We start from the raw sequence: 57,671 nt of genomic DNA, 5'->3' as shown, positions 1-57,671 counted from the left end.
CAGTGTAAATGTAAAAGAAGCCATTGGCCGCCAAGGTGCCGACGACCTTGACACCAAAGTTTGGTGGGACAAATAAGAATTAGTTTTTTTGAATCTCTTTGGTAAACCTGCCAAAGAGATTCGTTTTTTAGGAGCAGTGTTCTGAGCCCATCATTTATTCAACCTTATAAAATTTTAGTATGAAATTACTTTTCAAAATTAGTTTTTGGAGTTTTTTTTTATGCTCCTATACCTTGTTTGGTCAAAACATTCAATGGTCTAAAGACCAAATGTTAATTTTTACTTCACAATACAAAGGCGATAGATTCTCCGATGGTCGCCCAAAAGTATCAGACGATTTGGTGAAAAGACTGGCCAGTATTTCTATTGAAGAAGCCTGGGGGACTATGAAAAACGAAGGCTACAATAATCAGTTTGAAGGTGGCTGGCAGATCATTCATCCCGACAAAGTACTGGCTGGCAGGGTAGTAACCACACAATATATGCCCTCAAGGCCCGATTTGGATAATCCCATCAAAGAAAAAGGAAAAGCAGAAGGCAGGCTAGGATCTCCAAACTCTTGGCCGATAGATTTATTACAAAATGGCGACGTTTACGTGGCCGATGGTTACGGCAAAATTGTGGACGGAACGCTCATTGGTGATAACCTTGGAAATTCCATTTATGCCAAATCTAAAACAGGAGTGGTATTCGATGGTGCTATTAGAGACCTCGAAGGTCTGGAGAATATTGACGGATTTGTAGGATTTATTCGTGGTGCCGACCCATCATATATCAAAGAAATGATTATGACCTGCATCAATTGCCCAATAAGAATTGGAAGAGTAAGTGTCTTTCCCGGCGACTTGGTATTGGGTAAAAGAGAAGGTGTGATATTTATTCCAGCACATTTGGCCGAAAAAGTCATCATCAACTCAGAGTTTATTGCACTAAGAGATAAGTTCGGCATACAAAGACTGAAAGAAGGCAAATATACACCGGGCCAAATAGATCAGGCATGGTCTAGAGAAATTAAAGACGATTTTTTGAAATGGATAAACGACAATCCAAAACTCTTGCCCATGACCAGAGCCGAACTGGATAAGTTTATGAAAGACCGAAATTGGTAACCGCTATCATTTTATTCAACCAAAACTATAAAGAACATGAAAAAGAATTTTTTAGACAGATTTAAGTTTAACGGTGAAATTCCTAGCGGTCCAAAAGAAACCGAAAGTCTGAGTCCGATTCAACAAAATACTGAAAGCAAAGGAGATAATAGAAGGGATTTTATCAGAAAATCAGCCCTAGGCGGACTATCGCTCGGAATGATGTTTGACGGAAACCCTTCGAAAGAAATAGAATTTTTAACCCAAAAAGTAAATCGCTCAAGTAATCCATCCGACTTGAAAATTACCGATGTTAGAATTGCGGTAATTACAAAGGCACCCATGACATGCCCCATTATCAGAATCGACACCAACCAGGGTATTTCTGGGTATGGCGAGATTCGTGATGGGGCAAGTGCCAAATACGGCCTATTTTTAAAAAGCCGTTTGTTGGGTAAAAATCCATGTACACCTGAAATGATTTTCAAAGAAATCAAACAATTTGGCAACCATGGCCGAGCCGCAGGTGGTGTTTGTGGGGTTGAAATGGCCCTGATGGATTTGGCGGGAAAAGCCTATGGCGTGCCTGCTTATCAAATGCTCGGAGGCAAATATCGTGACCACATCCGCATCTATGGGGACACCCCAACTTTACCCGATCCAATAGCATTTGCTCAAAAAATGAACGAGCGGAAAAAGCTCGGACTTACTTTTTTGAAAATGGACTTTGGGGTCGAGCTACTCAAAAATCATCCGGGTACTGTAATTGGCGGTCAGAACATGGACTACACCAGACAATGGGGCACTGCTGGGCCACAGAAGGGTAATGCCCGTGGATATTCTATGACCAAACATCCATTTACGGGTATTCAAATAACCAACAAAGGCATAGAAATTATGGCCAATTTTGTGGATGAAACCCGCAAGGTGGTGGGTTACGATATTCCCTTGGCTGCAGACCATTTCGGCCATTTTGGAGTAAATACGGCCATCAGATTGGGTAAGGCACTTGAAAAATTCCAACTCGCTTGGCTTGAAGACATGGTGCCGTGGTTTTACACCGACCAGTGGAAGCAAATTTCAGATGCCATAGACACACCAACTTTGACCGGCGAAGATATCTATCTGAAAGAAGAATTTGTCAAACTCATTGATAACAAAGCTGTAGACATGATTCAGCCTGATTTGGCGAGTTCGGGTGGTTTGATAGAAACCAAAAAAATTGGTGACTATGCCGAGGAACGTGGAATACCTATGGCCATGCATTTTGCTGGTACTCCGGTGTGTTTTATGGCAAATATTCACTGTGCAGCTGCTACTGAAAACTTCGTGGCTCTTGAGCATCATAGTTTTGACGTGCCTTGGTGGGAAGATTTAGTGACGGGCATTGACAAACCGATCTACAAAGATGGTTTTGTAAAAGTACCCGATACACCGGGATTGGGCATTGATATGAACGAAAAAGTAGCAAAAGAACACTTGGCCTCAGGCGAACTTTATTTCGCTCCTACCACTGAGTGGGACAAAGTCGATAGTTGGGATCGTACTTGGAGCTAAAGGGGATCTGATGAGGCAAATCATACAACAGTTTGTCTTTTTTACTTTATATTTATTCTAAAAATACCTTAAATGAAAAAATATGCATATCCTCTATCAATCATTCTGATAGTGATAGTAGCCTTTAACTTCCCAAATTATTTTATTGAAATTAATGGGGTTAAATTCAGTAAGTTCATCATTCCAATTTTGCAGGTTATTATGCTGGGTATGGGTTCCACCATTACAACCGAAGATTTTGTGGCCATCATAAAGACTCCCAAACTTGTCATTATCGGCCTTGTAGCTCAGTTTATGATTATGCCATTGCTAGGTTTTGGATTAACAAAGCTGTTCGATTTTCCTGCAGAAATAGCCGCTGGGGTTGTACTAATTGGCTGTAGTCCAAGTGGATTGGCTTCAAACGTGATGGCTATGTTGGCAAAGGCAAACGTTGCTTTGTCTATATGCATCACAACTTTGGCTACACTTCTGGCCCCAATTCTTACGCCATTATTAATGAAGACCTTAGGGGGTGAACTGATAGAAATCGAATTTTTAAGTATGGTCTGGGATATGACAAAAATTGTAATTCTTCCTGTGGTTTTGGGTGTATTACTCAATAAATTTCTGCCGGAACTCATGGCCAAAATCAAGAACATACTTCCTTATTTTTCGATGGTGGGTATCGGGTTTATCATCACGATAGTTACAGCGAGTGGTCAAAAATCACTTGAAACGGTAGGTGTTTTATTACTTTTGGCGGTTTTTATTCACAATATTGGCGGTTATTTATTGGGTTATTTTGCTGCCAAACTTTTAAAACTCAAAGAAAAAGACGCAAGGGCAATTGCCTTGGAAGTAGGCATGCAAAACGGTGGCTTGGCGTCAGCATTGGCCAACGAAATGGGTAAACTAGCAACGGTAGGTTTGGCTTCTGCCATTTTTGGTCCAATGATGAATATTTCTGGGTCGCTTTTGGCCAGTTGGTGGGGTTCAAAAAAAACTAAAGATTAATGTTAAATTTAAAAAAAATGATACAAAAAATAATTTTAATTTGTTTGATTTCTTTGGGTTCTTTTGCGAGTTATTCTCAACAAATTTCCAAAGAATATTTGTTACACCTCACCCGAGAATGGAAAGGTGAGCGTTTTCCAGACGGTAGGCCAAAAGTTCCTGATGCTCTTTTAGTTAGATTAAAAAAATCTACTTTGGAGGAAGTGTGGGCGGTACTTCGGAATAAAAATTACAAACACCAATATGAAGGTAACTGGCAAACCATAAACCCAGATTCGGTTCTGGTAGGGCGAGCAGTAACCGCAACTTTTACCCCGGGTAGGCCTGATATTCAAACGGCCATTGACGATAAAGGTCATGAAAAAGAGGGTCGTGTGAAATCACAAAATTCGTGGCCAATAGATTTATTGGTAAAAGGAGACGTTTACGTCGTTGATCAGTTTGATGCCTACGAAGACGGCCCCACAATTGGCGACAATCTTGGTAACTCCATTTATACCAAAACTGGAAATGGAATTGTGTACAACGGAGCAGTGCGAGACATAAACGGATTGAAGGAAATTGGTGGTTTTACTTCGTTTTTTAAGTCTTACCACCCTTCACACCACCTCAACAACGCGGCCACTTCTCTAAACACTACGCTGATTGGTATAAATACACCAACCAGAATAGGAAACGCTACTGTAATGCCCGGTGACATAGTTTTTGGTAGAGATGGTGGAGTGCTTTTTATTCCGCCGCATTTGGTAGAGGAGTGTGTAAAGGTATCTGAAATTGTAAGGTTACGTGATATGTTTGGTCATCAACGACTTAGAGAGCAAAAGTATACACCTGGCCAGATAGATACCCGTTGGTCAGACGAAATCGAAAAGGATTTTTCGAAGTGGCTTAACGATAACAAAGCCAAATTACCTGTTCCTATGGAACAAATCCAAGAAATGCTGAAAGGTAGAACTTGGTAGGTTTTAGCAGTCTAAGCTCTCAAAAACTCATTTATTCAACCTATAAAAATATTAAAATGTCATCAAGAAGAAATTTCCTTTCCAAAGCTGCTTTAACCTCTGCATTAGCAGCCACACCACTTTTAAATTTTGGTCGAGAGTATGAAGTGTCCGTAGACAAGGCTCCCAAAAATTCGGCTCCATCTGATCTGAAAATAACGGATATCAAATGCGGATATATCAGAAATGGCCACAGCCTTTTCGTAAAAATATATACCAATCAAGATATAGTTGGCCATGGCGAAGGCGTAGATGCCACACCCGGCACCTACCATTTGGTGAAAATGTTTGGCCAGAGAATCAAGGGCAAAAGTCCGCTGAATGTGCATAGGCTTTTTGAGGAGATACGAAAGTCTGGCTTTTTTGAAGGAGCTCAATCTGGTATGTATGTTGCGGTATTGTCTGCCGTTGAGACCGCACTTTGGGATTTGGCAGGGAAAGCTCTTGGTGTGCCGGTATATCAGCTTTTGGGCGGAAAATTCAGAGATACCATAAGATTATATATGGACACCGCTCTATACCAAAACAGACTTCCGAAGCCCGCAGATTTTGCAGAATCGGCACTTGAAGCTGTGAAAATGGGTTTCAATGCGGTTAAGTTTGACCTTGACCAAGCCAATGACCCCAACAAATATGATAAATACAATTGGACGGCCAGTCAGGCGGAGCTGCAAAGGATGTACGACCAAATGGCGGCAGCCAGAGCCGCGGTTGGGCCGAACGTAGATATTTGTGCCGACATGCACGGTCGATATGATGCCATTACCGGTGAAAAAATCGCCAAAATGTTGGAACCCCTCAACCTTATGTGGTTAGAAGAACCCATTCCTGCCGAAAATGCCGATGCCTATAAGAAAATAACAAATTCGACCTCTACGCCTATTTGTGCCGGCGAAAATCATTATTTGGCTTACGGTTTCAGGCCTTTGTTGGAATCAGGGGCGGTGGATATCGTCATGCCCGATTTGCAAAAGGCGGGTGGATTGGGCGAAGGACAAAGAATTGCCAATTTGGCCAATTTGTATTACGTGCCGTTTGCACCTCACATGGTGGCGTCGTATTTGGGTGCGATGGCCTCTGCTCATGTCTGTGCGTCAGTGCCAAACTTCATGATTTTGGAATGGCAGATATATTTTCACAAAGATCCGATGTTCAAAGAAATCGTGAACTACGACCCATCAATGATTAAAAATGGACAAATTACGGTTTCGGAAAAACCAGGAATTGGTGTGGAAATAAACGAGGAGGCCATGCGGAAGTATGCCCCGGTTGGTGTGCCATTTTTTGAATGAATTTGCCTTATAAAGTTTAATTTTTAGAGAAAACACGTAAGAAATACAGCAAACTGGCGGCTTTTGTTTCTGCATTTTTTACTTGGCTTTCTTTTCATAAAAGATATTTCTTTTATTAATTTTTGATAAACTGCATCTTTGCAATTCTATATATAGTTCCTTTTGAAGTCCTATGACAACTGAGCATTCCTCTAAGTATTCAAAAAATGAGCAAATCATATTTTGCATACTTCTGCAAAGTATTGAGCTGTAAATAATTGTGCTCAGCCTTAAAATAAAAAATATGATTGTTTTTTGGGGAATATCTTTGGAAAGCACGATAATTTTGGAAATTGTAATTGGTTTATCTAAAACTCCTAAAGAAGTATCAAATGAGAATAATTGTAATTTTATTTATTTTATCTACGATTCAAGTGTATGCCCAGCAGGCTACTGAAATTGACTCAAAGAGTTTAAGATTACCAAGTTACGTCAGTATAGCAGCTATAACTACCGCAATACCTTCTCCCCAACACGGAATGATGGTTTATAATCAGGGAACGGCTACTAACTGGTATTACAATGGCAGTAACTGGGTAAACTTGGCCATTGCCACCTCTACTCCCGCTGAAGCTGAAGGTTTTGGAAGTTGGGGCTGCGATAATTCTGCATTTGTAGCTTATCAACCTGTAGGTAACCTAGATGGTCAGTCCTATGATAGCTTTGGTGTTTCGGTGGCCATTTCAGGAGAATATGCAATTGTGGGAGCCTACCAAGATGATGAACTAGCATTACTAAATGTGGGGTCTGCAACTATTTTTAAAAGAAACAGTAATACAGGTACTTGGGAGTCTCAAGGAAAATTAAGCAATCCAGGCACTGCAAGTTCTGTTTTTTTTGGTAGGTCTGTTGCTATTTCTGGAAATTATGCTATCGTAGGTGCAGAATTGGATGATGAGGGTGGATTTATTGATTGTGGCTCTGCAACTATTTTTAAAAGAAATGGAACATCGGGAGTATGGGAATCTCAAGGTAAATTGACTAATTCAGTTTTGGCAAATTCGGATAACTTTGGTAATTCAGTTGCTATTTCCGGTGATTATGCGATAGTAGGTGCTCCCTACGACGATGAAGGAGACTTTAATGATAATGGTTCCGCCACCGTTTTTAAAAGAAATAATATTTCAAATATTTGGGAGTCACAAGGAAAACTGATCAATCTAGGGCCAGTATTAGGTGATCGATTTGGATATTCGGTCGCTATTTCTGGAGATTACGCTATCGTCGGTGCTTATCTAGATGATGAGGCAGGATTAACGAATTGTGGTACTGCAACTATTTTTAAAAGAAACAGTAGTACTGGTATATGGGAATCGCAAGGTAAACTGAGTAATCCAAACGCTGCAAGCGATGACTCATTTGGCTTCTCAGTTTCTATTTCTGGAGATTATGCAATTGTAGGAGCATATACCGATGTTGAAGGTGGTTTTCTATGGTCTGGTTCGGCTACAATTTATAAAAGGAATAACAGTACTGGGATTTGGCAAGTGCAAGTTAAACTTACCAATCCCGCCGCGGCAAGTAATGATTATTTTGGTTTCTCTGTGGGTATTTCAGGAGATTACGCAATTGTGGGTGCTAACCAAGACGATGAAGGAGGGTTTACAAACAATGGCTCATTTAGTGTTTTTAGAAGATACGGGGAGACTTGGAGACTCGTAAGTAAAAAAAATGATCCTGGAACTATTACAAATTTCGATGGTCTTGGAATTTCATGTACTATAGATATAAACGGTAATTTTATAGTAGGTGAGTCTGGTGCAGATAGTTATAAAGGTGTAGCACTTTTTGGAAAAGTAAATTGAGGTTTTTTATGAATTGAAATAAGACCCCTTATCTTTATCAACTGTCTATTTTCCTAAAATCTCAAGTAACTCTTTCCTATTAAAAGCTTTGAAAATATCGGCTTCGGTATTGACAAGTTTACCGGCAAGATCTTTTTTGGAGGATTGGAGTTTGAGCATTTTTTCCTCAATGGTGTTGGGGCAAATGAGTCTTACGGCTATCACTTTGTTTTTCTGACCAATTCTATAAACACGGTCAATGGCTTGGTTTTCTACGGCAGGATTCCACCACGGATCTACTAAATAAACATAGTCAGCCTCGGTGAGATTTAGTCCAACTCCACCTGCTTTAAGGCTTATTAAAAAGACCCTAACTTCGGGGTTTTCTTGAAAGTTTTTGACTTTTTCAGCTCTATTTTTGGTTTGACCTGTCAGATATTCAAAATTAATATTACGAGCAACCAACGATTTTTTAATCAAATCCAACATGCCGACAAACTGAGAGAAAATCAGAATTTTGTGTTCGCCTATCTGACCTTCAATCTGTTCCAAAAGCACATCTATCTTCGAAGAAACTTCGTTTGGATATTCGTCATCGGGTAGGAGTGAGGGGGAATCACATATTTGGCGAAGTTTTGTAAGTCCTGTCAATACGTGCATCGGGCTAATTTCCTCCTCGGTTTTATGCTGCAAATAATCTCTAAGTTCGGCCTCATGGTTATCGTAAATAGCCCTTTGGTCCAAGCCCATTTCGCAGTAAATCAACATTTCTGTTTTTGAAGGCAATTCTTCAATCACCTGTTTTTTAGTTCTCCTAAGAATAAAAGGACTGATTTTCTTGCGTAACTCTTCCGCCCTTCGACTTTCTTTAAATTTATCTATGGGTTCAGCATAAATGTCTTTAAAATAGCTTTTGCTGCCCAACAAATCTGGACAAGCGAAGGATAACTGCCCATACAAATCGTAAGTGTTGTTTTCTATAGGCGTACCCGTTAAAACTATTTTATTTCTGGAGACCAGCATTCTAGCCGCACGGTATCGTTGAGATTCTGGATTTTTGATAGCTTGGGATTCATCCAAAATGATGTAGTTGAAGGTGATGTTTTTCAAAAAATGCAAATCAGAAAGTAAAGTACCATAAGTGGTCAAAACTACATCAAAACCTTGTATTTCTTCTTTTGAATTCAATTTGGTATTGCCATAATGTGAGGCAATTTTTAAACTCGGAGCGAATCGACTAAACTCATCCAACCAATTGAACATCAATGAAGTTGGAACAATAATCAAACTTTGTTGCTCTGGATGTTTTTGTTTTTGAATCAAAAGAAATGCAATGATTTGTATCGTTTTTCCTAAACCCATGTCGTCGGCAAGACAAGCTCCAAAATTAAAGCCGTCAAGGAAATTCAACCAATTGAGACCATGCCTCTGGTAATCACGTAAAGTGGCATTCAATTCATCAGGTACCGCCACTTCTTCGATTGTATCGAAATGCTCGAATTTGGATTTTAGATAACTTATTTCTGCCCAGGCTTCCTTGCTTAAAACTTCCGTTTCGTATAAATCCAGAATATCCAGAAATCTTGATTTCGGTGTTCGAATCAATGCCCCTTCCAGCTTGCCTACTTTGAAATAATTATTAAATTTTTTAATCCATTCTTCTGGAATCAAACCTAAGGTCCCATCGTCTAATTCAATAAATTTGGATTTGTTTCTGAGAGACTTATGCAATACTTTTAGTGGAACATCTTTTTTGCCAAATTTCAGTTTCACTTTAGTATCAAACCAATCAATTCCAGAGGCAACACTTATTTCGACTGATGCTTTGTATGGACTTAACTTGTTATTTGTCAAAGAATTAAATCCTAGAACTTTTACATTGTTTTCTCTAATAATTTCAAAGAAATCTAGAAACCAATTGTCGTCCAGAAACTTCTGTTTATGCAAATAGAAATAATTTCCGTCGGCCAATTGTCCAGAAAACTCAGGATGTAATCTTGAAATCATTGAGGTGAAATTCAATTCCGCTGTATCATCTCGCTCTACAGAAAAGTGGTTTCCATTTGGGTCAACATCTATCAATTGTTTTTTAGAATGCACCGCCACTTCCAATTGACCGTATTTCATTACGGGTGTAATGTTGACAAAATTCTTTTCGTCTGTCAAATAAATGAGTTTCTCTACCTCATAAGTACTTTCCCATTCTATTAATTTCTCCTCTTTTTTCTTTTTAATAAAGGCATACACAATACTCACTTTGTCAGACATAGCATCGAGAATTTCTTTTCGGAAAAGCTCAAATTTCGAAGGATAAATGAGCATAATTGCTCGCTTTTCTGCGAAATATTTAATGATTGGCAACATTTCAGCATCTGAAATAAAAACCAATCTATCGCCAATTTGAAAGAAACAATTGAATCTGATTTTCAGATCCTGCAATGCGTAAATATGCTCATTGATAGTTACGCTTGTGGTTACTTCATAAAACGGCTCCTTCAAATTTACTTTAATATTGAGCCCAACGGAAGCATTTTCAAGTTTAACAGGAATCAGATTGTTTGGTGAAATTGTATCGTTTTCAGAAACATAGAAATTAAGAGAAAGTGGGTTTTTAACAATTGAATCAATCGCCTGATTATCATTCCATTCGGTGTTTTTCTGCACTTTGGCTAATGCCGTAAAAAAACGAATCACTTCAGCCTTTTCATGATTCCAAACTTCATTTAATGGATCAATTTGGCTAAAAGGAGCCTTAATTTTGCCATTTTTTGTTAAAGTGGCATCGTAAAGTTCGAGCGAATAGGTTTCCTGAAATTTATTTCTTCTAAAAACCAAAATTTGCTGTGTTGTTTCGATCTTTTCAGTTTCAGAAGAGTCGTTTTTTTTTGCGAATAATTTACTTTTTAAAAAAGAAGTAGATTTTTCATCAACAGGAATCAACTCTGGGTTAAGTGGAACTGTATAAGTCTGTCTATCAGCATATTTGAGCCCGAAATATTTCTCCAAATCCTCTTCCTCGGCCATCCCGTAGGCTTCAGCAGCTTTTTTTATTTTTTCAAGACGAAGGTTTTTGTCAAAAAATGCCTTAAAGTCTGGCTTAGAAATGAGCGTTTGCAAAACCAAAGTTTGATGTTCACAAAGTGTGTTTTTAATGGCACCACATCCACAAGTTAGCACTAAATCAGCTTCAATCTGACTTACCGCAACATCAGGCAGATTTTTACTTTGGCTATTTAAAGCAAAAAGAGCGTTGTCAATTTCGATATTTATTGGCTGAACATCAACATTTTTAAGCCCCAAACTTATCTCCACACCATAGCGAAAAGTGTCTGCGTAGGTTAGCGTTGACACTTGGTGGTTTTTTAGGATGTAAGTTTGGGAATGGGAGAGCATATTTTTTAGAATTGTTGTTTTGATTAGATATCACTTAGCATCATGCTAGAAGGTTTTTACTTATATACTTATGCCCCAAAAATTTTGGATTTCAGTCTTTAATCGAAGTAAAATATATATCGTTTTTCCATGTAAATATCTTCAATTCATCAAAGTTTTTCGTTTTGAACTATGCTGATTTGAGAGGTTTAAATAATCATTAGAACTTCAATTGTCTTATACTTTTAATATCACCAAAGGCGAATGTCTGAAATGCGGCGTAAGTTAAAGTTTTGTGGGTAGAAAAATTTCCCCTTCTTAATTGGTTTTATTTATTTTTCAGGAAATCCTCAACTTCTTTTTTAAGAATCGGAACATGACGAATGAGTATAAACCAAATATTTTCAGGTTCTATTTCATCATAACCATGACTTATTTTGTTTCTTGTATCTACGATTTTTCTAGCATCTGTTAATGGGAAATTGGGTTCAATTTTCAGTATTTTATTCACCGCCTCACCAATTATTTCTAAATTCCTTTCTACTGCATTTTGCAATAAAATATCTTTGGCATAACTTTCAAAGTCACGGTTTGTATCCAAAAAGGACTCAATCCGACCAATGGAAATCTTTATGTCAAAAAGATATTTCTTAATTTTATCATCCATAAATTTTGTATTTTGAATGATTAATCTCTTTAATAAAATAGGGATTTTTTAGTGACTTTTCAGAAATAATATCGACCTCTCGGTCAAGCTTATTTTTTAGATTATCATATAAATTCCAATACAATTCACCTTTCTCCATTGGGTCTAATTGCTCCTTAAAATTAATGATGAAATCAATATCGCTTTCTGGGCCAAAACTATTAGTAAGAACTGAACCAAACAAAAATGCACTCTCCACCTTGCTTTTTTTTAAAAGCTCGAGAATTTCCGGCAAAAAGACTTGTACGCTGGGATGAATCATACTTTGAAATTTTATTTAAAATTAGAGCAAAAAAATGGTTAACAAAAACATCAAAATTTTAAGGTTACGTTTTTGACTTAAAGCTGCACTTTCAAATTAAATATTAATACTTATGTGACTTTAACAATTAGGATAGTTTCTTTAGAAAAATCCTAAAATTCCAATACTAACAGTTTACTCAGAATTGCTCCATCTTCACCTTCGGCTTCCCAAACTTCCCCCGTTTGACCAAATACAAATTAGAATATTCACTATCCTTTAGGTCTTTTTTAAGAAATTCTTTCTCAGCCAATCCTTTAGGTCTTTTTTAAGAAATTCTTTCTCAGCCAATCCTTTAGGTCTTTTTTAAGAAATTCTTTCTCAGCCAATCCGTTGATAATGTGTCTGATGGTGTTGCTATGACCCACTACCAAAGTATTTTGATTGGATTTTTTTAGGGTTTCTATTAAAGCAGTTTGATTCTTAGGTTCATATATTTCTATTTCAAGTTTTTGGGCATCTGCCAATGGTTTTCCTGTAGTGGTGGTTCGTACGGTTTTGGTAGAATAAATTTTCTCTATTCCTTTATGCTCCAGAATTGTTTTTAACCTTTCTGCTCGTTGACTACCCGCTTCGGTTAACAAAGGGTCTTCCTTTGGAATAGTAGATTTTTCTGCATGCCTGACTATATAAAAACTTGTAGTACAGGAACTTAATACCCATACTACAAGAATTGCTATGAATGTATTTTTCTTAGAAATTATCAGATTGTACATAGGCTTTTATAAGTTTTTGTTCACCTTCTTTGCCCGGAAACATGTTGCCGTGTTCCATACCCATTATAAACTCCTGATTGTTGGCTTTGGCTTTGTCGTGGATATGTTTGAAAAGGAAATTATAGTTTATTTCGCCAGTAGTAGGTTCTTTTCTACCCGGCTCGTCACCAATTTGGAAATAACCGATTTCATCCCAAACCAAATCCATGTTTCTGGTCATTTCGCCTTCGTTGCGTTGCATGTGCCACATGTCAAACAATATCTTGCAAGATGGACTGTTTACTGCTTTACATATCAAATAACTTTGATCAGAATTCTGTAAAAACAAGTCGGGCGTATCGCTCAAGGGTTCCATCACCATCACCAAGCCGTGGGGTTCAAAGATGTCGCAAGCCCTGCGGTAGGCGTCTATTACATTGGCGGTTTGAATGCCAATTGGAAGTTTTCTTTCAAAAAATCCTGGTACCACAGTCATGTATTTGGCATTGCATCGCTTAGCTGTTTCTACAGATGCACGACAGGTTTTTAAGAAATTTTCCTTGAATTCAGGTTTTCCAGAGGCCAAAGAGATCTTCCAGTTTTCCCCGCCATCAATCACAAAAACACCCATTTTCATACCTAATTTGGTCAGTGTTTCTCCAATTTTTTTCTGGGTTTCTACCGGCCTCGCCAACATTCCGTTGTCCTCTAAAGCCATAAAACCGTTGTCGGCCATGAATTGAAGCTGATCGAACAAATCATCGCCAGCAGAATGCTTAAACATACCAAAATGTGGTGCGTAAAGCATCTTAAAATTGTTCTTTTCTATTTTTGAGTGATGAGCAAACGCACTTTCTGTCATTCCTCCTAAACCCAATATGGAAGCAGCACCAAGGCTCATTTTGATAAATTCTCTTCTGTTATTCATTTTTTAATGGTTGATTATGAGATAGATGTAAAATTTCTTGAAATTTTTTAAACGAAAATTATACTTTTTCTTGAATTTGTCATAATTTTGTCGTGCTATTTAACCTTAATGAACGATCAATCTCGACCTTAAACATAGCCTCCTGAGCAATCGGGAGGTTTTTTATTTTACTGCAATAACTGATATTTCCACGTTTACATCTTTGGGCAGTTTAGCCACTTGTACGGTTTCTCTGGCAGGAGGGTTTTCTGGATAAAAACTGCCATAAACTTCATTTACAATAGCGAAATCATCCATATTTTTTAGAAAAATACTCGATTTTACTACGTTGGTATAATCCATTTCAGCTTCGGCCAAGATATGACCTAGATTTTCCATGATTCGCTGTGTTTCAGCTTCTATGTCGCCTAATGGTGCCAAATCCAAAGCGATTTGCCCCGAAACATAAAGTGTATTTCCTGCCAATACGGCTTGTGAGTAAGGACCAATAGCCGCTGGGGCTTTTTCTGTAAATATTATTTTTTTGCTCATTGATATTTTTTGAATAAAAGTAAAAATACGAGCAATTTCTGGGTTTGGAAATAATATAAGTATTTTTTAGAATTGCAAAGAGTGAGAAGAGCAAAAAACTCATTCTGTAGTTTTTGGTTTCAACATTTTGACGTTCTTAATACTTTAATATATTTTATATTAAGTGTTTTATTATCATTTGATTACAAGGTGGTATGCTTATTTATTTCATAAATGCTTCCATTCAACCAAACATTCTTTAATCGCCCAATTAACATATTATCAAATTGAAAAATTGTTACATTAGCACATTAACAAATTAGCACATTGCCAAATTAGCAAACCAAACCTTCTATAAAAACATATTGCAAAAGCATAATGGTTTTGGCGTCTTTAATTTCTCCAGTTTTTATCATTTTCATGGCTTCCTGAAAATATAATTCTAACACCTCAATATTTTCGTTATCTACCCCGCCGCCATCATTTACTTGTAAATCTTTAGAATATTCAGCCACAAAAAAGTAGAGGATTTCAGTCACAGAACCTGGTGACATATATACTTCAAATACTTTTTTTACATCGGTTACCTTGAATCCAGTTTCTTCTTCGGTTTCTCTTTTTATGCAATCTTCAGGATTGTCGGCGTCCAGTAATCCCGCACAGGCCTCTATGAGCATGCCATCTGCATTGCCGTTGAGGTAGGTTGGCATTCTGAATTGTTTAGTAAGAATCACCGTTTTTTGTTCTGGATTATATAGAAGAATTACCGCTCCGTTGCCTCTGTCATATGCTTCACGGCTTTGTGTTACCCATTCGCCAGATTTCATTTGATGTTCAAAAGTCACTTTTCTTAATGTGTACCAATTGTCAGAAAGTACTTCGGTTTTAATATTTTTTATATTCATTTTGATTATTTATGATTATTATTGATTATTTTTGAACAAATATACAAAATGATATGAATTTTCAACTCAGGAAGTACAAAATTTTAGAGATTTTAGACGCAAATGATTCAGTGGAAGTTCCAGATTTGGCACTTGAATTGGGCATTTCTGAAATTACTGTTAGGCGAGATTTGAACATTTTGGCCAACGAAAATCTATTGCTTCGTACGCATGGTGGGGCTGTAAAGATTGGATTAACCAAAGTCGCGTTTTCTCAAAAAGCAGAAGTCAATACAGAAGCCAAAGACGAAATATGCAAAAAGGCCGCAAGCCTTATTCAAGAAGGCGATGTTGTGTTTTTGGACTGTGGAAGTACGGTTTTTAGGATTTGTCAATACATTAAGAATAAAAAAATAAGGATCGTAACCAATTCATTGCCAATTGTAAATGAACTTTTAGGCTCCGAAGTGCATGTGAACTTTGCGGGTGGTGAAATAGATGCCGATAGACAGGCGGCTCATGGTAAAATAGCTGTAGAACATATTTTGAGATACAAAGCTGACTTAGCCTTTGTGGGAGTTGATGGAATTTCGATTGCAAATGGCCTAAGTGCAAACTCAGAAAACGAGACAGAAATGACATTGGCCATGACCAATAATGCAAAAACGGTCTATTTCTTATGTGACTCTTCAAAATTTGAAAAAGACAAGTATTTGCCCTTTGCGGAAATCTCTTTTGTGAAGAATATAATTACAGATGCTCAGATCCAACCCAGTTTGAAAGAAATCTACGAATCAAAAGGCGTAAAATTTATTTAAAGGCTTTGTTCTTTTTCTTTTATCATTAGTCGTATTTTTTTCAAATTCATATAATTGGTAGTAATTATAGGAGTAAATGCAAGTGGTAAAAAAAGAAAAACCCCTGGGCCTTGTTTAATAGTGATATAAATGCCAACTATAACCATGACAATTACCATTCCTATTATCACCTGAAAAGCAATGCTGAGGGCCTTTCCTTTTTCTTCAATTCTTCCAAATTCAATTTCGTAAATTCCTTATTTTCTTTCATAGCGGTTTTTGAGCTTGTTTTATTATTGACTTCAAATTAAGAAAAAAACGTTGATTAGTATTTCTGTCGTTGTCAATTCTTTTTGCAGATTGTTTCGCCTAAATCAGTTATTTCGCTGAAATTTCTGATATTTGAATAATAAAAAAAATAACATGAAAAGACACCTTATTCTTTTGGTATGCTCGTTTGCATTTCTTTTAAATACCCAAGCCCAAAAATTCAGAGGCCTTGATAAAAGCCCAATGGATATGGCCTATTATCCAGACAATTTTGCCCACGACATCAAATTTGCCCCAGAAAAGGTGGGTAAAGAAGCATTTGTAAGAGTTACGTATTCTCGACCAGCCAAGAAAGACCGTGAAGTTTTTGGTGCAAAGTTGGTGCCTTATGACAAAGTTTGGCGTTTTGGAGCTAATGAGGCTACCGAAATCAAATTTTTTAAAGATGTAAAAATTGATGGCAAAAAAGTAAAAGCAGGCGTTTACAGTCTTTTTGCAATTCCAACAGCTGACGAATGGACCATTATCTTAAACTCTGAAACTGATATTTGGGGCGATTATGACTACAAGGAAGCCAAAGATGTAATGCGATTTAAGGTTAAAACGAAAGCCTTAAATGAGAGCCTAGAAAATCTTTCCATAGTATTTACCAAAAGCGAAACCAAAGGAACTGATATGCATATCGGTTGGGATAAAACAGCAGTGACTATTCCGATAGAGTTTTAAGAATTTGCCAGGAGTGCACGAATTTAAGGTTTTGATTATTAATTTTTTGAAAAAATCATTCGTGCATTCGCAGCATTTAATTCTGAATTCTAAATATACTTCCTCAACATTTCTACACTTTTTCTAACACCAGATTCTGCAGCTTCGTTACCTTCAAATTCGATGGAAATATAGCCTTGGTAATTGACCTTGTTGAGTATTTTTACGATTCTTTCATAATCCAAATCCAGACTATACCATACTCCACCACCGTAATAGGTTTTGGCTTGAACAAAACAGGTATCTTTGGCTATCATTTCGAGTTTATCGTAAGGATCTTCCAAGAAATTGCCCGTATCCATCAACAATTGTAACCATGGCGAATTGATGGCTTTGTGGATTCTAATCATTCCTTGTGGGGTAGCGGCAAGTCCCCAATGATTTTCTAGAGCCAACAAAACGCCCAATTCTTCCGCTTTTTTTACACACTGGGTCACGCCATCTATACACCAACCAAAAGCATCATCTTCGGTATAGCCCGGCATGGCTGGTTCTATTCCTCGAGCTTTCATGAAATCATCAAAAGACTTTATAGTGTTCCATCTACCAGTATTTAGTCGCAAGCAGGGAATGCCCATTTTGGCGGCCAATTCTATGCAATGAAGGGTATGGTCGACGTGTTTTTTTCGTTCGGTGGAATCAGGATACACAAAACCCTGATGAACTGACAAACAAGTAAGTGCTATGCCATTTTCGAATGCATGACGCTTAATTTTTTGGATGTACGTATTGTCTTCCCCTTCCATTTGTCGGTGCAAAATGTCTATCCCATCCAAACCCATTCGGGCAGCATCGTCTATCACTTTTTCTATCGGAAACTTATCACCCTTAAAATGCCAATAGGAATAACTCGACACACTGAGTTTTATTCGTGGTTTTAAGTTGGTTTCGGCTTGAATAACAGGCTTTGGTAAAACAATCGCAGCCGAACCAAGTCCTGCATTTTTTAAAAAATCTCTTCTTTCCATGGGTTGAATATCTTTAGGTATTAATTAATTATCTCGGAATCATATAAATCTCTTTTTGTCTGCCATCAATGTATCTGAAATTCCCTTTTTCGTCAAAAAAACCGTCTTCCTCCAGCATGATTCTTACGGTCTTTTTCCATTCTGGTATCTGGACTGCAGCATTAAGTTCAATAGAATAGGCTGTATTTGGGTTTAGTGGATAGTCCCCCGGCCCGATGGTTTTGCCTTGGTTATCCCACATGCCTATGGTTGGGCCAGCGGCATGTCCATGGTTACCAATCGGATGGGTGTAAATTGTGCCGTTTATTCCCTCTTTTTTGGATTGAGCCAAAGCATCAGCCAATATTTCATTTCCTGTTTTTCCAGCTTTGAAGTTTTCTGTTAGGCACTCTTGCAGTCTGTTGCCTTGAGCAAAAGCCTTCACCAAATGGTCAGGAATTTTGGTTTCACTAGGTTTCAAAATGTAGGCATGTTGCTGCTGGTCAGTGTTTAAACGTAAATAGGTTATGCCAAAATCGCAATGAAGTAAATCACCTGGCATAATAACTTGTTTTTCAGGTCTTTTTGAGAATGTTCTTAGGTGGTCAAAGTTCTCAGGGTCGTATCTTTGTACATCCACTGTAGGGTGAAACCACGTTTCTAAACCCAAGTCGGTCACTTTTTGTCGCATCCACCAAACCACATCGTCGGTGGTGGTTACTCCTGGTTGTATCACTTTGTCAGAAAAGGCCTCGGCTATTATTTCATGCGAAATTTTACAAATTTGCTGGTAAATCACCATTTCTCTTTCCGTGCGGGTTTCAAGCCAATTTACGGCCAAATCTGATGCTGAAATTATTTTTGAATGATACTCCGAAGGTAATTTCTTGAGGAATTCTGAATGTTCTGTAAAGGTCAATCCATCTGCGTGAGCATAATATTTCGAGAAATTTAGTCCAATTTTCTTCGGGTCACGCTCTTTTATGAGTTTTACCAAGGCATCCCATTGGTCGGGGTTGGTGTTGAGGTCCCATTCACCTTTGAGCAAATTTCCGACGTCATATCTTGCTATGGCCAAACGTTCCACACCTTCTTTTTCGCCTTTGTCCATAAAAACCATGATGGTTCTCCGACGAGCTGAAAGCCAAACCGATGGAAGCATAGTTTTCATGACAGGGTCCTCGTTGTATTCTCTACCGATGATGATCCACATGTCGATACCAGCTTTTCGCATCAATTTGGGTAAAAGATTGGTCATTCTGTCTTCCAGAATTTCGTCAACCACTGCTGCTCTTTCTTTTTCGGAAAGGATTTTTTGAGAAAAAGAAGGAATGAAAACAAAAGAAAATAAGATAAATAGAAGTCGTTTCATAGTTCGTTTGAAGGTTTCAACAATTTTAAGGGTTTTTTCTTGAAAAATTATTCTAATTTGACATTAAATTCAATTGGATGCGATTAATTCTGCAAATTATCATCTTTTTCATTTTTGCGAACCAAGAGGTTTCAGCACAGAAACCCTATATTTTGGTTCTTGGAACGGCTCAGGATGGCGGATTTCCACAAGCTGGATGTAAAAAGGAATGTTGCAAATCGGTTTGGGAAAATAAAATACCTCACGAAGGTGTTTCCTCACTTGCTTTGATTGATCCCATATCTAAGCAAAAATGGATTTTCGATGCTACTCCGGATTTCCCAGAGCAACTTCATTTGCTCAATAACCATACAGGAAGTTCAACACCTTTGGATGGTATTTTTCTCACCCATGCTCATATTGGTCACTACACGGGTTTGATGCATTTGGGCCGAGAAGTGATGGGAAGTAGTAAAGTAAAGGTTTTTGCAATGCCTAAAATGAAAGATTTTCTCGAAAATAATGGCCCTTGGAGTCAGTTGGTGAATATTCAAAATGTCGGGATTCGTAGAATGGAGGAAGCTGAAGTTATTGTTTTAAATGAGAGATTAAAAGTAATGCCTTTCCGAGTGCCGCACCGCGACGAATTTTCAGAAACTGTTGGTTATAAAATCATTACAAAAGATAAAAGTCTGATATTCATTCCCGACATAGACAAATGGCAAAAGTGGGATAGAAAGTTACTTGAAGTTGTAAAAGAGAATGATGTCCTACTTTTAGATGGAACGTTTTATAAGGATGGAGAAATTGCCAGACCGATGAGCGAAGTTCCGCATCCGTTTATTACGGAAACCGTAGAATTGCTATCAGAGTTGCCAAAAAATGAAAAGAATAAGGTGAAATTTATTCACCTGAATCACACCAATCCTATTTTACAACCCAATTCAAAAGAGAGAAAAGATTTGAAGATGAAAGGATTTGCTTGGGTAGAAACGGGTCAAAAAATAGAATTATAGCCGATTCGATATTATTTTTACTAACAATTCAACCCTAAAAAATCTTAAAATGAATCAAACCTCAACCCAAAGAAATCACGCCGTTGATATATATCGTGGCTTTGTGATGTTCCTAATGATGGCCGAAGTACTTGAGTTTTCAAAAGTCTCCGAAGCCATTCCCGATAGTAAATTTTGGAGTTTTCTGGCTTTCCATCAATCACATGTAGAGTGGGTGGGTTGCTCACTTCACGATCTCATTCAGCCTTCATTTAGTTTTTTGGTGGGGGTGGCTTTGCCTTTTTCTATAGCCAGTAGAATGGCCAAAGGTGCTAATTTTAAGTCACTTTTGCTGCATACACTGAAGCGGTCGCTTATTCTTATTTTGTTGGGTGTATTTCTGAGGTCAACTGGTAGGGTCATGACCAATTGGACATTTGAAGATACTTTGACTCAGATTGGTTTGGGCTATACTATTCTATTCCTAATCGGTTTTCTGAAACCCAAAATGCAGTGGGTTAGTTTTGCGGTAATTTTGGTGGGTTATTGGTTGGCTTTTGCACTTTACACGCCTCCCAAGGTTGATTTTTATTTGTTGGGTGAAGATGGCCAACCGCAGCCGTATTTAAGTGGTTTTGCTGCTCATTGGAACAAATTCACTAATCTTGCAGCGGCATTTGATACTTGGTTTCTGAATCTTTTTCCGAGAGAAAAACCATATACATTTAACAGAGGTGGTTATGTGACTTTGAGTTTCATTCCCACGCTTGGTACTATGATTTTGGGACTTTTTGCTGGAAATATCTTGAAATCTGAGAAAAGCAATAAAGAAAAATTGAGGCAATTCTTGATTTATGGAGTTTCACTTTTAGTTATCGGTTTTTTGCTTAATCTTTCAGGAATTTGTCCAACAGTAAAGCGTATCTGGACACCCACTTGGGTGCTATTTAGCGGAGGATGGTGTTTTTTGTTGCTTTCTTTGTTTTATTTTTTGGTCGAAATAAAAGGCAGAAATTCATGGTTCGAATTTTTGAAAATTATTGGCGTAAATTCCATTGCCGCCTACGTGATAGCCCATACTTTGGTTTATTTTATTTCGGATAATTTACCAGTTCACTTGGGCAAAAACTATGCTCAGATTTTCGGAGAACATTATGAGCATCTGGTTAGTGGTGCTTTGGTTTTGTTTCTAGAATGGCTTGTACTTTGGTGGATGCATAAAAAGAAGATTTTTATTAAGATATAGGTTATGGTACCTAAACGGCGGCCTGGACGGATTTTAAGGATTTGCCACGTATATAATCGTTTTTTTGTGATTACAAACTGCCTTATGCTTTTGATTCCATTTGTTTGAAAAATAGAATCCGTGTCTAATCTGTGTTAATCTGTGTTCTTTTTGTAGAATATTTGGCCGATTATCTCTCAAAACTATACAAAAAAGGTGCTTTATGAGCCGCACCAGAGAACTGCTTTTCATGGCGTTTCAACAAGTTCATGCTCAGTATTTTACGTTGGAAAGCCCCTCGGTGAAGTTTTTCGTCTAAAATAGCTTCATAAACTTTCTGTAAGTCTTTCATGGTAAACATAGGAGGTAGAAGATTTACACCCATGAGTTTGGTTTCGAGGTTAGCTCTAAGTGTAGCAAGAGCCTTGCTTATTATTTCTTTATGATCAAAGATGAGTTCTGGGAGGTTGTCGAGGTCATACCAATCGCAAGATTCGGAAATAGCATCGGGGGTGAGTTCTACGTCGTCATAATTGATAAGTGCGTAGTAAGCCACAGAAATAAATCTCTCAAGAATCCATACGTTTTCATTCACTCCACCATTTACTTCCATAATCTGCTTCATGATTTCAGGTTTAAATCTCGACACATTACCGAAAGTGTAAAACTGCTCCAGAAATATATTATCGAGCCCCGTTCTCTCTTTTAAACCTATCCTGACGGCCGTGTTAAGGTCTTCATTGAGCCTTACAAAGCCACCCGGAAGTGCGTAAAAATCGGTGTTGTGGTATTTCATGACTAGGATTTTAAGTTTTTCACCAGAAAAACCAAAAACCACAGAATCGTATGCAATATTTTTTAGGTAGGTGTTTGGGCTCAAAACAGCAATTGGGTAATTTTTTTCAAAAATAAATAGGAAAATATTATAAAACTAATTAATATTGTCACAAAGTGAGACAATAAATAACCTTCTAAATTTAAATGAAAAAAATAATTGGCATTTTGGCCTTGCAGTTTTTGGCTATAGTTTCTCTAAAAGCACAAAACAAAAATGCATTTGCAGTACAGGCGAAAACTGAAAATGGCCTAATTGAGGGCAATTACGACACAAAGTCTGGCATTCAAACTTATTTCGGTGTGCCATTTGCAGCACCACCAGTGGGCGAACTTCGCTGGAAGGCTCCTCAGCCTGTTAAAAACTGGACGGGTGTAAAAGAGACCAAAACTTTTGGCCCAAGACCAATGCAAACAGTGGTTTTTGGAGATATGAATTCGCGTTCGAATGGCGTAAGTGAAGATTGCTTATATCTAAATGTCTGGACACCAGCCAAACGCAATACCAAAGACTTGCCAGTGTTGTTGTATTTCTATGGTGGCGGCAATGTGGCAGGCGATGCTTCTGAGCCACGTTATGACGGCGAAAGTATGGCCAAAAAAGGTATTGTGGTCATTACCTGCAATTATAGGCTCAATGTTTTCGGTAATTTTGCTCATCCAGAGCTTAGTGCCGAAACTTCATATAAAGGTTCGGGTAACTACGGTCTGTTAGACCAAGTAGCGGCATTGAAGTGGGTTCAGAAAAACATCGCGGCTTTTGGTGGTGACCCAAAGAAAGTTACAATCGCAGGTGAATCGGCAGGTTCTATATCGGTAAGTTATCAAATGGCCTCTCCTTTAGCTAAGGGTCTGATAGCCGGAGCGATAGGAGAGAGTGGGGCTGGAATTAACCCAACGCTAGCTCCAGTAACATTGGCCGAGGCAGAGAAACAAGGGGCAGAGTTTGCCAAAAATGCGAGTGTGCCGAGCCTAAAGCAATTGAGAGCTTTGAGCAGCAGAGAGATTTATGAAATATACAATGAGTCTAAGAGGTTCGGTTTTCCAGTGGTTTTGGATGGATACTTTTTGCCTAAAACATTGCCAGAAATATTTAATGCCAAGCAGCAGGCCCAAGTGCCTTTATTGGTCGGTTGGAACTCCGCCGAAATACCTGGTGGAGCATTTATGTTTGGCATGGCTAATACCCCTGAGAATTTTATAACAAGAGTTAAAAAAGAGTATCCTGCTGATTTTGAAGAGGTTTTGAGATTGTACCCGCATAGCAACGAGCGTGAAGTAGAGCTTTCGGCCACGGCTTTGGCATCGGATAGATTTATTTCATACAGCACTTGGAAATGGTTTGATTTGCATAGAAACAACAGTTCAGCGGCAGTTTACAGATACATGTTTAGCAAGATTCGTCCGGCATTTGTAGACAAATCTTTGGTGGCAGGATTGGCTGGTGGTACATTGAAAAAAGATGGAAATACACCTAAAGCCCCTGAACCAGTTGGAGCATCACACGCAAGTGAGATAGAATATTGCATGGGTAATTTGCACTTGGCCAAAGAATTTGACTGGACGGCGGATGATTACAAAACTTCGGAAACGATGTTGAATTATTTTGCTAATTTTATAAAAACTGGAAATCCAAATGGTGAGAAATTACCGGAATGGCAAGCAGCCAAAGCGGGCGACAAAACTCCACCCATTATGAATATCAACACCGAGTCGAAACTCGAAAAAGGAGTAGATGACGCTAGATATGAATTTCTAGATAGGGCTTATAAGAACAAGTGATCGAATAGAATATAATTTCCTAAAGAGCTTTTACCAAATGGTGAAGGCTCTTTTTTTTAGGAATGATTAACAAAAAGTATAATGTATCATCTTTAGAATATTCATTCCTTATTCTCTAGAAATGAAATACCAATTACTTCTGAAAATAGCTGTCTGGTTCATCAATTTCTAAATATCCGTGCTAATAACAAGTAAACGACTCACCAATACACTAATTACCAATACACCAATAACCAGTACACTAATTACCAATACACCAATAACCAATACACCAATAAACCAGTGAACCAATATACCAATTCACCAGTAACAACCTCCCTAAATATCCCTAAAGCACCTAAAACCCACATGCATCAACGAAGTTTCTTGGGTAGATGATGAAATTCCACCAATTTTGAATCCGTGACACACTTTTGGGTCGCATAGGTAGGAACCACCTCTTTGGAACCACTCGGTGGGTTTTGCCGGATTTTCATCGCTGCACCATTGCCATACATTGCCGCCCACATCAGCAAGTCCTATTTCGTTCAAACCGAAATACCCAACCGGAGAAGTAGTTAGAAAACCGTCTTCCACGGTATTGTTCAATGGGAAATTTCCCTGCCAAAAGTTGGCTTTGAACTTGTCGTTTTCAAAGAAATCGTTTCCCCAAGTGTAAGTTTTTTCGTAATCGGGCTGTCCATTGTTTTCAATAAACAGAAATTCTTGGCTGGAAGGCAATCTTTTTTTTGCCCATTTGCAGTAAGCTACTGCGTCATTCCAAGAAACTTGCGTTACAGGATGATTTAATGGTGCCGCTGTGGTGTCTGTTCCTAGCGGAAACTGCCAGTTAGCTCCTTTTTTAAGTGTCCATTCGCCGGTTTTAAAATCGAAATATCCCGCATCTCCAAATTGTTCGGCTTGTGTTTTGTATCCTGTTGCTTTGATGAAGTCTTCAAACTGTGCCACTGTTACGGGGTATTTATCTACCCAAAAATCTTTAATATTCCCACGGCCCTCCACCAAAACCATTCCGTCTTTTTCGACTATTTTTGGTTCTGATACACAAGAGAGAAATGAAATTGAGAGAATAATATATCTTAAAAAATTTATCATTTCAGAAAATCAAACTATCGTTTTTTGACAAAAATAGAAAAATATTTCCTTAAAAAATCTGTTATGAAGCGTTTGTAGTGGCCTTCTATAGGTTCTCACTAAATAAAATTTGCTTTCATTTTAAATAGAATTCGGTATTTTTGAGAAATTTTAATAAAAACTTGATGAAACGTATTATTTTGGCTGCTTTGGTAGCACTTTCTATAAATTTGGTAAACGCACAAACTAAAAAACCAACGACTAAAACCCCTGCAAAAGCCGCTTCAGTGAAAGCTGGAACTGGACCAAAGATAGGTTACATTTTCGAGGATTATATTTTTGAAAATTATAAAGAGGTAAAAAAACTCGATGAAGACATAAAAAAGAAACAAGAAGGATATCAGGATACATACAACAAAATGGCTATTGAGTATCAAACACTCTTTCTTGATTACCAAAACAGTATGAAAAACCTTGACTCCCTTACTACTGAAAAACTGAATGAAAAACTCAAGAAAGTTCAGGAGGTGAAGTCGGCTTCTGAAAACTTCCAAAGAGAAGCCGAAAAGGAACTTCAACAATTTACTGGTGATGGAGTAATAAGGATCAAAACCAGTATAAAAACTGCTGCAGAAGCTGTGGCAAAAGAGAAAGGATTTAAATATATTTTTACCAGAAATAAAGCAGATAGTCCAATGACTTCGAACCGAGTGGTTCTGTATTCTGGAGATAAGGGAATAGGTAATATCTCGGATGCGGTTTTGGCAAAAATGGGAAGTCCTGTTGTTTTGAAAAAATAGATTTGAAACATATAAAATAGACATAAACTTGTTTCAGGGAAGGCGAATTTTCAAACTCACTTAGCCTATTTTTAATAAGCTATTGCATAATATATTTGATTTCAATCCATCATTTTTAACTTTAATCTAAATAAAAACCATACCAATGAGATTTAAATTCTTAGCGGCATTTTTGGTAGCATCCTTTTCAAGTTTTGCAAATATTACTCTTCCTACATTTTTTAACTCTGGAATGGTTTTGCAACAGAAATCTAAAGTGAAAATTTGGGGCTGGGGCAAAACCAGCGAACCAGTTTCTATAACGACTTCTTGGGATGAAAAACAGTATACCCATAAAGTAGATAACAATGGAAAATGGTTCATAGAAATAGAAACGCCGATCTACGGTGGCCCATACGAAATCAAAATAAAAGGCTATAATGAGATTTCGCTTAAAAATATCCTCATTGGGGAGGTTTGGGTGGTTTCTGGGCAGAGCAACATGGAGTGGAGTGCGGCCTCGGGGATTGACAATGCCAACTCAGAGGTAGCTAAGGCCAACTTTCCCGACATTCGGTTCTTTGGTGTAAATCATTCAACGGCTCTTTTTCTACAACAAAATTTGTCTGGCGAATGGCAAGTTTGCTCGCCGGAATCGATGAAGAATTTTAGTGCAATAGGTTATTATTTTGCCAAACATATTTTCGAAAACATTCAAGTTCCAGTCGGAATCATAAACACTTCTTGGGGCGGTACTCCAGCAGAAGCGTGGATGCCTGAGGAAAGCATAAAAACGGATGCTGTGCTTTACAAGGACGCCTTGAGCTTGAAAGAGGTGCCTTGGGGACCGGTGAAAACTGCCGCAATTTACAATGCCATGGTGGCACCATTGGTTGGCTTAAAAATCAAAGGTTTTTTGTGGTATCAGGGAGAATCAAATGTTTCCAATGCAGCTAATTATGATAAATTACTCAACACCCTCATCAACAGTTGGCGGAAAGTTTGGGGCGAGGAGTTGCCTTTTTATTATGTTCAAATAGCTCCTTACAAATACGGAAATCCAGAAGAAGGGGTAATACTTAGAAATGCACAAAGAATGGCAGAAACTACTCCAAAGACTGCCATGGTGACGATTTCAGACATTGGGAATATTGATGATATCCACCCAAGAAACAAAAAAGATGTAGGAATAAGATTGGCAAATGTGGCATTGAAAAGTCTCTATAGTGCTTATAAGGGCGATGTTTCGGGTCCGAAACTGCTGCTTTATGAGTCAAAAAAAGGCCAGATAACTTTGTTTTTTGATACACAAGAACTCAAATGTGACAAAAACTGCCAGAATAACTTTGAAATAGCTGATACTTCGGGCGAATTTAGAAAGGCAACTGTTAGAATAAAAAGCAATACCATAGTTTTGACAAATTCAAAGATTTCTTATCCTGTTTTTGCTCGTTTTGAATGGAAAAATACCTCTGAGGCAAGTTTGAAAAATAGCCAAGGCTTGCCTGCGTCAGCTTTTATAACTGACAATTGGTGGCAGTTCAAGAATTATTGAGAAGCTTTTTTGGCGAATTTCAGACAAAAAACTTAATAGCAGATGCGGCTACAATAACTATCAAAAGTCTGTAAATCCAGAGGTTGGCGTTAGGGATTTTCACAACGTACTTCACTCCGATCCAAGCCCCGAATGCTTGAAATATACCCATAAGCAAGCCATAGCCATAATGTACCTTGCCATAATACATAAATAGTGCAAGTGCAGGTGCAGTAAATGCCAGCACCAGGGCAAGTTTAAGTCCATTGCTTTGGGTAAGACTATATTTTGAAATCAAAACCAAGCCAGCCAACAAGAAAAAACCAACTCCAGCCTGGAGGAAACCGCCGTAAATACCTATTAGGAAGAAAGTTACAAATGTGCCGATGTTTTTGTTTTGGGCTTTGGTAAGTTTGTCTTCAATGAGCCACCTTTCGGGCTTAAACAACAAAACAATGAGCATAAAAACCATAAGACCACCAATGGTGTAGTTCATCATTTTTTCATCTATATCTACCGCAATTTTTGAGCCTAAAATAGCACCCAAAACCGATGGGATAATTAACCAAAGCGAGCCACGGAATACTTCTGGTTTGGATTGAGCATATTTGCCAGTAGCTACTACACTTTGTAAAAACACACCTATGCGATTGCTCGCATTGGCAATTGAAGGCGACAAGTCACACATAAAAATAAAAACTGGCAAGGTTATGAGTGAACCACTCCCAGCTATGGTGTTGATGATGCCCGTAAGCGTACCTACCACCACAAAAACTAGGAATTGCCAGAAATTTAGGTCTACATTGAAGTATTCTTGCATTTCAAGAAATGGTTTTTAGGAAATTTTCGGGAGTGATTACCACCAGTTTGTTATAAATATTTGTCAGATAGTATTTTAACCAATTCTTCTTTGTAATCTAAATCCACTTTTGTTTGAAAAGCTCCCTTCATTGACATAACAAACGGACTAACTTTCAGATGTTGTTTTTTAAACTCAATAATAGATTTGGTTAAGATGGTTATAGTTAAAATGCCTTCATTCAAAACCTTATTTTGATAAAAAGAATCAGATTTCTCTGTTTCTGAAAGGTCAATATTTTGAGTATCTTTTTGGCTCATTTGAAAGTCTAATTATACAAAAATACCAAACACCCTGAAATGAAATGTATAAATACGTGTAAAATCTTACTGCTTTAATCTATAACTCAAAGTCAAATTTATCTGTCTTGGCCTAAACTGCCTGTTGCTTTCGGTATAAAACCCTGGCCCTTGGCTGATGGTACGCATCCAGCGGGTGTTGAAAATGTCCAGAACTGTAAAGTTTATAGATCCTTTTTTCTTCAAAATATCTTTTTTGAGTGAATAATCGAAGAAATATATGGCTTTTCTACTGCCTTGGGCCGTTTTTTGAGCAGCTTCGTAGTTAAACCTTAGCTGCATATCAAAGCCGTTTTTGAGCGTAAACCTTGAAGTCTGTCTGGCAAACCATGAGTTAGTTTCGGCCACGTACTGCTCGTTTATGTTTGAGCCGTCTATGTTGGCGTGGAAAAGATTGAAGTTTACATCCATTTTCCACCATTTGAAGAGCTTATAATTGCCTGTAAAATCTACTCCATAAGACTTTTCGGAATTTAGGTTTTCTGGTAAAGAAGTCGAAAATCCTTGGTCGTTAACACTTCTAATGTTAAAAATTAAATCCTGCGAATTTCTATAAAATACGGATGATGTTATAGAACCCTTTTCGAAGTTTTTGAGATGTCCAATTTCAAAAACATCGCTGTACTCAGGATTCAAGTTTGGATTTCCACTGAAAAAGTTTCTACTATCAGATAAGGTCGAAAAGGGAGTCAAATCGTTATAAACTGGTCGGCGGATTCTCCGGCTATAGCTAAGTTGAAGAGAGTTGTCGGTGTCAAGAGAATATGTAAAATGGGCACTTGGGAATAGATTAAAGTACTTTCGGGGATTCACCTCGTTGGTTTTTTGAAGGGTGGTGGTCACGCTTGTCCATTCCGACCTCAGTCCTAGCTGATAACCAAGTTTTTTTGACTTATTAGACACAATTCCATAAGCTGCCGAAATGTCTTCGTCGTAAATAAAATAATTGTCGAGCCATTCTATTGGAATATCCTTGCCGTCAATTACGTCATTTACAACATAATCATTCACCATGTTTCTTAGCGAAGTTCTGGCTCCAAATTCCATCTTGCCTTCTTTGGCAAATGGCTGCACATAATCCAACTGAAACAAATATTGCTTTTCGTATTCATCATTTATAGATGTTTGCAGAAGAGTATTTTTACTATCTACAGCACCATTTGGGAACACCGCTGTTTGGTTAAATGTCTGGTCAGAGTTTTCAAAATGGTCTAAAAATCGAATTTGGCCTGTAAGTTCCTGCCCTTTTCTGTTAAAACTCCGTTTATAACTCAACACATACTCCGAGAGAGGCTCTTTTTCTATCTCATCTTGAATACGGGTGATAGAGCCCAGCGGATTTGTGAGCGTATTGTAAAAATCGTTGTAAACATTTCTGGTGTACCTGATTCCACCGGCCTTGCTGTACATATAAGAACCTGTAAGTACACTTTTTTCTGAAAAATATAACTCTAGACCCGCCCGAATGTTGTTGTCAAGGCCAGAAACGTCGCCGGTATTGTCTTGTTGTAGTATTTTTAGGGTGTCGCCAGCAGTCACTTCTTGATACGTATCGCCTCGGTAAGGATTCCATCTGTAGGCCAAGCCGTAGTTTACAAAGAAGTTAATTTTTCTGTGTCGATAATTTAGATTGGCCGCAAAACCATAGTTGTCAGGTACACCGCCAATGAGCTCAAAAGACCCGTTGAAACCCTGTTTAGAGTCTTTTTTTAGAATAATATTAATAATGCCCGACTGTCCTTCTGCCTCGTATCTGGCTGATGGATTGGTGATTACCTCCACTCTGTCTATCATGCTGGCTTGCAGTTGTCTTAAGCCCGCCCCACCTTTAAACGATACCATGCCTGAGGGTTTTCCATCTATCAGAATCCTCACGTTGCTGCTTCCTCGTAGTTTTATGGCCCCGTCTGGATCTACCGTAACAGACGGAATATTTATCAGAATGTCTTGTGCAGAACCGCCAGCATTAGCCAAGTCTTTGCCCACATTGAAGACCCTTTTGTCAAGAGCTAACTCCATGGAGCTTTTTTCGCCCTGCACCACCAAGGCATCCAATGATTTGTCTGATTGAGCAATCGCAATTTCGCCTAAATCAATGGTGTTCCCTGTTAAGTTTATTTCGGCTGAAATGTATTTTTTATAACCAATAAATTCTGTTTCTAAAGTATATTTTCCTTCCGGGATCTTAAACTCAAATTCTCCATTTTCGGTGGTTACATTGCCGGTAATCATTTTGGTGTTTTGGAAAATCTTAACACTTGCAAAGCCCAAAGGTGCTTTGTTCTGAGCATCTATAATTTTGCCTTTTAATGAGCTATTGGGTTGAGAATAAGTAAACTGACTTGATAAAACAAAAACAAAAAGTGTCCCAAAGAATAATCTGAGATAATGCATCATGAAAAGGTTGATAAATGAGCAACAAAGATACGTTTTATCAAACATTATTTTCCTATACTAAATCTCCATTTTATGGGTTTTTATCAGTCAAATGGGCTGAAAGTTGCTTTGCCTTAATTAGTTTTTTTTTCAAAAAAACCAATTAAGGTATTTGGTAATATTTTTTCGAAATATTACAGACCAGCTAAAATAGTATGAATTTCAGCGTTGGATTTCCCTACTTTGCGGCTGATTTTCCCCTAAAGTTCATCTTGATTACCTTCAATATAGCGTAAATCTTCGTCTGTCAGTGTGTGAAATATTTGTTTGAGTTTGCCTCTTGTTTCTTCCCAGTTTCCTTTTAGGTCGCTAAAGTCTGACATTTTATTTTTTATTAATGACTTGTAATTTACAGAAACCAAAGCCCTAAATGTACAAAGTCCGCTTTTAGTTTTTTTTAGAAATTAAAAATCTTCTAAATTGGACTGTTTGATTACTTTAAGTATTTTGTAATGAGCGTTTTATGATTTTATGTTTACTTTTATTGTCTGAATTTTGAAATACTCCTAAGGAATTTTTGCATTCTGTTTTTGCTTTTTTTTTCCGAAACCAAGTCGCCTATCAGAAAACCGTATGGCTTGAGAGGTTCTACGTGGTCACAAACTATTTTGACCATTGCGGTTATGGGTATGGCTAGTAATATTCCCGGGATGCCCCAAATCCAATCGCCCACCACGAGTGCAATAATTGTGAATAGTGGATTTATTTTGACCTGAGGACCAAGAATTAAAGGCTCCAAAATCCAGCCTTGAATAAATTGGACGATACCGTAAGTTATAATTATGCCCAAAAGTAGGGGAATTTGGCCCCCATGCAATGCTGTTATGAGTACTGTTAAAAGGGTGCCAGTGATGTTTCCGATGAAGGGGATTATTTCTAATAAACCACAGAGAATGGCAAAGAATACAGCATTTTTTACACCAATTATACTGAATCCGATACTATATAGCACCCAAAGGCAAATAATCATTTTGGTTAGACCGAGCAAATACTGTTGCGAAACATGGGTGGTACTTTTTAGTATTTGGTCCATTTCTCCATGTTGCTTATCTTTTGTGAGTTTTAAGAAAAACTGTTTGATGTGAATTCGAGCGTATAACAAAAAGAAAAAATAAGCCAACACCAATATGATGTTGGTCAAAATGTATTTTAAAGAACCTACAGTAAGCTGCATTAGGCTGGTGAGAGATGGCTGTTCGTTTTTAAATATTTGTGATTGTTTCTCTAGAGTAATCCCAAAATGCTCAAGAAAGTAAGTCTGGATTTCACTGAAAGTCTTGATTGCCTGGTTTTTGAGCAAATCAAAATCAGTAAAAAGTTCGGATATTTTCCACGAAAGTAGGGCTATGATTAACCCAAAAACCAGTAGAAGTGTGAGTAAACTTATAAAAATGGCTATGGCTCTTCCAAAACCAATTTTCTCCATCCAATTGCAAAACGGCAAAAACAGTGTAGCCAATATGCCGCCTATGACCAAAGGCATCAGAAATCCTTTGGCAAAAATCAAGATGGCCACAATTAATACTACAACAAGGAGTTTTTTTAGGATAGAATTAAGGTTTATGGTCATGTTATACAAGGTTTTTTTGTGTCCTCCTTTTATGAATTTTTATTATTTCGTACCAAAGTACACTTAATGAACCAAAAGCTAAACAGAAACTTAATTGATACATATTTGGAGTTTCGAATTGGAAAAACTGAGAAAGCGGTTTTACAAATAATAGTAGAGCCGTTATGCCCAAAGTGATGGCTATAATGATGGGTACTAAGTTATTTTTATATGTTAATGTTGTTATTATTGAGTAATAAAAAGAGCGATTGACCAAAGTGAGAACTATGTTAGCTACTATTAAAGTAGTGAAAACCATTGCCCTAGTTGTGGCTTCAGTTAAGTTTTGGTGAATGGCATATTGATAAGTTCCCAATGTACCGACAGTAATGGCCAAGCCTTGTAATATACTCGTGGTCAGTTCTTTCCAGCTAAAAAAAGTATCGCTTAGTGGCCTTGGTTTTAGTTTCATGGTGTTTCTTTCTATCGGCTCGTTTTCATAAATAATGGAGCAGGTAGGTCCCATTATTAATTCTAAAAAAATAACATGGACTGGAGAAAAAATATTGGGATAGATCCAGCCCAGAGCCAATGGAACAAAAACAGTAAGAATAATGGGAATGTGTATAGAAATGATGTATTGAATAGCTTTTTTGAGGTTGGTGTAAATTTTCCTTCCTACCGAAACCGCTTTGACCATTTTAGATAAATCGTCATTCATTAAAATTAAGGAAGCTGCATCTTTTGCTATTTCAGAGCCTTTTTTGCCCATGGCTATGCCTATGTGGGCGGCTTTGAGTGCTGGGCCGTCGTTTACGCCATCGCCAGTCATGGCCACTATTTCATTTTGTTGCTTAAGAGCATTTATGATTTTTAGTTTGGCTTCAGGAAACATCCTTGTGAATATTTGTGTTTCCATTACTTTTTTGGCGAGGTCTTTTTCTGACAAAAGCATCAGTTCTTTTCCAGAAATGTGTTTTTCGAAACCTTTAAAACCGATTTGTTTGGCAATAGAAACAGTGGTGGCCTCGTTGTCGCCCGTGATTATTTTTACATTTATGCCTGCGTCATAAAAATTGTTTAGCACTTTGTTGATGTTCTTTTTGGGTGGATCATAAAATGCCAAAATACCCTTAAAGTTGAATTTAAACTCTTGTTGTGTTTTTGGGAAATCTTTCGAAATTGAAATAGCTTCTGCAACGCCCAGAACTCTGTAACCTTCGGCAGAAAACTCCTTTATGACTTTTTCAATTCTTGTTTTATCTTCGGTATACAAACCCGAAACCTGCATAATGGCTTCTGGAGCACCTTTTGCAGCGATAATTAGCTGGTCTCGGTTGCTTGCAAAAATGTGAGTCATCATAGGTGGAGTACCACTCAATGGATATTCTTTGATTATTTTGAAGTGCTGACGTTCATCGTTTTCTGCCGATTGCATGTAGGCGTGGTGTAGGGCTACTTCCATGGGGTCAAACGGAATAGGCTCAGAAGCAAACATGGCTATCCGAAGGAGATTTTTGTTGGTTTCTGTTAGGCTTTGTTCGGTTTCAAATATGGCACCTGATTTGAAATCATAGATTTTGGCCAAATCCATCACGTTTTCGGTAAGTGTTCCGGTTTTATCTGTGCAGATTACCGTAGCACTTCCCAAAGTCTCTACGGTTTTCATTTGTTTTACCACTATGCCGTTTTTCATTAGTCTCCAAGCTCCCAAAGCCATAAACGTGGTGAAGGCTACAGGTATTTCTTCTGGTAAAATGCTCATAGCCAGCGTTAAAGATTGTAGCAGGCTGTCCAAGATTTCGCAGGTATTGAAATAATTAATGCCCCAAACAATGAAGAAAACCACCCCGCCTGTGAGTGCCATTTTCTTGACAAAATTGGCAATTTGGTTTTCTAAAGGTGTTTTTTCTTCCTGTATTCCATCAAGGCTTTTACCAATTTTGCCGAGAGCAGTTTCGTTGCCAATGGCCGTCACTTGGGCTATGGCTAGGCCTCCAACCACATTGGTGCCTTTAAAAATCTGGTTGTTCTTTGTGTCTTTCTCCACAGCCAGAGATTCGCCCGTAAGTATAGACTCGTTTACCAAAAAGTCGTTTGAACGTAAAATGGTGGCGTCAGCCGGAATAGCTGTGCCTTCTTCTACAATTACGGCATCTCCAACAACCAAATTTTCACTTTTAATTTCTTCTATTTTTCCATTTCTGATAACCTTGCTTTTGGCAACTATAAACTCTTGGAGTTTTTCGAGAGCATTTGCACTGCGGGCATCTTGAAAAAATGAGATACCGGTTTGAAAAAGAATAGCAGAGGCCAAAAATAGGGCATCGGCGGTTTTGTTGCTGATAAAATATATGACAGATGCTACAAGAAGAATAATCACCATGGGATCTTGGGCCAGTCTTTTGAAGACACTCAAAATGCCGTTTTCCTTTTTAAAGTTCAAGGTATTTGTTCCGTTTTTGTCTCTTGAGCCTAGCACCTCGCTAGAAGTTAAGCCTTTTATGTCTTGGGCGGCTAGTGGTAATTCCTGTTTCATGCTAATTTTGAGTCAATTAGTAGGTTTATTTTTCCTTTGCAAATATTTCAAAAGCCAGTTTTTTGTCGTGACCGTATATATCTTTTCTGAAGTGCAGGTTACCGTCATGAGCTACCCAAGAGGTAAGATATAGCAAGTAAACGGGAAGGGTAGGTGTTACCGTAATTCTTTTTTCTACGTCAGTTTTTAGAATATTATCTATGTTTTCTGAATTCCATTTAGCATCATTTCTGAGAATGTATTCGGCTAGGCTTTTTGGGTTTTCTACACGAATACATCCATGGCTGAACGACCGATTGGTTTCTCCAAATAGGCTTTTGGCAGGCGTGTCATGAAGGTATATGTTGTAATTGTTCGGAAACAGAAACTTGATTTTACCCAGAGAATTATTCTTGCCAGGTTTTTGCCTGAAATTATAAGGAACCTGGGTTTTGTATTGGTTCCAATTTACGTTTCTTGGGTCTATTATCGAATTTTTACTAAAAACCTCAATATTATTTTTGCTCAAATAGGAGACGTTTCGCTTTATTTTGGGCAATACTTCGTTTATGACTATACTATTTGGGAGTCCCCAGTAAGGATTGAGTACCACTGTGGAGAGTTGCCCTTTAAAAATACTCGTTTGGGTGGCCATTTTACCCACCACCACTTTGCTTTGGCTTATAGGCTTGCCGTTTTCAAAAATATGCAGCTTAAATTCAGGAATATTGACCAGCAGAAAGTTGGGTTCCATTTCTTCGGGAAGCCATCTCAGTCTCTCCAGATTTACCATCATTTGACTTATTCTGTCATGAATTGGTATGTTCAATTCAGCTATTGTTGCCTTGTTAAGTATTCCTGATTCAGTCAAACCATGTCTGTTTTGGAAATTCTTTAGGGCTGTTTTTAGATTTTCGTCAAAAATGAGTGTGGAGTCTTTTGTTTTAATATCGCCTGTCATGAGTAGATAGGCTTTCAAAGCTACCAAGCAAGTGTCGGATTCGCCCATTATTATTTGTTTTTTGAGGGTCACGATTTTGGGAAATCCACCTGATTTCTCTATACTTTTATAGTTTCTTAGCTGAGAAGTCAGGGTTGTATAGTATTGGTTTATAGAGTATTGCAGGTTTTTACTTTTTGAGTTTGAAATTATATTATCGAGTAATATCTGAAAATTTTTCTTTTTTCGAGGCACAAACCACTCTAGGTCAAAAGTGTTTTTTGCTATACCGCCAAAAGCCTTTTCGGCATATTTAAAGAAATTGGAAGTTAGTAAAAATTCTATTTTGTGGGTTTCGCTTTCGGGTAATATCACCTTTTTATCTTCATTATGAGCAATATTTATAAGAGAATCTATGAGTTTTGTGTTAATGGATTGATCATCGAAGTCGGAACTAAAACTCTGGAGCTGGTTGTAAAAAATATGAGAAGCCTCCGTAATGCCATTTTTGTCAAACCAAGCGTATTGGTAGTTTCTTCTTTTGTAGAACTCCATAATCTGGGTTTGGAGTGAATCATCGGTGTGGTATTTTTGATAGAAATTGGCTAAAATAGTGCTATCAAGTATTTTCTCACTGAAATTTTGACTAGAATATATGCTCGTATCGGGCAAAATACCTTTGTTAGCGGCTTTGTTTTTGCTGCAACTCATTAATGCCAAAAAGAGTAACAGACAGTTGAAAACGACAATTGTGGATAGTCTAAAAATCGCATTTTCCAATTTAAGAAAAGGCTTTTTTGTTTTAAAATCAAGAATGTATGTAAAGTAAACTTCCATTTGCTAACACAGGTACTACCTGTGGGATTATGTCGTTTGGCAAGGCAGGGCAGCCGTAACTTCGCCCTAAATGACCATATCGTTGAACAAAAGCCGTACTTACATAGTCGGCTCCATGAATTATTATCTCTCTTTTAAGAGCATTGTCGTTAAGTCCTTTTTCTAAGCCATTCAGCAGCAGTGCTTTGCCGTGTTTTGGGCTGTGAATTATGCCGCCAACCATATAAAATCCCAAACTACTCTGGTGCGACTCCAATTTGTTAGAAAAAGAAGTGGCCATTATTTCTCCTGATTTTTTTCCATGAGCCACCAAAGACTTAAAGAGCAGTTTCTTTTTTTCGATGTCTATCACAAAAAAACGTTCTCTGCTTGAAGGTAAGCTAAAATCCACAATAGTAATGATAGATTTTTTTGGATGAAACCTTTCGAAACCTTTTAGTGATTCGTTGAAGGTCTCAAAATCAATCATTTCAGAGATTTTACACGCCTCAAATAGCTCCAGATTTTTACTTTTGGTGGCAATGGGTTCAGTAGTAAAAATGTTTAAAAGAATCGAGAATAACAAATATTTGATGAGCATATTTCTGCAAATTTTTTAAGTACAGTTATAACTTCAAATAATGTAATTCATTGTATATCAGTTTTATAATTATTTATTACTAGTCTTTTGTTTATGAAAACTTGGACTATTCTCTTTCTGATTTTTATCTGAGTTTTTTTTGAAACTATTTCTCATTCTTTTTGTAGGATAATGTTTTAAAATGCTTGTTAACAAAGGCATGTTTGTGGTTGTCAGTCATTTTGTCGGCAATTTGTAGTATGATGTTTTTGTCGGCAAAGAGAATAGTCATTTTGAGATATTTTTCAAATGACTGCTTTGCATCATCAGGCCCAAAAACTAGAATTTCTTCAAAGTCTTTCAGTTGCTCGGATATCTTTTTGAAGAAATTTTCCTGCAGATTGCTGTCGTCAATAAGTTCTTCCTTTGGTTGTAGAAACTTCTCTTTTTCTTTGATTCTCGCCCTAATGATTACCGTTTCCACTCTTAATTTTCGAAACTCAATCAGGTGTGCTGAATCTTCATCAATCCAAATTTCAATTCTTTTTTGGGTGTACATGTCTTTGTCAATATTTTGTCAGTTTCATAAAGTATCAATCGCAGGATAGGCTCTTATTGCTTGCCTTTAGTGTTTATTTACTCTGTCAAAAGTCAGGAGAATTCCTTTTGGCTATGTTACATTATTTAAGTTTAAGTTTACAATATTCACATGTTTGCTATTTTAGTGCTTATGGTTTTGAGGATATCCAACTGCGTTTTTTGTGACTCAAAAAGCGTCTTTATTTGTTCCTCCAGCAGCAAATCCATCTTTTGGTGCAAACTGCGGATTTGCATTTCTGCCTTTAGGTTTATCAAATAATCGTTTTCGTTCATCATTCGGTCTTTTTCTTCTTGCCTGTTTTGACTCATCATAATTATAGGAGCTTGAAGAGCCGCTATGCACGAAAGAATGAGGTTCATCAGTATAAACGGATAAGGATCAAAACGGAATTTGACCACAATAAGGGCATTGAAAATAATCCAGATGCTTAGAACTATTCCAAACGAAATAATAAACCTCCAGCTACCACCAAACTTTGCCACTTTATCGGATATTTTTTGGCCCTCACTGAGTGTTTCGGTAGGCGGATGGAGCAGATTGTAAATAATGAGTTCCTCTGCCTCGATGCTTTGTTGTACTATTTTGTGGAATTTCTTTAGGTGTGTATTTTCTTCGGATGTAAAATCTGGAGTCTTCATTTTTGCCAATGGTTATTTCGGCAAAATTGCTGATTTTCAAGCGGAAAGGTCTTATAAGATTTTATTTGATTTTAATAAAATTCACACATCGATTAATTGAATTTGATAGAGTAATATTGATAAATCAAAAATCATTAGAATTTAAAACTTGCTAAATTCAACCACCATCACCGATTGAGCAAAGCGAAAACTCAGTGAAACTCAAAACGAAATATATGTAAAAAAGAACACCGTGAAACTTCGTGTCAAGAAATCCAAAGTCCCAATATTAAAAACTATACCACAAAAAAAAGCCCAAGTTTCCTTGAGCTTTTGAGGTGTTAATAATTGATAATCTGATTATTTAATTTCCAGATGATAAGGAAGTTTAGCTTGAAGCCTTTCCATGTTTTGTAAGTATTTTATTTCTTTGGCCATTGGTGCAAATACGCCTAAATATTCCTTCAGTTTAGCGTCTTCTTGGCTTTTACCAAATTTCTCCATTATTTGCTCAAATTCCGACTTTGGATAAGGATAATATTTTACTTGGTAATCGCCAGCTTTGAGTTTTACTTTTTTTGCGGCTATGGCTATGGCGTCGTCCAGTCCTCCAATGACATCAACAAGTCCAACGTTTTTAGCCTGAACGCCTGTCCAAACTCTTCCGCCAGCCACTTCTTTTAGTTTTTCAATAGGCATTTTTCTGCCAGCTGCTGCTTTTGAGGTAAATTTTTCATAGCCTTTGTTTACTGAGTTTTGAATCAACATTTTCTCCGCGTCTGACATTTCTCTTGTTAACGATGGTGAGTCAGCAAATTCATGGGTTTTAACTCCGTCAAAAGTAATTCCGAGCTTGTTGTTCATCAATTCTTGAGTATTAAACAGCATTCCGAATATACCGATAGAACCCGTAATGGTTGTTGGAAGAGCCACAATGGTATCGCAACCCATGGCCATATAGTAGCCGCCAGATGCCGCTACGCTACCCATGGAGGCAATCACTGGTTTTACTTTTTTGGTCAATTGAATCTCTCTCCACATAACGTCAGAAGCCAAAGCACTTCCACCTGGTGAGTTGATTCTCAGCACGATAGCTTTTATTTTCTTGTCATTTTTTGCCTTTCTGAGTTCTTTCAGAAATGTCTCTGATCCTATAGATTCTGAGCCACCTTCACCCGAATTTATATCGCCTTCGGCCACAATTACCGCTATTCGGTTATCTCTTGAGCCTTCTTTTACATATTTTTTGGCTTTTTTGTAGCTGCCAAGTTTTATAAAGCTCAGTTTGGCGGATTCCTTAATTCCGACAGCTTTTTTCAAAGCCGCATCATATTGATCTTCGTAGCCTACATCCGTAAGTATTTTATATTTTACGGCATCTTGTGGCTCTTGAATCAAGGCTTTATTGAGTATTTCGTCTATTTCTACTTTGGTCATGCCTTTTTCGGCGGCCATTTTAGTGTAAATGTGGTTAGAAATAGAACCTAAGTATTCCGAAACTTGCATCTTATTTTCAGGACTCATGTCTGTTCTGATGTACGGCTCCACAAAACTTTTGAACTGACCCACTCTAAAGATCACTGGTTTAACACCGATTTTGTCAAAAAGCCCTTTCATAAATTTTATCTCAGCATCTAAGCCATTAAATTCTATTCCTCCAGCTGGGTTCAAGAAGCTTTTGGTGGCCACAGACGAAAGATAAACGGCTTTTTCGGTCATTATTTCGGCGTAGGTGTATACAAATTTGCCTGATTTTTTGAAGTCAATCAAAGCATTTCTGATTTCTTCTATTTCAGCAAAACCAGCTACAGGATACTCCAGCTTTATACTGATTCCCTTAATGTTTGGGTCAAGTTTGGCATTGGCAATTGCTTCTTTGAGGTCAATTAAGCCTGTTTTCTTTTCGCCACTACTAAAAATCTCAGAAAAAGGATCTTCTTTGGTTGAGTTTTCTGCTATTTGAGTATTAAGATCAAGCTGCAAAATTGAATTTGACTTAACTGAGGTTTCATCTTCACTGCTTGACATCATCGAACCAATACCGATAATTAATAACAAAGAAAATAGCGAAAACAGGAAAATTCCGATTATCGTGGCCAAAACGTATTTTAAGAACTGGAGCATTTTTATTCTTATTGAATGATAAATTACAAATCTACAAAACAAAGTTAGGTTCGCATCTTTTTAGAGAAGTCAAAAAATAATTTAGCGGAAAATTAAAGTTTTAAATGGCAAAATACGGATTTGTCGATTTATAATTCACCAAATATTGACTAATTTTCGGATGAAACGCCTTTCATGTCTTTTAGAATTAACTTTCTAACGCACAAAAATACATTTTGTCTATGGTCGAATTCGAAGCTGAAATATTAAAATACGCCAAAAACGGTGAAAAAACTGGTTGGACTTTTGTGGAAGTTCCTATAGATATTGCAGAAAAAATAAAGCCAAATACCAAAATTACTTATCGGGTAAAGGGCAAAATGGATGCTTTAAGCCTCAATCAAGTGGCTCTGGTGCCTATTGGAGAAGGAAATTATATACTGCCACTCAATGCCCAAATGAGGAAAGTACTCAAAAAACAGGTGGGAGACAAACTCAAAATAGCTTTGGATGCAGAAACAGAGGAATTGCCAATTTCGGCAGATTTATTAGCTTCCCTCGAACTAGAGCCTGAAGCACTGGGTCTTTTTAATTCGTATCCAAAGGGTCATCAAAGATATTATTCGAACTGGGTGGAATCTGCCAAAACTTACGAAACCAAATCGAAGCGGATATATATGTGCATTTATGGATTGTTACACAAAATGGACTACGGACAGATGATTCGGCATTTTAAAAAAGAGCCGATGTTATGATACTTTTTTTCCAAAATCTTTTAAGATTTCCAGAATGATATTGGACTCATATCCTTTGGAAATCAAATAGTTGAACGTTTTTTGTTTGCGTTTGAGGTAGTTGCTTTCCGTTCTTAAATCGTGAAGTTTTTTTTCAATGAGTTGAGTTGCAGTAGTAAAATAATCGTCATTTGGTATCTCTTTCATGGCCACTTCCATGATGTATTTACTCATTTTTCTAGCTTTTAGTTCAGCTTTTATTCTAAGTCTTCCCCATTTTTTTACTCTAAATTTTCCTCCAGCAAAAGCCTTAGCAAATCGTTCTTCGTTTAAATAATTCTCGGTAATCAAATAGGCGATAATTTCTTCGGCTTCGTCCCCCCAAACCTTCCATTCCTGCAATCGCTTTCGGACTTCATCCTGCGTGCGTTCCTGATAAACACAATAGTTGGCGGCTTTTTTAAGGGTTGTGGTGTTCAAGGGGAGGGATAATATTTTAATAGATATTTGTTTCGAAATTATTGATTAAGGAACACAAAAATAAATCATCAAAACTAAAAAAATACAAATAATTTAAGGTAAATTTACGTGTAAATATTTTATTTCTATACGTATTTTAAGGTAATGGATACTAAACTAACGCTGATTGCCGATAAAGAAATTATCGAAAAGGCTAAGCAATATGCTAAAAGTCAGAAAATTAGCTTATCAAGATTAATAGAATCTTATCTTTCTTCTTTGGTGAGTAAAAGGTCGGAGGAAATTGAGATTTCTCCATTGGTTAAAAGTTTGAGTGGAGTAATTTCTTTGGAAAATGACTTTGATGCAAAAGAAAAATACACTGACTTTCTACTTGAAAAGTATAAATGAAGAAATTATTCATTGATACCAATATAGTTTTGGACTTATTGGCCAAACGAGAACCGTTTTACGAAAGCTCAGCTAAACTGTTTTCATTGGCAGATCGAAACGAGATTCAATTGACAGTTTCTTCACTGACGTTCGCCAACACAAATTATGTTTTATCAAAATTAAAATCTGCCAGTGAAGCGAAGGAAATTCTCCGAAAGTTTAAATTACTCGTTCAAATAGTTTCCCTTTCTGAAAAAATAGTAGATTTAGCTTTAAATGATTCAGCGTTTAAGGATTTTGAAGATGGTTTACAGTATTATTCTGCCATAGAATATAATCAAGATATCATTATTACAAGAAATCAGAAGGACTTCAAATTTTCGCTATTGTCAATTATGAGTGCAGAAGAGTTTCTAAGTTCTTTATCCTAAATCCTCAACCCCTTCAACAACTCCACATAACCCGAAATCCCTCTATAAATTTCTTCCACAAAAATATATTCATCAGCGGTATGTGAGCGAGCAGAATCTCCAGGGCCGATTTTTATGCTGGTAAATGGCATCAGAGCTTGGTCGGAGAGTGTTGGTGAGCCGTAAGGTTTCATACCCAAAGCTATTCCTTTTTTTACAATGGGGTGTTCAAGCGAAATGCCTGAGGGCTTGAGCCTTACACTTCTTGGCGTTACTTCACATTTTACATTTTGCTTGATTATTTCCAAGGTTTCTTCCAAACTATACGCATCCGTCGCACGCACATCCACTACAAATGAGCATTCATCTGGCACCACATTGTGTTGAGTTCCAGCATTTATCACTGTGACAGACATTTTTACAGGCCCCAGACTTTCTGAAACCTTCTCAAACTGGAAGTTTCTAAGCCAATTTATGTCATCTATGGCTTCATAGATAGCGTTTTTGCCTTCGTCTCTGGCCGCATGACCAGCTACGCCGATGGCTTTGCAGTCCAACACCATCAGCCCTTTTTCGGCCACCGCCATATCCATAAGCGTAGGTTCACCCACAATACCCAAGTATATTTTTGGAAGAGATTTTATCAAAAGTTCTATTCCGTCTTTTCCTGATATTTCTTCTTCAGCAGAGGCTGCAAATATCAGATTATAAGCCAATTCTGAATTTTCATAAAAGTAGAAGAAAGTTGCCAATAGCGATACCAATGGCCCACCAGCATCATTGCTTCCTAAGCCATAAAGTTTGCCATCTACAATTTCAACCTGATATGGATTTCTAGTGTACGATGCATTTGGCTTTACAGTGTCATGGTGAGAATTTAGCAATATCGTTGGTTTCGAAGCATCGAAATATTTATTTTTTGCCCAGATATTATTTTTTATAGTTTCAAAAGGTATGTTTTTTTCAATGAAAAGTTCTTTAAAAAGTTCAAGTGTTTGATTTTCTTCTTTACTCAAAGAAGGCGTTTCTATCAGTTTTTTTAAGAAACCAATAGCAAATTCACTCAATTCTTCTATTTCTAAACTTTTCATCTAATAAATTTTTTACAAAAATAAATTCAATGCAGCTTACAACCTATTTTCCATTAAAAGAATCTTATTTTTGAATTTAAAAGCTATTATTATGAGAATTGTTGCAGTATTATTTTGTTTGCTGGTAATGGGCTGTGAAGCTGAAAAAGTTAATTCGGGTATTGTTGGAAATTGGCAATGGGTGGTTTCTCAAGGTGGCATTGCAGGTTTGACAATCAAGCCATCAGAAACTGATCAACGTCAAATGATTTTTGACGCAAAAGGTAATTTTTCTTTGATCCAAAGCGGGAAAACGACCATTTCAGCACGTTATGAGCTTAAAAACGCCAAGTCAATCACTTCTACAGAGCTCGTGCCAATGATCGTATTTCCCAACGAAGACGCTATGAACATGTCATATACAATCAAAAATGATAGCCTTTTCCTGTTTGACGAGGTATATGATGGTTTTGGACATACTTATGTGAGAAAGTAGGTTTAATATTGGTTGGCCGTCGGTTTGTTTCTTATTTTTGAGTAAACTTTTAAACCCAAAAATTGAAAAAGAAGTCGACGGAAACCAATGAGTCAGATTCTGAGAGTAATTCAGAATTGCGTATTCCATACTACAAAAAACCTAATCGTTTGTCCGTTGATGAGTGGCAATGGAGGCTCAGGAAACAGTTTGGTGAGGAAAATCCTTTTGTGATTTCTAACATCGGTGAACAACAAGTTTTTTCTGATTATTTGGTATATAATCCTCACACTATCAATAACTACAAAGTTTCAATTAGAGATTTTGATTACAAAAAAAACTTCTGCAATTGTCTAGATTTTAAAACCAATCGATTAGGAATTTGTAAGCACATTGCGGCTACCATAAAATTTATTGAGACAAATAATGACATTTCTAAACTTCAGAAAGAGGTCTTCGTTGGTACTTATTCAAGTATTTATTTAGATTATGTGGGTGGCCGTCAGGTAAAACTCAAGATTGGAACCGATAATACTGCTCAATATGAGGTTTTTAGAAAGAAATACTTCTCGGATAACTTCGAACTTTTAGCTACATCTTTTCCAGTTTTCGAGAAAATTCTTCAGGAAGCCAAAGAGATAAATAGCTCATTTATATGTTATGATGATGCCTTGACTTATGTAATCAAAATTAGAGAGAACATAACGAGAAGGATTAAACTGGGCGATTTTTTCAAGAAAAATTCGAAATTCTCTGACATAGGTGGGGCTCTCAAAGTTCAGCTTTTCCCATTTCAGCAAGAAGGTGTAAAGTTTGCGGCAAGAGCTGGTAGAAGTCTTATAGCTGATGATATGGGTTTAGGCAAAACCATTCAGGCGATTGCGGTGGCCGAGATTTATAAAAAAGTCTTACAAACCAATAGCGTACTTGTTATTTGTCCAACTTCACTAAAGTACCAGTGGAAGTCCGAAATTGAGCGGTTTACGCATAGCTCGGTACAAATTATTGAGGGCAGTAGCCAAAAAAGAAGAGAACAATATACAAGTAATGGTGCTTATTATCAGATTACTAGCTATAACTCCATCGCCCAAGATATAGATTTTATAAATGAAACCCTAGAATTCGATTTTGTGATTTTGGACGAAGCCCAAAGGATAAAAAACTGGAAAACGAAGGTTTCGAAAAGTGTAAAAAAACTCAATTCTACTTATGCGGTTGTATTAACCGGAACACCTCTTGAAAACAGATTGGAGGAGTTGTATTCCATCATGCAGTTTATCGATGTTTATCAGCTCGGGCCGCTTTATCAATTTGTAGATAGGTACCAATTAAAAGATCCTGAATCAGGTAAAGTGATTGGTTATCAGTATTTAAATGAAATAAAATCGATGCTAGCAGATACACTTATTAGGCGAACCAAAGCCGAAGTGTTGAAGGAACTGCCAGAAAGAATGGATAAAAATCTATTTGTTCCGATGACTTTTGAACAAAGGGAAATTCATGACGAAATGCAAAGGTTGGTCAGTAAGTTGGTGAGCAAATGGCGGAAGTTTGGATTTCTCAATGAGGTGGATAGGCAAAAGTTGATTTTGTCGCTGAGTCGTATGAGAATGGTGTGTGATAGTACTTTCATTATTGACCAAAGAACGAGGAAAGACACCAAGGTGGACGAACTCATGAATATTGTGGAAGAATTTCTCGAAACCAATGACAGTAAGGTGGTTATTTTTAGTCAATGGGAGAGAATGACACGCCTCGTTGCGGCTGAGTTTGACAAAAAAGGTATTAAATATGAATACTTACATGGAGGAATTCCAAGTCATAAAAGAGAAAAATTATTGACAAATTTTAAAGAAAACCCCAACTCAAGGATTTTTCTTTCAACGGATACTGGTGGAGTTGGCCTCAACCTTCAATCTGCCTCTTTGGTCATAAATTTGGATATTCCTTGGAATCCGGCGGTTCTTGAGCAAAGAATTGGTCGTGTTTACAGGTTAGGGCAAAACAGAAATGTTACCGTTATAAATCTCGTTTCAACGGGTACGATTGAACACAAAATGTTGGATGTTTTGAAATTCAAATCTTCCATGGCCCATGGAGTTTTGGACGGAGGTGAAGATACTATATTTCTAAATAGTGAGCAGTTTAAAGGATTTATGGAGTCTTTAGCGACTGTAAGTGATGAAATATCGACTGATATAGATTTTGAAATTGATGCTGACCCGGTATTTGAACTTCAGTCCGAATCAAAAGACATTGAGGTTGAAAATGAAGAAAATGGGCTTTTGGGAGATGATGATATTTTTGATTTGGAAGAATCAGATAAATCTACTGAGTTGGTAAATCAAGGATTGTCATTTTTTAGCAATTTGATAGAAATATTAAAGAATCCAAAGGCGACTCAGGAGCTTTTGGATAAAATCATTGAAAAAGATAAGAATGGCAAAGTGTTTTTGAAAATTCAAGTCGAAAATTCTGATGTTGTTGAAGATGGGTTAAAAGTACTAGGCGGATTTTTGGCGAGTTTCAATGGGAAATAAACTACTTTTTAATAAACAATTGATTAGGTTTTATTATTTTAGGTTCAGTTTTTATTTATACTATTTGGTTTATTAAACTTGAAGGAAATGCAGATTAATATTTATATTGATAAAGAATTGATTCAGAATGCCATAGCGATTTCTGGCTTAAGAACTAAAAAAGCAGTAGTAAATCAAGCGTTGAAAGAATATTGTGAAAAACAGGCCAAATTGCAGATATTGAAAATGCAGGGAGAATTGGTGTGGGAAGGAGATTTGGATAAATGGAGAAATAGAGAAGAGTACAATAAAATTTAAAACTAAATCATTTTAACTTACCACCAAATACACCGCCACAAAATGAAAAATGGCAGCAAAAAGCACAAATAGATGCCAAATGAAGTGATTGTAGGGAATATTTTGATTTTGGTAGAAAACTACTCCCACCAGATAACTCAATCCACCCGCTACCAAAAAATAGAATGGAACATCATGTATTCTTCCCCAAAAACCTCTGTCGAAAAAGAAAATCATGCAGCCTATGAAGATGTAAATCAAGCTAGAAAGGAGCCTAAATCTTCCCGTGTAAAATACTTTCTTGATGATTCCCAAAGCTATGAGTGACCATTGAACTATGAAAAACAAACGTGCCGTTGCAGTATCTGTAAAGAGTATGATAAAGGGAATGTAAGTGCCTCCAATCAAAAAGAAAATGCTGATATGATCTAAAACCCGAAGTGCTCTTTTGGCAACAGGATTAAAAATGGCATGATATAAAGTAGAAAAACTAAAAACCATAAACAAGCCAAAAGTGTATGCAGCTGTACCAAGTCCTAAGTTCGTAACTCCTTTATTTTGAGCCATTGTAACCAACAAAGGCCCAAAGGCCAAAGTCAAAATCACTCCAATCCCATGGGAAAGAGCGTTGGCTATTTCGGTTTTTAAAAGTCTGTCGTTTTCCAAGTTTTACAGGGTTATTTTTGTTCCAGCATTTCCAGTTTCCAAAGCCATTTTTAGTTGGTCAGCGTGGCAAATCGTCACTTGACTAACGCCACTTCTCAATGCCGCAAATGCATTGTCGAGTTTCGGAATCATGCCCTCATAAATAACACCTTGGCTTTTGAAAGATTCATAATTGGCGGGATTTAATTCTCTTATCACTGAATCATCATTTTCTGGGTCTGATAAAACCCCCTTTTTCTCAAAACAATAAACCAGATTTGTTGGAAATAAAGAAGATAAGCCCGTTGCAACTGCCGAAGCTTGCGTGTCAGCGTTGGTGTTGAGCATATCGCCGTTCATATCAAAGGTAAGAGGAGCAAAAACAGGGACTATCTCTGCATCTAAAAGTGACTTGATAAATGAAGAGTTAATCTCCAAAATATCTCCTACAAAACCATAATCGATGGTCTTTACTGGGCGTTTTTGAGCTAAAATCGACTTTCCGTCAGCACCAGTTAGGCCAATGGCGTTGCAATGGTTGGCTTGAAGGCGAGCTACTATTTGTTTGTTGACCAATCCACCATACACCATCGTTACCACATCTCTCATGGCTTCGTCGGTTATTCGGCGGCCTTCCACCATTTTGGTTTCTATGCCTAAATCTTTGGCTATTTTTGTAGCTATTTTTCCGCCTCCATGAATCAGTATTTTAGGACCTTTTATTTTCGAGAATTCGCCTAAAAATGACTTTAACTTTTCGGGATTATCTATAACATTTCCCCCAATTTTAACAATGTTTACCAAAACTTTCTTTTTTCTTACAAAATTGGCTAATTAATCCAAAAAACAAATTCAATTTTCATTAAAAGAATTGGTAATGGCTTTTCTAAGAGCTTGGTGTGGGCGTAATCCGTTCGTTTTGTAGGTTCTTGGAGTTCTGTCGCTAGAATCCTCCCTACTTTGCTTTATTTTTTCCAAAATGTGTTTTCTATAGTTCTCCAAATCTTCGGCGGAGAGGTTGTCACGATTGGTATTTCCACTTTCGTAGCCTTCGTTGTAGGTACTCACCCGAGCAGATTCTATGGCCAATTTGATTTTTTCATTTATGGCCAAAAGATCATTCTCAAGTTTTGTTTTTTTATTGGTAAGTTCTTCCAGATTAGGCAATAACTCAAGTTTTTGGTCAGCCAAATCCAACAGTGATTTTCCCTTAAACCATGGTTTTTTTATTTCGTTCAAAGCCTTGGTTTTCTTCCTAATTTGTCGATTAGCACTGTTTATCACTGGATTATACTGCAGCCAACGTTTCCAATAAACCTGCAAAACGGGAAAAGCAATACCCAAACAAATGGCCCCAGCTATCGCAAATAAAACCCCACTCAAAACAAATGACAATAAAGCCCAAGGACTATTCACCAATTGCTGATTCAAAGCATCGTATTCCCTAAGTTTTTGCTCTATTTTTTGGGTTAAAATAGGATTTTCAACCGTTTGCCCACCAGAAATCAACGGTGTGGCTTCGAGCTGAAGTGATTTTATCTCTCTGTTTATTGCTTCTTTCAGTTTGTCTGTTTTGTAAGCTTCGTATCTAAACCAACCCAAAATAGACAATGTGCCGATGGATATGATAACCAAAACAAGCTGAAAATACCCATGTGCTTTTTTAGATGAGGTATTAACTTGGGTAAGGTAAGGCTGCTCAATAATTCGTTCGTAGGCAGGTTTTAACAATATAGAAACTCCCGCCAAACCGAATGCAAATGCCCACGCTTCAAAAGTATTTCGGATATTGAGGGCATAAGCCACAATTTCGTGAGAGATAATCAAATCACCGAAAATAAAAGTGATACCTGCCGCCAAATAAATGATGCCAGCCAACATTGGGTAAGGTGACTGATTTTGCTTTTTGAGTTCTTTTATTTCTGCTATTCTATGCTTTTTGTCTGCAATTTCATTCTCAAGCTGAGCGGTCAAATGGTTTTGCTCCTCATATTCTGTCAAGATTTCTTGCTTTTGTTTCAAGATTTCTAATTTTTCCAGCCTTGAGTTTTCGAGCGAAACTTTGGTTTCATCCAAATCCTGTGTTATGATCTCTTTATTGCCCAATAACCAATCGAGACTTACTTCGCTCGACAAATAGCCCTCATAATTGGCTCTTTCTACGTTATCTATGCCGTTTTCAAATCCTTTTTCAAAATCCTCTCCGTTTGGTTTCATTCTCCTAAAATATTTTTGATTTGACTGCTATTCAATTTCTGTTTGTAGTTTTTGGCCAGATTATACTCGCTCAAAAACACATTGGTGATGGCTTCCTTTTCGGCATTTATTTTTGCCATTTGAGCCTCTATTTCGTTTAAATCAGGCAAAATCTTCCATTTTTCTATTCTGATTTTCTCTATTTCGTGGTTTATTTCATTCTTCTGTACATGCCAATCGGTGTTGACCTTTTTCTTGTCACCTTTAATATTGAGGTTTTGATTCAAAGCCCGCAGTTCATATTTCAGTTTGGCTATACTTCCCAAAAGTATTTTGCCAGAAATCATAAAAGCAAAAAAAGTAAAGAGTAGGAATGCCAAAGATTTGTATAATGGAATGGCTTCATAAACTTGGACAAATACAAAAATGGAGGCAGCCAATGGCATTCCAAATTCCTCCAAAAGCCTTTTCCAAGTCAATTTTGCATCATTGTGTATCACCGCAGTAGGATTGTAAAGGCTAAACATACCCGTCAGAAAAACGCCCCAAGCTATCCATTGGTGGTTTTCTGGGAAAGAGTTTTTAAGGCCTTCGTCAATCAGAAAATAGTTGCCAGCACACATGCCAATAGACAAAAGTAAGCCCACAGCTACTCTGAAAAGGTTTTCTTCTTTGGATTCTTGTTCGTTGGCTATTTTTGATTTTTGATCGATTGCTTGAATTTCTTCATTTTGTTTTTCAATGAAAAGATTCAGTTCGCCAATTCTTTCAGAAAGCTCATCACGTTTTTGTTTCAAGCCAGAAGCCTTTTTCTGGAAAATAGAATCAATTATTTTGAGTTTTTCTTCAGGTTTGGTTTCAGAAAGTCCGAAAATCACACCTTCATCCCTGAGAGCGTCCTCATTACTAAGCCAATAGGGATATTCTTCCTCATCGTTTATTAGCTCCTGAATGTTTTGTTTGGGGAAAGCCACCAATTCAGTACTGATGATGTCTGAGGTAGGCATCTCAACTATTTCTGAATTTTCTATCTTATTTTTTGAAAATAAGTTTTTTAACCAATCGACAAAAGGCATTATTTTAGAATTATTTGGGAACACATATAACACAAATCTTCCTAAAAAATTATGGCTCTTACAATATATTTGTGACGAAAGGTGCAATAAATGATTTAAAAATCAAGGATTTGCCCGATGCGATGTGTTATTTTTGTTTTTCAATAGATATTATTTTTATGCATTTGTTTTCGAGAAAAGTAGGAGAGGGGCAGCCTTTTGTAGTATTGCATGGTGTTTTTGGGTCATCTGACAATCTTTTTACAGTTTGTAAAAAAATAGCGGAGGCGGGTTTCGAAGTCCATATTTTAGATGCGAGAAATCATGGACAATCGCCACGAAGCGAGGTGTTTAACTATGAAGTAATGGCCGCTGACCTCAACGAGTATTTAGATGAAAACAATATTCAAAACCCAATCATCATGGGGCATTCCATGGGCGGGAAAACTGTCATGACTTTTGCACAAACCTATACCAATTTCTCTAAATTAATAATTGTAGATATCGCCCCAAGGTTTTATCCAACCCACCACGATCACATTTTGGCTGGTTTAGCAGCTATTGACCTCCAAAAAATCACCAGTAGAAAAGATGCCGAAGATATTTTCTCCAACTATGTGTCTGATTTTGGCGAAAAGCAATTTATCCTAAAAAACCTTTACAGAACTGACGAAGGAGGTTTTGATTGGAGAATTAACATTCCAGTAATAAGTAAAGAGATTTATCAAATTGGTGGTGAGATAATTTTGGATAAAAAAGTGGAAAAACCTACTTTGCTCATTAGAGGTTCTGAGTCAAGTTATGTCACTGAAGCTGATTTTGAGGTTTTTAAATCGTCTTTTTTAAATGCTGAATTATTGACCATTGAAGGGGCAAATCATTGGGTTCATGCCACTAAGCCTGTTGAGTTTGTTGAAGCTATTTTGGAGTTTTCGGCTTGAAAAATATGAACTATGGTCTTTCAAAAAGAAATAAAATTATCAGCATACAAACGTGGGTTTCATCTCATTACTGACAAAATTCTGAAAGAGTTGGATGAAATTAAAAAAGTCAAAATTGGCTTTTTGCAAGTATTCATTAAACATACCTCTGCGAGTTTAACGATTAACGAAAACTGCGACCCCACAGTCAGGGGAGATTTCGAACGCCATTTTGATATTCTGTTTCCTGAAAGAGCATCTTACTATCAACATGATTATGAAGGGGACGACGACATGCCAGCACATCTTAAAAGTTCGACGCTCGGTTGCCAAGTCATGATTCCGATTACCAATGGAAAACTAAATCTCGGCACGTGGCAGGGCATTTATCTCTGCGAACACCGAAACGCCGATTCCGGAAGAAAGCTTGTTTTAACCATTATGGGTGAATAAGTTTTACTTCAAATGAACTCATTTTTATCGAAAATCATTTTTAATAACCAATAACCAATAACCAATAACCAATAACCAATAACCAATAACCAATAACCAATAACCAATAACCAATAACCAATAACCAATAACCAATAACCAATAACCAATAACCAATCATAAACCAGGCTGATAAGTCCTCACCGCGTTTTTCAGAATATCCTCTTTGTAAAAAAGTATGTCCTTAAATATGCCTTTTGAATACATTTCACCTTGGTCATTAAAGTGCTTGGAGTTTTTATCGCCACTATTTCCACCCGCCAAAACAGATTTGGCTTTTACTTTGTCGCCAAATTCTACAGCACAAACAAAGCTATTACCACTGTATCCATATCTTTTCTTGGAGTTTGGATAATACCTACTATTAAATGAAGGCAAACTTCCCCAAAGTGCCGAAGCATTTCCAACTGGAATACTCGGTGAATTATCATCAAATTCGGTTGTCACCTCGCCATTTAGCCTTTGAAACCTGTTAATATCTCCCCATTTTAGTTTCCAAGTACCATGTTTCTCAGTTAATTCCTTGATAGTTTTTTCCAAAGGTTCTAAAAGTTCATTTTCATTAGCCAGCTCTGCAAAACGTTTGGTAGTGGTCACTTGATCATTTTCTCCTTGGTCAACATATATTTTCCGGATGGCAGAACTCAGCTTTTGTGCCCATTCTATAGCCAAAGTTGTTTCTACTGAGGATTCTGAAGTCCTGTAATCCCAACTAAGCAATAATTCTATGGCTTCTTTTAAAGCTGCATTATCTGTTTTTATTTTTCTCAAACTCGGAATAAGTACCTCAAAAGCAGGTAGATAATTGTCGTAGCCAAGAGCTATGAGTTCGTCAAGATTGATTTTTTCTACTTTTTCCAAAAGTCTTGTTGCATTTATGCCACGAAAGTTTTCTCCGTCTGGAGCCATATAATCAGGATAGTCTGTCCGTTTTGGGCTATTTTCGGCGGAGGCAGTAAATGGTGTTGAATTACAATTTTGAATCCACCCAATTTTTGGATTATATATATGTACTACTTCTTTTACTGTATGCAAACCTTTATACTCAGTGGTAGCTTTGCTCCCATCTTGTGGTTTCGCCCAATTTAGTGTGTTATCTCTGACAGGCATATAATTGCCATGCCAATAGGCTATATTTCCAAATTTATCTGCAAAAACAGTATTGTTTGAAGTGTTAGCTTTCAAGTCCATAGCCTTTTTGTAATCTTCAAAACCTCTAGCTTTTGTTCTTAACCAGCTTTGTTCCAGACTTTTCTGTGCTCGGTTGTAGGATTTTAGACTCACCCAGTTTTCGCCTCTTTTTGCCATAATCGGTCCGTGATGTGTAAAATACACCTCAAAAGTTCGGGTCAAAGTAGTCCCTTCTTTCAGGTATTTAATATCCACTTTTTTTGAAGTTACTTTCCTGAGTTTGTCTTCATATTCATAATAATAGCCATCGCTTTTCTTTGTGATTTTTTCCAAATACGTGTCCGCTACATCAGCATTTGACGAAGTGTGCATCCAACCACAATATTCATTAAAGCCTTGATAAACAAAAAACTGACCCCAAGTTACGGCTCCATAAACGTTCAATCCTTCATTACTTTTTACATGTACTTCGGGTCTGAAATAAAACGTAGTATGCGGATTTATATATAACATCGCATTTTTAGTTTTGCTCAAACTTGGAGCAATCGCAAAGCCGTTCGACCCTGTTTGTTGATAATCCTCATTCTTTTTTACAAAACCAACACTTCTATCATTTCCATAAAATGCCTTTAGATCGCTTATTTCTAAGTCTGCTGTGCTAATAGCCCCAATACTCCCATCTGTCCAAAGTAAAGGATACCACGGTTCAAACTTATTCAACAGCTTGGGCTTAACTTCTGGATTTTTTGCCAAAAAGTAATTTATACCTTCAGCGTATGCATCCAAAAGCTTTTTTAGCCATTTTTGAGCTTTCAGATATTCGGCTTTAGCCTCACTTTCACTTATCAATATTCTGATTTGTAAGTCATTGTATATTTCTTCCTCACCTTTCACTTCTGATAATCGCCCAAGTTTTTCTATGTAATTCATTTCAATTCTAGCAAAATCATCCTCGCACTGAGCGTACATCAATCCAAACACTGCATCTGCATCAGTTTTTCCTTCAATGTGCGGAATGCCCCATTGGTCTCTAGTAATGGTTACATTTTTTACATGATTTTGAGGTTTTTGTGCATTTGAGGCAGGCCTAAAAAAGAGCACGAAAAGAAGGATTAATGGCAGTAGTTTTTTCATGAAAATTTATTGAGAAGTTTTTCAAATGCAATATATCGAAAAGCCTCCAATCATACAATCGGGAGGGTATTTAAGAACTTATTTTTTAAAAAAAATTAGCAAAAAGGTTTTTTTGCTTCAGAAGTTGTAAAGAATACGACTTTTTAACTAATTTTAAACTTGTAATATTTAAATTTTATTCAAAAAAAATCATATTTTAATATTTAATGGACTCTGAAAACCTAGAATACCATCACCAGAGTGAGATTTCTTTCAAAGAATCGGCTGTTGAACTCAAAAAATTTAAACAAAAAAAGAGTATTTTAAATGCTCTTTATGTAAATGGTAAAATGGCGATTTCGGACTTGTCCGAATCCTTATTTATAAGTATTCCCACATTGACATCGCATATTGAAGAACTTTTGGTGGAGAATTGGCTAGTTGGTGAAGAACTCGATAATAAAAAACAAGGAAGAAGACCTACCATTTATTCTTTGAATCCGCAATGGAAGCACGTGATCGTCATTGATATTACTACACATGATACCAAAATATTTGTCCTGAATTTCAAAAATGAGATTATTCATCAAGAGCAGTATAATCTTAGGCTTACCGCACTGCCATCTTTTTTATTAGAACTCTTCAAATTAATTGAAACTACAATTAATGAACTAAAATCTCAAGAAAAAGAAATTATCTCCATAGGAATAACTATTCCAGGGCTGGTAAATAAGCGAACGGGTATCAATAGAACCTATAAAAATCTCAATTTTGAAAACAAGTCATTAAGCCTAAGAGTAAGCGAAAACTTCAAGTTACCAGTTTTTACACTCAATGATTCCAAGGCGGCGGCCTATGGCGAGGCTCGATTTGGCGTTGGTAAAAATCTCCAACATGTACTATCTATTAATGTAGACTGGGGTGTAGGCCTTGGTGTTGTTTTTAATGGTCAGATTTTCAATGGTGCATCGGGCTTTGCTGGTGAGCTCGGCCACATACAAGTCAATCCCGACGGCGAACTCTGCGGGTGTGGTAAAGTTGGGTGCCTAGATACCGTCACCTCAGCATCTTCCCTTTTAAAGAGTATAAAGGCAGGTTTGAAAAACGGTCAAATTTCGATTCTATCCGAATTCAAAGATAAGCTTGAACAAATAAATCTTGAGATGGTTATCGAGGCAGCTAAAAACGGAGACGCCTTCGCTATCGACATCCTATATAATATAGGTATAGAATTGGGCAAAGGATTATCCGTGGCCGTTCACTTATTCAATCCTCAAATCATAGTAATAGACGGAGTGCTTTCAAAAGCTGGTAAAATCATAGTAAATCCTGTCGAACACGCCATCAATAAGTATTGTTTACCTGACTTCAAAGATGAACTCTTAATAGAAGTTACTAATCTGGGCGACTTTGCCAAGATTTTAGGTGTGAACGCATTTATGGCAAACAGACTTTTCAAATACGATTAAACCTTCCAAAAGTCTCTAACCATTAAATTTCTTTTGGGCGGATCCCTCCCAATTATCATTGGGAGGGTCAGGCTATACGTTCCAAGTCCTCGCTCGTTCCTCGCTGTGGGCTTTCCACTTCTATCCTTTCCGCAGTAAGAAATTGGATTTTCTCAATATTTTCCAAATCAATTATATAGAACATTCTTATTTAAATAATATCAGGTTATTCAATTTCACAAAAGTAATTGTAGACTGAAACATGACATGGTACCCATTTTCAATATTTACATTCTCTAATTCTTCAAAATCACATAATTGTAAGTTTGTAAATAATAAAGAAAGAGTATAAATATTTTAGGGATATGAATGACTAAGCATTTGATAATCAGTGAATCAATATTTAGGCTTAAAAAGAATATTAAAATAATATTTGGAAAAGGGGGAAATGATGTCTTACCTTTGCACTCCCAAACGGCGAGGAAGTATAGATGGAGAAGCTAGAAGAGGGATAAAGTTCATAAAAATAAATAAATTTTTTTCTTAAAAACATTTGGGGATTAAAAAAAGGTTCTTACCTTTGCACCCCGATTAAGACGGAAGGGAACGAGAAGGAAATAGAAAGGGGACTGGAAACAGTAACGAGCTCACGCTAGAGTGGGATAAAGTTCATTAACTTATTGGAGATAGAGACGAAACATAAAGTTGGGAGATCTTTCGATGTAAGAAATTACTATGGAGAGTTTGATCCTGGCTCAGGATGAACGCTAGCGGCAGGCTTAATACATGCAAGTCGAGGGGGCAGCAATGTCACCGGCGAACGGGTGCGTAACGCGTATGCAACCTACCTACATCAGGGGGATAGCCCTAGGAAACTGGGATTAACACCGCATAATACTAGCCATGGCATCATGATTAGTTGAAATATTTATAGGATGTAGATGGGCATGCGTAGGATTAGCTAGTTGGTAAGGTAACGGCTTACCAAGGCTACGATCCTTAGGGGCTCTGAGAGGAGTATCCCCCACACTGGCACTGAGATACGGGCCAGACTCCTACGGGAGGCAGCAGTAGGGAATATTGGGCAATGGAGGCAACTCTGACCCAGCCATGCCGCGTGCAGGAAGACGGTCCTCTGGATTGTAAACTGCTTTTGAATGGGAAGAATGTGCTTCTTGCGAGAGGTAATGACGGTACCATTAGAATAAGCCACGGCTAACTACGTGCCAGCAGCCGCGGTAATACGTAGGTGGCGAGCGTTATCCGGATTTATTGGGTTTAAAGGGTGCGTAGGCGGCTTAATAAGTCGGTGGTTAAAAGTAGCAGCTTAACTGTTTTACATGCCATCGATACTGTTGAGCTTGAGATATTTGGAGGCAGCTAGAATTTCCGGTGTAGCGGTGAAATGCATAGATACCGGAAGGAATACCAATTGCGAAGGCAGGTTGCTACGAATAAACTGACGCTGATGCACGAAAGCGTGGGGATCA

Annotated in this window: 52 protein-coding genes and 1 rRNA gene (1 of these 53 running past the window's edge); 24 read left to right on the top strand and 29 right to left on the bottom strand. The window is 37.3% G+C overall.

What is annotated here, in order from left to right; translation table 11 throughout:
• From EGI26_RS20235 to EGI26_RS20205, 7 genes are all read left to right on the top strand, one after another.
• On the top strand, window positions 1-76 hold the final stretch of the coding sequence (locus tag EGI26_RS20235) for a SusD/RagB family nutrient-binding outer membrane lipoprotein (protein WP_255080893.1). The gene continues 1,454 nt to the left of window position 1, outside the view; the window shows 76 of its 1,530 coding nt (coding positions 1,455-1,530); its start codon lies off the left edge, out of view; the stop codon is at window positions 74-76.
• Between the two features lie 103 nt (window positions 77-179).
• On the top strand, window positions 180-1,109 hold the full coding sequence (locus EGI26_RS20230; protein ID WP_255080892.1) for an RraA family protein: 930 nt from the start codon (window positions 180-182) through the stop codon (window positions 1,107-1,109).
• A 36-nt stretch (window positions 1,110-1,145) separates the two neighbouring features.
• The gene (locus tag EGI26_RS20225) at window positions 1,146-2,645 is read left to right on the top strand and encodes a mandelate racemase/muconate lactonizing enzyme family protein (protein ID WP_255080891.1); all 1,500 of its coding nucleotides are present in this window, start codon (window positions 1,146-1,148) and stop codon (window positions 2,643-2,645) included.
• Between the two features lie 72 nt (window positions 2,646-2,717).
• Window positions 2,718-3,641 (top strand): bile acid:sodium symporter family protein, encoded by a 924-nt coding sequence (locus EGI26_RS20220; protein ID WP_255080890.1) that lies wholly within the window; start codon window positions 2,718-2,720, stop codon window positions 3,639-3,641.
• A gap of 17 nt (window positions 3,642-3,658) precedes the next feature.
• Window positions 3,659-4,603, top strand: coding sequence for an RraA family protein (locus EGI26_RS20215; protein ID WP_255080889.1), 945 nt, complete (start codon window positions 3,659-3,661; stop codon window positions 4,601-4,603).
• A gap of 56 nt (window positions 4,604-4,659) precedes the next feature.
• Window positions 4,660-5,934 (top strand): mandelate racemase/muconate lactonizing enzyme family protein, encoded by a 1,275-nt coding sequence (locus EGI26_RS20210; RefSeq protein WP_255080888.1) that lies wholly within the window; start codon window positions 4,660-4,662, stop codon window positions 5,932-5,934.
• Between the two features lie 371 nt (window positions 5,935-6,305).
• Window positions 6,306-7,778 (top strand): FG-GAP repeat protein, encoded by a 1,473-nt coding sequence (locus tag EGI26_RS20205; protein ID WP_255080887.1) that lies wholly within the window; start codon window positions 6,306-6,308, stop codon window positions 7,776-7,778.
• Window positions 7,779-7,823: 45 nt separating this feature from the next.
• Here EGI26_RS20205 and EGI26_RS20200 read toward each other — a convergent pair whose 3' ends face one another.
• The 7 genes from EGI26_RS20200 to nudK all read right to left on the bottom strand — a co-directional run bounded on the left by EGI26_RS20200 (window position 7,824) and on the right by nudK (window position 15,174).
• Entirely contained in the window at window positions 7,824-11,150 is a 3,327-nt protein-coding gene (locus EGI26_RS20200; RefSeq protein WP_255080886.1) for a DEAD/DEAH box helicase, read from the bottom strand.
• A gap of 307 nt (window positions 11,151-11,457) precedes the next feature.
• Window positions 11,458-11,796: a DUF86 domain-containing protein gene (locus EGI26_RS20195; RefSeq protein ID WP_255080885.1), complete on the bottom strand. Its 339-nt coding sequence runs from the start codon at window positions 11,794-11,796 to the stop codon at window positions 11,458-11,460.
• On the bottom strand, window positions 11,789-12,097 hold the full coding sequence (locus tag EGI26_RS20190) for a nucleotidyltransferase family protein (protein ID WP_255080884.1): 309 nt from the start codon (window positions 12,095-12,097) through the stop codon (window positions 11,789-11,791). Before EGI26_RS20190 ends, EGI26_RS20195 begins: the two co-directional genes overlap by 8 nt.
• Window positions 12,098-12,393: 296 nt before the next feature.
• Window positions 12,394-12,852 (bottom strand): histidine phosphatase family protein, encoded by a 459-nt coding sequence (locus tag EGI26_RS20185; RefSeq protein ID WP_255080883.1) that lies wholly within the window; start codon window positions 12,850-12,852, stop codon window positions 12,394-12,396.
• Entirely contained in the window at window positions 12,830-13,759 is a 930-nt protein-coding gene (locus EGI26_RS20180; RefSeq protein ID WP_255080882.1) for a hydroxypyruvate isomerase family protein, read from the bottom strand. Before EGI26_RS20180 ends, EGI26_RS20185 begins: the two co-directional genes overlap by 23 nt.
• Window positions 13,760-13,921: 162 nt before the next feature.
• Window positions 13,922-14,290 (bottom strand): Rid family detoxifying hydrolase, encoded by a 369-nt coding sequence (locus EGI26_RS20175; RefSeq protein WP_255080881.1) that lies wholly within the window; start codon window positions 14,288-14,290, stop codon window positions 13,922-13,924.
• A gap of 314 nt (window positions 14,291-14,604) precedes the next feature.
• Window positions 14,605-15,174, bottom strand: coding sequence for a GDP-mannose pyrophosphatase NudK (gene nudK / locus EGI26_RS20170; RefSeq protein WP_255080880.1), 570 nt, complete (start codon window positions 15,172-15,174; stop codon window positions 14,605-14,607).
• A 53-nt stretch (window positions 15,175-15,227) separates the two neighbouring features.
• Here nudK and EGI26_RS20165 point away from each other — a divergent pair, with 53 nt between their 5' ends.
• Both EGI26_RS20165 and EGI26_RS20160 read left to right on the top strand, forming a co-directional pair.
• Entirely contained in the window at window positions 15,228-15,971 is a 744-nt protein-coding gene (locus EGI26_RS20165; protein ID WP_255080879.1) for a DeoR/GlpR family DNA-binding transcription regulator, read from the top strand.
• A 402-nt stretch (window positions 15,972-16,373) separates the two neighbouring features.
• Window positions 16,374-16,946, top strand: a complete 573-nt coding sequence (locus EGI26_RS20160; protein WP_255080878.1) for a DUF2911 domain-containing protein — start codon at window positions 16,374-16,376, stop codon at window positions 16,944-16,946.
• 89 nt (window positions 16,947-17,035) lie between these two features.
• On the opposite strand, the gene EGI26_RS20155 is transcribed toward EGI26_RS20160, so the two are convergent.
• Entirely contained in the window at window positions 17,036-17,953 is a 918-nt protein-coding gene (locus EGI26_RS20155; protein WP_255080877.1) for a sugar phosphate isomerase/epimerase, read from the bottom strand.
• Between the two features lie 28 nt (window positions 17,954-17,981).
• Entirely contained in the window at window positions 17,982-19,304 is a 1,323-nt protein-coding gene (locus EGI26_RS20150; protein ID WP_255080876.1) for a M24 family metallopeptidase, read from the bottom strand.
• 77 nt (window positions 19,305-19,381) lie between these two features.
• On the opposite strand from EGI26_RS20150, the gene EGI26_RS20145 reads away from it, so the two are divergent.
• Both EGI26_RS20145 and EGI26_RS20140 read left to right on the top strand, forming a co-directional pair.
• Window positions 19,382-20,299: an MBL fold metallo-hydrolase gene (locus EGI26_RS20145; RefSeq protein WP_255080875.1), complete on the top strand. Its 918-nt coding sequence runs from the start codon at window positions 19,382-19,384 to the stop codon at window positions 20,297-20,299.
• A gap of 49 nt (window positions 20,300-20,348) precedes the next feature.
• Window positions 20,349-21,524, top strand: coding sequence for an acyltransferase family protein (locus tag EGI26_RS20140; protein WP_255080874.1), 1,176 nt, complete (start codon window positions 20,349-20,351; stop codon window positions 21,522-21,524).
• A 169-nt stretch (window positions 21,525-21,693) separates the two neighbouring features.
• Here the strand turns inward: EGI26_RS20140 and EGI26_RS20135 are convergent, their stop codons facing one another.
• On the bottom strand, window positions 21,694-22,299 hold the full coding sequence (locus tag EGI26_RS20135) for an NrtR DNA-binding winged helix domain-containing protein (protein ID WP_255080873.1): 606 nt from the start codon (window positions 22,297-22,299) through the stop codon (window positions 21,694-21,696).
• A 185-nt stretch (window positions 22,300-22,484) separates the two neighbouring features.
• Here EGI26_RS20135 and EGI26_RS20130 point away from each other — a divergent pair, with 185 nt between their 5' ends.
• Window positions 22,485-24,119, top strand: coding sequence for a carboxylesterase/lipase family protein (locus EGI26_RS20130; protein ID WP_255080872.1), 1,635 nt, complete (start codon window positions 22,485-22,487; stop codon window positions 24,117-24,119).
• A gap of 318 nt (window positions 24,120-24,437) precedes the next feature.
• On the opposite strand, the gene EGI26_RS20125 is transcribed toward EGI26_RS20130, so the two are convergent.
• Window positions 24,438-25,214: an SUMF1/EgtB/PvdO family nonheme iron enzyme gene (locus tag EGI26_RS20125; protein WP_255080871.1), complete on the bottom strand. Its 777-nt coding sequence runs from the start codon at window positions 25,212-25,214 to the stop codon at window positions 24,438-24,440.
• A gap of 164 nt (window positions 25,215-25,378) precedes the next feature.
• Between EGI26_RS20125 and EGI26_RS20120 the strand changes: the two genes are divergently transcribed.
• Together EGI26_RS20120 and EGI26_RS20115 are read left to right on the top strand one after the other, a co-directional pair.
• Window positions 25,379-25,993, top strand: a complete 615-nt coding sequence (locus EGI26_RS20120) for an OmpH family outer membrane protein (RefSeq protein WP_255080870.1) — start codon at window positions 25,379-25,381, stop codon at window positions 25,991-25,993.
• A gap of 145 nt (window positions 25,994-26,138) precedes the next feature.
• On the top strand, window positions 26,139-27,527 hold the full coding sequence (locus EGI26_RS20115; RefSeq protein WP_255080869.1) for a sialate O-acetylesterase: 1,389 nt from the start codon (window positions 26,139-26,141) through the stop codon (window positions 27,525-27,527).
• Window positions 27,528-27,546: 19 nt separating this feature from the next.
• On the opposite strand, the gene EGI26_RS20110 is transcribed toward EGI26_RS20115, so the two are convergent.
• From EGI26_RS20110 to sppA, 11 genes are all read right to left on the bottom strand, one after another.
• Window positions 27,547-28,326: a sulfite exporter TauE/SafE family protein gene (locus tag EGI26_RS20110; RefSeq protein WP_255080868.1), complete on the bottom strand. Its 780-nt coding sequence runs from the start codon at window positions 28,324-28,326 to the stop codon at window positions 27,547-27,549.
• A 50-nt stretch (window positions 28,327-28,376) separates the two neighbouring features.
• Window positions 28,377-28,625 (bottom strand): hypothetical protein, encoded by a 249-nt coding sequence (locus EGI26_RS20105; RefSeq protein ID WP_255080867.1) that lies wholly within the window; start codon window positions 28,623-28,625, stop codon window positions 28,377-28,379.
• Between the two features lie 66 nt (window positions 28,626-28,691).
• Window positions 28,692-31,106, bottom strand: coding sequence for an outer membrane beta-barrel family protein (locus tag EGI26_RS20100; protein WP_255080866.1), 2,415 nt, complete (start codon window positions 31,104-31,106; stop codon window positions 28,692-28,694).
• 194 nt (window positions 31,107-31,300) lie between these two features.
• The gene (locus tag EGI26_RS20095) at window positions 31,301-31,423 is read right to left on the bottom strand and encodes a hypothetical protein (RefSeq protein WP_255080865.1); all 123 of its coding nucleotides are present in this window, start codon (window positions 31,421-31,423) and stop codon (window positions 31,301-31,303) included.
• A gap of 158 nt (window positions 31,424-31,581) precedes the next feature.
• A complete protein-coding gene (locus tag EGI26_RS20090) occupies window positions 31,582-32,670 on the bottom strand; it encodes an AI-2E family transporter (protein WP_255080864.1) in 1,089 nt (362 codons plus the stop codon).
• Window position 32,671: 1 nt separating this feature from the next.
• Window positions 32,672-35,188, bottom strand: a complete 2,517-nt coding sequence (locus EGI26_RS20085; protein WP_255080863.1) for a cation-translocating P-type ATPase — start codon at window positions 35,186-35,188, stop codon at window positions 32,672-32,674.
• 25 nt (window positions 35,189-35,213) lie between these two features.
• Window positions 35,214-36,818 carry a murein L,D-transpeptidase gene (locus EGI26_RS20080; RefSeq protein ID WP_255080862.1) on the bottom strand — a complete coding sequence of 535 codons (1,605 nt, stop codon included), beginning with the start codon at window positions 36,816-36,818 and terminating at the stop codon, window positions 35,214-35,216.
• A 97-nt stretch (window positions 36,819-36,915) separates the two neighbouring features.
• Window positions 36,916-37,524 carry a murein L,D-transpeptidase catalytic domain family protein gene (locus EGI26_RS20075; protein WP_255080861.1) on the bottom strand — a complete coding sequence of 203 codons (609 nt, stop codon included), beginning with the start codon at window positions 37,522-37,524 and terminating at the stop codon, window positions 36,916-36,918.
• 145 nt (window positions 37,525-37,669) lie between these two features.
• Window positions 37,670-38,062, bottom strand: coding sequence for a hypothetical protein (locus EGI26_RS20070; RefSeq protein ID WP_255080860.1), 393 nt, complete (start codon window positions 38,060-38,062; stop codon window positions 37,670-37,672).
• 146 nt (window positions 38,063-38,208) lie between these two features.
• A complete protein-coding gene (locus EGI26_RS20065) occupies window positions 38,209-38,742 on the bottom strand; it encodes a DUF1003 domain-containing protein (RefSeq protein ID WP_255080859.1) in 534 nt (177 codons plus the stop codon).
• 339 nt (window positions 38,743-39,081) lie between these two features.
• Window positions 39,082-40,845, bottom strand: coding sequence for a signal peptide peptidase SppA (sppA, locus tag EGI26_RS20060; protein ID WP_255080858.1), 1,764 nt, complete (start codon window positions 40,843-40,845; stop codon window positions 39,082-39,084).
• Between the two features lie 221 nt (window positions 40,846-41,066).
• Here sppA and EGI26_RS20055 point away from each other — a divergent pair, with 221 nt between their 5' ends.
• Window positions 41,067-41,579 (top strand): YdeI/OmpD-associated family protein, encoded by a 513-nt coding sequence (locus EGI26_RS20055; protein WP_255080857.1) that lies wholly within the window; start codon window positions 41,067-41,069, stop codon window positions 41,577-41,579.
• Here EGI26_RS20055 and EGI26_RS20050 read toward each other — a convergent pair.
• Complete coding sequence (locus EGI26_RS20050; RefSeq protein WP_255080856.1) at window positions 41,574-42,038, bottom strand: regulatory protein RecX; 465 nt, start codon at window positions 42,036-42,038, stop codon at window positions 41,574-41,576. The genes EGI26_RS20055 and EGI26_RS20050 overlap by 6 nt on opposite strands.
• 144 nt (window positions 42,039-42,182) lie before the next feature.
• Here EGI26_RS20050 and EGI26_RS20045 point away from each other — a divergent pair, with 144 nt between their 5' ends.
• Together EGI26_RS20045 and EGI26_RS20040 are read left to right on the top strand one after the other, a co-directional pair.
• On the top strand, window positions 42,183-42,428 hold the full coding sequence (locus EGI26_RS20045) for a DUF6364 family protein (RefSeq protein ID WP_255080855.1): 246 nt from the start codon (window positions 42,183-42,185) through the stop codon (window positions 42,426-42,428).
• Window positions 42,425-42,841 carry a PIN domain-containing protein gene (locus tag EGI26_RS20040; protein WP_255080854.1) on the top strand — a complete coding sequence of 139 codons (417 nt, stop codon included), beginning with the start codon at window positions 42,425-42,427 and terminating at the stop codon, window positions 42,839-42,841. The genes EGI26_RS20045 and EGI26_RS20040 overlap by 4 nt, the downstream gene beginning before the upstream one ends.
• On the opposite strand, the gene EGI26_RS20035 is transcribed toward EGI26_RS20040, so the two are convergent.
• The gene (locus tag EGI26_RS20035) at window positions 42,838-43,911 is read right to left on the bottom strand and encodes a M20 family metallo-hydrolase (RefSeq protein WP_255080853.1); all 1,074 of its coding nucleotides are present in this window, start codon (window positions 43,909-43,911) and stop codon (window positions 42,838-42,840) included. The two genes, EGI26_RS20040 and EGI26_RS20035, sit on opposite strands and share 4 nt — an antisense overlap.
• Window positions 43,912-44,002: 91 nt before the next feature.
• On the opposite strand from EGI26_RS20035, the gene EGI26_RS20030 reads away from it, so the two are divergent.
• From EGI26_RS20030 to EGI26_RS20020, 3 genes are all read left to right on the top strand, one after another.
• Window positions 44,003-44,386 (top strand): hypothetical protein, encoded by a 384-nt coding sequence (locus tag EGI26_RS20030; protein WP_255080852.1) that lies wholly within the window; start codon window positions 44,003-44,005, stop codon window positions 44,384-44,386.
• 62 nt (window positions 44,387-44,448) lie between these two features.
• Complete coding sequence (locus EGI26_RS20025) at window positions 44,449-46,905, top strand: DEAD/DEAH box helicase (RefSeq protein WP_255080851.1); 2,457 nt, start codon at window positions 44,449-44,451, stop codon at window positions 46,903-46,905.
• An 87-nt stretch (window positions 46,906-46,992) separates the two neighbouring features.
• Window positions 46,993-47,202, top strand: coding sequence for a type II toxin-antitoxin system VapB family antitoxin (locus tag EGI26_RS20020; protein ID WP_255080850.1), 210 nt, complete (start codon window positions 46,993-46,995; stop codon window positions 47,200-47,202).
• A gap of 12 nt (window positions 47,203-47,214) precedes the next feature.
• Here EGI26_RS20020 and trhA read toward each other — a convergent pair whose 3' ends face one another.
• The 4 genes from trhA to EGI26_RS20000 are packed head-to-tail and all read right to left on the bottom strand — an operon-like array spanning window position 47,215 to window position 51,098.
• On the bottom strand, window positions 47,215-47,847 hold the full coding sequence (trhA, locus tag EGI26_RS20015; protein WP_255080849.1) for a PAQR family membrane homeostasis protein TrhA: 633 nt from the start codon (window positions 47,845-47,847) through the stop codon (window positions 47,215-47,217).
• Window positions 47,848-47,850: 3 nt separating this feature from the next.
• Window positions 47,851-48,630, bottom strand: a complete 780-nt coding sequence (gene argB / locus EGI26_RS20010) for an acetylglutamate kinase (protein WP_255080848.1) — start codon at window positions 48,628-48,630, stop codon at window positions 47,851-47,853.
• A gap of 48 nt (window positions 48,631-48,678) precedes the next feature.
• Window positions 48,679-50,043 carry a hypothetical protein gene (locus tag EGI26_RS20005; protein WP_255080847.1) on the bottom strand — a complete coding sequence of 455 codons (1,365 nt, stop codon included), beginning with the start codon at window positions 50,041-50,043 and terminating at the stop codon, window positions 48,679-48,681.
• The gene (locus EGI26_RS20000) at window positions 50,040-51,098 is read right to left on the bottom strand and encodes a hypothetical protein (RefSeq protein WP_255080846.1); all 1,059 of its coding nucleotides are present in this window, start codon (window positions 51,096-51,098) and stop codon (window positions 50,040-50,042) included. Before EGI26_RS20000 ends, EGI26_RS20005 begins: the two co-directional genes overlap by 4 nt.
• Window positions 51,099-51,112: 14 nt before the next feature.
• Here EGI26_RS20000 and EGI26_RS19995 point away from each other — a divergent pair, with 14 nt between their 5' ends.
• The gene (locus tag EGI26_RS19995) at window positions 51,113-52,018 is read left to right on the top strand and encodes an alpha/beta fold hydrolase (RefSeq protein ID WP_310587976.1); all 906 of its coding nucleotides are present in this window, start codon (window positions 51,113-51,115) and stop codon (window positions 52,016-52,018) included.
• Window positions 52,019-52,030: 12 nt separating this feature from the next.
• Window positions 52,031-52,450, top strand: a complete 420-nt coding sequence (locus EGI26_RS19990; protein ID WP_255080845.1) for a secondary thiamine-phosphate synthase enzyme YjbQ — start codon at window positions 52,031-52,033, stop codon at window positions 52,448-52,450.
• Between the two features lie 156 nt (window positions 52,451-52,606).
• Here the strand turns inward: EGI26_RS19990 and EGI26_RS19985 are convergent, their stop codons facing one another.
• The gene (locus EGI26_RS19985) at window positions 52,607-54,754 is read right to left on the bottom strand and encodes a penicillin acylase family protein (RefSeq protein ID WP_255080844.1); all 2,148 of its coding nucleotides are present in this window, start codon (window positions 54,752-54,754) and stop codon (window positions 52,607-52,609) included.
• Window positions 54,755-54,960: 206 nt separating this feature from the next.
• Here EGI26_RS19985 and EGI26_RS19980 point away from each other — a divergent pair, with 206 nt between their 5' ends.
• Together EGI26_RS19980 and EGI26_RS19975 are read left to right on the top strand one after the other, a co-directional pair.
• Complete coding sequence (locus tag EGI26_RS19980; protein WP_255080843.1) at window positions 54,961-56,202, top strand: ROK family transcriptional regulator; 1,242 nt, start codon at window positions 54,961-54,963, stop codon at window positions 56,200-56,202.
• Between the two features lie 711 nt (window positions 56,203-56,913).
• A 16S ribosomal RNA gene (locus EGI26_RS19975) occupies window positions 56,914-57,671 on the top strand; the annotation flags it as partial.

Source organism: Lacihabitans sp. CCS-44 (genome assembly GCF_024343735.1).
Lineage (GTDB): Bacteria > Bacteroidota > Bacteroidia > Cytophagales > Spirosomataceae > Leadbetterella.
The sequence above is the reverse complement of the archived record's forward strand: the minus strand, read 5'-3'. Positions and strand labels throughout refer to the sequence as shown.

What these genes read in the sequence shown, in the direction of transcription:
- EGI26_RS20030 (WP_255080852.1), top strand. Translation starts at nt 44,003, where the DNA reads ATGAGAATTGTTGCAGTATTATTTTGTTTGCTGGTAATGGGCTGTGAA.
- EGI26_RS20045 (WP_255080855.1), top strand. Translation starts at nt 42,183, where the DNA reads ATGGATACTAAACTAACGCTGATTGCCGATAAAGAAATTATCGAAAAG.
- EGI26_RS20100 (WP_255080866.1), bottom strand. Translation starts at nt 31,106, where the DNA reads ATGTTTGATAAAACGTATCTTTGTTGCTCATTTATCAACCTTTTCATG.
- EGI26_RS20135 (WP_255080873.1), bottom strand. Translation starts at nt 22,299, where the DNA reads ATGAAATACCACAACACCGATTTTTACGCACTTCCGGGTGGCTTTGTA.
- EGI26_RS20130 (WP_255080872.1), top strand. Translation starts at nt 22,485, where the DNA reads ATGAAAAAAATAATTGGCATTTTGGCCTTGCAGTTTTTGGCTATAGTT.
- EGI26_RS20190 (WP_255080884.1), bottom strand. Translation starts at nt 12,097, where the DNA reads ATGATTCATCCCAGCGTACAAGTCTTTTTGCCGGAAATTCTCGAGCTT.
- EGI26_RS20225 (WP_255080891.1), top strand. Translation starts at nt 1,146, where the DNA reads ATGAAAAAGAATTTTTTAGACAGATTTAAGTTTAACGGTGAAATTCCT.
- sppA (WP_255080858.1), bottom strand. Translation starts at nt 40,845, where the DNA reads ATGCTCCAGTTCTTAAAATACGTTTTGGCCACGATAATCGGAATTTTC.
- EGI26_RS20140 (WP_255080874.1), top strand. Translation starts at nt 20,349, where the DNA reads ATGAATCAAACCTCAACCCAAAGAAATCACGCCGTTGATATATATCGT.
- EGI26_RS19985 (WP_255080844.1), bottom strand. Translation starts at nt 54,754, where the DNA reads ATGAAAAAACTACTGCCATTAATCCTTCTTTTCGTGCTCTTTTTTAGG.
- EGI26_RS20120 (WP_255080870.1), top strand. Translation starts at nt 25,379, where the DNA reads ATGAAACGTATTATTTTGGCTGCTTTGGTAGCACTTTCTATAAATTTG.
- EGI26_RS20000 (WP_255080846.1), bottom strand. Translation starts at nt 51,098, where the DNA reads ATGCCTTTTGTCGATTGGTTAAAAAACTTATTTTCAAAAAATAAGATA.
- EGI26_RS20055 (WP_255080857.1), top strand. Translation starts at nt 41,067, where the DNA reads ATGGTCGAATTCGAAGCTGAAATATTAAAATACGCCAAAAACGGTGAA.
- EGI26_RS20195 (WP_255080885.1), bottom strand. Translation starts at nt 11,796, where the DNA reads ATGGATGATAAAATTAAGAAATATCTTTTTGACATAAAGATTTCCATT.
- EGI26_RS20220 (WP_255080890.1), top strand. Translation starts at nt 2,718, where the DNA reads ATGAAAAAATATGCATATCCTCTATCAATCATTCTGATAGTGATAGTA.
- EGI26_RS20210 (WP_255080888.1), top strand. Translation starts at nt 4,660, where the DNA reads ATGTCATCAAGAAGAAATTTCCTTTCCAAAGCTGCTTTAACCTCTGCA.
- EGI26_RS20095 (WP_255080865.1), bottom strand. Translation starts at nt 31,423, where the DNA reads ATGTCAGACTTTAGCGACCTAAAAGGAAACTGGGAAGAAACAAGAGGC.
- EGI26_RS20180 (WP_255080882.1), bottom strand. Translation starts at nt 13,759, where the DNA reads ATGAATAACAGAAGAGAATTTATCAAAATGAGCCTTGGTGCTGCTTCC.
- EGI26_RS20165 (WP_255080879.1), top strand. Translation starts at nt 15,228, where the DNA reads ATGAATTTTCAACTCAGGAAGTACAAAATTTTAGAGATTTTAGACGCA.
- EGI26_RS20160 (WP_255080878.1), top strand. Translation starts at nt 16,374, where the DNA reads ATGAAAAGACACCTTATTCTTTTGGTATGCTCGTTTGCATTTCTTTTA.
- EGI26_RS20125 (WP_255080871.1), bottom strand. Translation starts at nt 25,214, where the DNA reads ATGATAAATTTTTTAAGATATATTATTCTCTCAATTTCATTTCTCTCT.
- EGI26_RS19980 (WP_255080843.1), top strand. Translation starts at nt 54,961, where the DNA reads ATGGACTCTGAAAACCTAGAATACCATCACCAGAGTGAGATTTCTTTC.
- EGI26_RS20150 (WP_255080876.1), bottom strand. Translation starts at nt 19,304, where the DNA reads ATGAAACGACTTCTATTTATCTTATTTTCTTTTGTTTTCATTCCTTCT.
- EGI26_RS20090 (WP_255080864.1), bottom strand. Translation starts at nt 32,670, where the DNA reads ATGACCATAAACCTTAATTCTATCCTAAAAAAACTCCTTGTTGTAGTA.
- EGI26_RS20155 (WP_255080877.1), bottom strand. Translation starts at nt 17,953, where the DNA reads ATGGAAAGAAGAGATTTTTTAAAAAATGCAGGACTTGGTTCGGCTGCG.
- EGI26_RS20215 (WP_255080889.1), top strand. Translation starts at nt 3,659, where the DNA reads ATGATACAAAAAATAATTTTAATTTGTTTGATTTCTTTGGGTTCTTTT.
- EGI26_RS20185 (WP_255080883.1), bottom strand. Translation starts at nt 12,852, where the DNA reads ATGTACAATCTGATAATTTCTAAGAAAAATACATTCATAGCAATTCTT.
- EGI26_RS20080 (WP_255080862.1), bottom strand. Translation starts at nt 36,818, where the DNA reads ATGAGTTGCAGCAAAAACAAAGCCGCTAACAAAGGTATTTTGCCCGAT.
- EGI26_RS20020 (WP_255080850.1), top strand. Translation starts at nt 46,993, where the DNA reads ATGCAGATTAATATTTATATTGATAAAGAATTGATTCAGAATGCCATA.
- EGI26_RS20075 (WP_255080861.1), bottom strand. Translation starts at nt 37,524, where the DNA reads ATGCTCATCAAATATTTGTTATTCTCGATTCTTTTAAACATTTTTACT.
- EGI26_RS20200 (WP_255080886.1), bottom strand. Translation starts at nt 11,150, where the DNA reads ATGCTCTCCCATTCCCAAACTTACATCCTAAAAAACCACCAAGTGTCA.
- EGI26_RS20040 (WP_255080854.1), top strand. Translation starts at nt 42,425, where the DNA reads ATGAAGAAATTATTCATTGATACCAATATAGTTTTGGACTTATTGGCC.
- EGI26_RS20005 (WP_255080847.1), bottom strand. Translation starts at nt 50,043, where the DNA reads ATGAAACCAAACGGAGAGGATTTTGAAAAAGGATTTGAAAACGGCATA.
- EGI26_RS20065 (WP_255080859.1), bottom strand. Translation starts at nt 38,742, where the DNA reads ATGAAGACTCCAGATTTTACATCCGAAGAAAATACACACCTAAAGAAA.
- EGI26_RS20145 (WP_255080875.1), top strand. Translation starts at nt 19,382, where the DNA reads ATGCGATTAATTCTGCAAATTATCATCTTTTTCATTTTTGCGAACCAA.
- EGI26_RS20105 (WP_255080867.1), bottom strand. Translation starts at nt 28,625, where the DNA reads ATGAGCCAAAAAGATACTCAAAATATTGACCTTTCAGAAACAGAGAAA.
- EGI26_RS19990 (WP_255080845.1), top strand. Translation starts at nt 52,031, where the DNA reads ATGGTCTTTCAAAAAGAAATAAAATTATCAGCATACAAACGTGGGTTT.
- nudK (WP_255080880.1), bottom strand. Translation starts at nt 15,174, where the DNA reads ATGAATATAAAAAATATTAAAACCGAAGTACTTTCTGACAATTGGTAC.
- EGI26_RS20230 (WP_255080892.1), top strand. Translation starts at nt 180, where the DNA reads ATGAAATTACTTTTCAAAATTAGTTTTTGGAGTTTTTTTTTATGCTCC.
- EGI26_RS20035 (WP_255080853.1), bottom strand. Translation starts at nt 43,911, where the DNA reads ATGAAAAGTTTAGAAATAGAAGAATTGAGTGAATTTGCTATTGGTTTC.
- EGI26_RS20115 (WP_255080869.1), top strand. Translation starts at nt 26,139, where the DNA reads ATGAGATTTAAATTCTTAGCGGCATTTTTGGTAGCATCCTTTTCAAGT.
- EGI26_RS20085 (WP_255080863.1), bottom strand. Translation starts at nt 35,188, where the DNA reads ATGAAACAGGAATTACCACTAGCCGCCCAAGACATAAAAGGCTTAACT.
- EGI26_RS20205 (WP_255080887.1), top strand. Translation starts at nt 6,306, where the DNA reads ATGAGAATAATTGTAATTTTATTTATTTTATCTACGATTCAAGTGTAT.
- EGI26_RS20070 (WP_255080860.1), bottom strand. Translation starts at nt 38,062, where the DNA reads ATGTACACCCAAAAAAGAATTGAAATTTGGATTGATGAAGATTCAGCA.
- EGI26_RS20110 (WP_255080868.1), bottom strand. Translation starts at nt 28,326, where the DNA reads ATGCAAGAATACTTCAATGTAGACCTAAATTTCTGGCAATTCCTAGTT.
- EGI26_RS20175 (WP_255080881.1), bottom strand. Translation starts at nt 14,290, where the DNA reads ATGAGCAAAAAAATAATATTTACAGAAAAAGCCCCAGCGGCTATTGGT.